This is a genomic window from Pseudomonas sp. CNPSo 3701 (assembly GCF_028674975.1).
GTDB lineage: Bacteria > Pseudomonadota > Gammaproteobacteria > Pseudomonadales > Pseudomonadaceae > Aquipseudomonas > Aquipseudomonas straminea.
Genome location: NZ_JAQZSI010000001.1, coordinates 1 through 57,671, shown reverse-complemented (window position 1 = coordinate 57,671; position 57,671 = coordinate 1). Strand labels below are relative to the sequence as shown.

38 protein-coding genes, 1 pseudogene and 2 riboswitches (1 of these 41 running past the window's edge) are annotated in these 57,671 nt (G+C 64.4%); of the genes and pseudogenes, 21 read left to right on the top strand and 18 right to left on the bottom strand.

Annotation, left to right across the window (positions count from 1 at the left end; genetic code table 11):
* The 4 genes from glmU to yczE form a co-directional block, all read left to right on the top strand.
* Positions 1 to 46 carry the 3' end of a bifunctional UDP-N-acetylglucosamine diphosphorylase/glucosamine-1-phosphate N-acetyltransferase GlmU gene (gene glmU, locus PVA39_RS00195; protein WP_274122283.1) on the top strand. It extends 1,319 nt beyond the left edge of the window, so only the last 46 of its 1,365 coding nucleotides appear in the window; its start codon lies beyond the left edge, outside the window; the stop codon is at positions 44 to 46.
* A 134-nt stretch (positions 47 to 180) separates the two neighbouring features.
* Entirely contained in the window at positions 181 to 954 is a 774-nt protein-coding gene (locus PVA39_RS00190; RefSeq protein ID WP_274122281.1) for a DeoR/GlpR family DNA-binding transcription regulator, read from the top strand.
* A 10-nt stretch (positions 955 to 964) separates the two neighbouring features.
* Complete coding sequence (gene glmS, locus PVA39_RS00185) at positions 965 to 2,803, top strand: glutamine--fructose-6-phosphate transaminase (isomerizing) (protein ID WP_274122280.1); 1,839 nt, start codon at positions 965 to 967, stop codon at positions 2,801 to 2,803.
* Entirely contained in the window at positions 2,803 to 3,450 is a 648-nt protein-coding gene (gene yczE, locus PVA39_RS00180) for a membrane protein YczE (RefSeq protein WP_274122279.1), read from the top strand. The genes glmS and yczE overlap by 1 nt, the downstream gene beginning before the upstream one ends.
* A 61-nt stretch (positions 3,451 to 3,511) precedes the next feature.
* Here yczE and map read toward each other — a convergent pair whose 3' ends face one another.
* Both map and PVA39_RS00170 read right to left on the bottom strand, forming a co-directional pair.
* Positions 3,512 to 4,279 carry a type I methionyl aminopeptidase gene (gene map / locus PVA39_RS00175; RefSeq protein ID WP_274122277.1) on the bottom strand — a complete coding sequence of 256 codons (768 nt, stop codon included), beginning with the start codon at positions 4,277 to 4,279 and terminating at the stop codon, positions 3,512 to 3,514.
* Positions 4,276 to 4,485, bottom strand: coding sequence for a ParD-like family protein (locus PVA39_RS00170; protein WP_093501107.1), 210 nt, complete (start codon positions 4,483 to 4,485; stop codon positions 4,276 to 4,278). The genes map and PVA39_RS00170 overlap by 4 nt, the downstream gene beginning before the upstream one ends.
* A 405-nt stretch (positions 4,486 to 4,890) precedes the next feature.
* On the opposite strand from PVA39_RS00170, the gene PVA39_RS00165 reads away from it, so the two are divergent.
* On the top strand, positions 4,891 to 6,783 hold the full coding sequence (locus PVA39_RS00165) for a PhoX family protein (RefSeq protein ID WP_274122276.1): 1,893 nt from the start codon (positions 4,891 to 4,893) through the stop codon (positions 6,781 to 6,783).
* Between the two features lie 402 nt (positions 6,784 to 7,185).
* On the opposite strand, the gene PVA39_RS00160 is transcribed toward PVA39_RS00165, so the two are convergent.
* The 5 genes from PVA39_RS00160 to zwf form a co-directional block, all read right to left on the bottom strand.
* Complete coding sequence (locus tag PVA39_RS00160) at positions 7,186 to 8,364, bottom strand: HlyD family efflux transporter periplasmic adaptor subunit (protein WP_274122275.1); 1,179 nt, start codon at positions 8,362 to 8,364, stop codon at positions 7,186 to 7,188.
* A complete protein-coding gene (locus PVA39_RS00155; RefSeq protein WP_274122273.1) occupies positions 8,351 to 10,507 on the bottom strand; it encodes a type I secretion system permease/ATPase in 2,157 nt (718 codons plus the stop codon). Before PVA39_RS00155 ends, PVA39_RS00160 begins: the two co-directional genes overlap by 14 nt.
* Positions 10,497 to 11,747 carry a TolC family protein gene (locus PVA39_RS00150; RefSeq protein WP_274122272.1) on the bottom strand — a complete coding sequence of 417 codons (1,251 nt, stop codon included), beginning with the start codon at positions 11,745 to 11,747 and terminating at the stop codon, positions 10,497 to 10,499. The genes PVA39_RS00155 and PVA39_RS00150 overlap by 11 nt, the downstream gene beginning before the upstream one ends.
* A 20-nt stretch (positions 11,748 to 11,767) precedes the next feature.
* A complete protein-coding gene (locus tag PVA39_RS00145) occupies positions 11,768 to 22,111 on the bottom strand; it encodes an Ig-like domain-containing protein (RefSeq protein ID WP_274122271.1) in 10,344 nt (3,447 codons plus the stop codon).
* Between the two features lie 482 nt (positions 22,112 to 22,593).
* Positions 22,594 to 24,051 (bottom strand): glucose-6-phosphate dehydrogenase, encoded by a 1,458-nt coding sequence (zwf, locus tag PVA39_RS00140; protein ID WP_274122270.1) that lies wholly within the window; start codon positions 24,049 to 24,051, stop codon positions 22,594 to 22,596.
* Between the two features lie 155 nt (positions 24,052 to 24,206).
* Here zwf and hexR point away from each other — a divergent pair, with 155 nt between their 5' ends.
* The 3 genes from hexR to PVA39_RS00125 all read left to right on the top strand — a co-directional run bounded on the left by hexR (position 24,207) and on the right by PVA39_RS00125 (position 27,849).
* Entirely contained in the window at positions 24,207 to 25,079 is an 873-nt protein-coding gene (gene hexR, locus PVA39_RS00135; protein WP_274122269.1) for a transcriptional regulator HexR, read from the top strand.
* Between the two features lie 311 nt (positions 25,080 to 25,390).
* Complete coding sequence (locus tag PVA39_RS00130) at positions 25,391 to 25,579, top strand: PA3496 family putative envelope integrity protein (protein ID WP_093501123.1); 189 nt, start codon at positions 25,391 to 25,393, stop codon at positions 25,577 to 25,579.
* 86 nt (positions 25,580 to 25,665) lie between these two features.
* Positions 25,666 to 27,849 (top strand): patatin-like phospholipase family protein, encoded by a 2,184-nt coding sequence (locus PVA39_RS00125; RefSeq protein WP_274122268.1) that lies wholly within the window; start codon positions 25,666 to 25,668, stop codon positions 27,847 to 27,849.
* A 9-nt stretch (positions 27,850 to 27,858) separates the two neighbouring features.
* On the opposite strand, the gene PVA39_RS00120 is transcribed toward PVA39_RS00125, so the two are convergent.
* The gene (locus tag PVA39_RS00120) at positions 27,859 to 30,570 is read right to left on the bottom strand and encodes a DEAD/DEAH box helicase (protein WP_274122267.1); all 2,712 of its coding nucleotides are present in this window, start codon (positions 30,568 to 30,570) and stop codon (positions 27,859 to 27,861) included.
* A gap of 203 nt (positions 30,571 to 30,773) precedes the next feature.
* On the opposite strand from PVA39_RS00120, the gene PVA39_RS00115 reads away from it, so the two are divergent.
* The 4 genes from PVA39_RS00115 (at position 30,774) to PVA39_RS00100 (ending at position 37,588) form a co-directional block, all read left to right on the top strand.
* Positions 30,774 to 31,907 (top strand): efflux RND transporter periplasmic adaptor subunit, encoded by a 1,134-nt coding sequence (locus tag PVA39_RS00115; RefSeq protein ID WP_274122266.1) that lies wholly within the window; start codon positions 30,774 to 30,776, stop codon positions 31,905 to 31,907.
* A complete protein-coding gene (locus PVA39_RS00110; RefSeq protein WP_274122265.1) occupies positions 31,904 to 34,990 on the top strand; it encodes an efflux RND transporter permease subunit in 3,087 nt (1,028 codons plus the stop codon). Before PVA39_RS00115 ends, PVA39_RS00110 begins: the two co-directional genes overlap by 4 nt.
* Positions 34,987 to 36,333, top strand: coding sequence for a TolC family protein (locus tag PVA39_RS00105; RefSeq protein ID WP_274122263.1), 1,347 nt, complete (start codon positions 34,987 to 34,989; stop codon positions 36,331 to 36,333). Before PVA39_RS00110 ends, PVA39_RS00105 begins: the two co-directional genes overlap by 4 nt.
* 940 nt (positions 36,334 to 37,273) lie before the next feature.
* Positions 37,274 to 37,588, top strand: coding sequence for a hypothetical protein (locus PVA39_RS00100; RefSeq protein WP_274122262.1), 315 nt, complete (start codon positions 37,274 to 37,276; stop codon positions 37,586 to 37,588).
* On the opposite strand, the gene cobM is transcribed toward PVA39_RS00100, so the two are convergent.
* The 4 genes from cobM to PVA39_RS00080 form a co-directional block, all read right to left on the bottom strand.
* The gene (gene cobM, locus PVA39_RS00095; protein WP_274122261.1) at positions 37,551 to 38,324 is read right to left on the bottom strand and encodes a precorrin-4 C(11)-methyltransferase; all 774 of its coding nucleotides are present in this window, start codon (positions 38,322 to 38,324) and stop codon (positions 37,551 to 37,553) included. The genes PVA39_RS00100 and cobM overlap by 38 nt on opposite strands.
* Before the next feature lie 127 nt (positions 38,325 to 38,451).
* Positions 38,452 to 38,859: a cobalamin biosynthesis protein gene (locus PVA39_RS00090; protein ID WP_274122259.1), complete on the bottom strand. Its 408-nt coding sequence runs from the start codon at positions 38,857 to 38,859 to the stop codon at positions 38,452 to 38,454.
* Entirely contained in the window at positions 38,856 to 39,566 is a 711-nt protein-coding gene (locus PVA39_RS00085; protein ID WP_274122258.1) for a CbtA family protein, read from the bottom strand. The genes PVA39_RS00090 and PVA39_RS00085 overlap by 4 nt, the downstream gene beginning before the upstream one ends.
* 10 nt (positions 39,567 to 39,576) lie before the next feature.
* Positions 39,577 to 39,762, bottom strand: coding sequence for a CbtB domain-containing protein (locus PVA39_RS00080; protein ID WP_075929053.1), 186 nt, complete (start codon positions 39,760 to 39,762; stop codon positions 39,577 to 39,579).
* Between the two features lie 95 nt (positions 39,763 to 39,857).
* Positions 39,858 to 40,059: riboswitch (cobalamin riboswitch) on the bottom strand.
* 203 nt (positions 40,060 to 40,262) lie between these two features.
* Here PVA39_RS00080 and PVA39_RS00075 point away from each other — a divergent pair.
* The 6 genes from PVA39_RS00075 to PVA39_RS00050 all read left to right on the top strand — a co-directional run bounded on the left by PVA39_RS00075 (position 40,263) and on the right by PVA39_RS00050 (position 49,401).
* On the top strand, positions 40,263 to 41,549 hold the full coding sequence (locus tag PVA39_RS00075; RefSeq protein ID WP_274122257.1) for a hypothetical protein: 1,287 nt from the start codon (positions 40,263 to 40,265) through the stop codon (positions 41,547 to 41,549).
* Entirely contained in the window at positions 41,542 to 42,111 is a 570-nt protein-coding gene (locus tag PVA39_RS00070) for a hypothetical protein (RefSeq protein WP_274122256.1), read from the top strand. Before PVA39_RS00075 ends, PVA39_RS00070 begins: the two co-directional genes overlap by 8 nt.
* Before the next feature lie 137 nt (positions 42,112 to 42,248).
* A riboswitch (cobalamin riboswitch) is annotated at positions 42,249 to 42,436 on the top strand.
* Positions 42,437 to 42,533: 97 nt separating this feature from the next.
* On the top strand, positions 42,534 to 43,583 hold the full coding sequence (gene cobW / locus PVA39_RS00065) for a cobalamin biosynthesis protein CobW (protein WP_274122255.1): 1,050 nt from the start codon (positions 42,534 to 42,536) through the stop codon (positions 43,581 to 43,583).
* Between the two features lie 12 nt (positions 43,584 to 43,595).
* Entirely contained in the window at positions 43,596 to 47,324 is a 3,729-nt protein-coding gene (cobN, locus tag PVA39_RS00060; protein WP_274122254.1) for a cobaltochelatase subunit CobN, read from the top strand.
* A 32-nt stretch (positions 47,325 to 47,356) separates the two neighbouring features.
* Positions 47,357 to 47,626 carry a hypothetical protein gene (locus PVA39_RS00055; protein WP_274122253.1) on the top strand — a complete coding sequence of 90 codons (270 nt, stop codon included), beginning with the start codon at positions 47,357 to 47,359 and terminating at the stop codon, positions 47,624 to 47,626.
* Positions 47,627 to 47,790: 164 nt separating this feature from the next.
* Positions 47,791 to 49,401 carry an ATP-binding cassette domain-containing protein gene (locus PVA39_RS00050; protein WP_274122252.1) on the top strand — a complete coding sequence of 537 codons (1,611 nt, stop codon included), beginning with the start codon at positions 47,791 to 47,793 and terminating at the stop codon, positions 49,399 to 49,401.
* 92 nt (positions 49,402 to 49,493) lie between these two features.
* Here PVA39_RS00050 and PVA39_RS00045 read toward each other — a convergent pair whose 3' ends face one another.
* From PVA39_RS00045 to PVA39_RS00035, 3 genes are all read right to left on the bottom strand, one after another.
* Entirely contained in the window at positions 49,494 to 50,582 is a 1,089-nt protein-coding gene (locus PVA39_RS00045; protein ID WP_274122251.1) for a 3-deoxy-7-phosphoheptulonate synthase, read from the bottom strand.
* Positions 50,583 to 50,852: 270 nt separating this feature from the next.
* Complete coding sequence (locus PVA39_RS00040; RefSeq protein WP_274122250.1) at positions 50,853 to 50,984, bottom strand: hypothetical protein; 132 nt, start codon at positions 50,982 to 50,984, stop codon at positions 50,853 to 50,855.
* 261 nt (positions 50,985 to 51,245) lie between these two features.
* Positions 51,246 to 51,824 carry a TIGR00730 family Rossman fold protein gene (locus PVA39_RS00035; protein ID WP_443200922.1) on the bottom strand — a complete coding sequence of 193 codons (579 nt, stop codon included), beginning with the start codon at positions 51,822 to 51,824 and terminating at the stop codon, positions 51,246 to 51,248.
* Positions 51,825 to 51,929: 105 nt separating this feature from the next.
* Here PVA39_RS00035 and PVA39_RS00030 point away from each other — a divergent pair, with 105 nt between their 5' ends.
* The 3 genes from PVA39_RS00030 (at position 51,930) to PVA39_RS00020 (ending at position 54,995) form a co-directional block, all read left to right on the top strand.
* Positions 51,930 to 52,937: an ATP-binding protein gene (locus PVA39_RS00030; RefSeq protein WP_274122249.1), complete on the top strand. Its 1,008-nt coding sequence runs from the start codon at positions 51,930 to 51,932 to the stop codon at positions 52,935 to 52,937.
* 26 nt (positions 52,938 to 52,963) lie between these two features.
* On the top strand, positions 52,964 to 53,611 hold the full coding sequence (locus tag PVA39_RS00025) for a vWA domain-containing protein (RefSeq protein WP_274122248.1): 648 nt from the start codon (positions 52,964 to 52,966) through the stop codon (positions 53,609 to 53,611).
* A gap of 67 nt (positions 53,612 to 53,678) precedes the next feature.
* Positions 53,679 to 54,995, top strand: a complete 1,317-nt coding sequence (locus tag PVA39_RS00020; protein WP_274122247.1) for a leucine-rich repeat-containing protein kinase family protein — start codon at positions 53,679 to 53,681, stop codon at positions 54,993 to 54,995.
* A gap of 1 nt (position 54,996) precedes the next feature.
* On the opposite strand, the gene PVA39_RS00015 is transcribed toward PVA39_RS00020, so the two are convergent.
* The 3 genes and pseudogenes from PVA39_RS00015 to PVA39_RS00005 all read right to left on the bottom strand — a co-directional run.
* Positions 54,997 to 55,752: a hypothetical protein gene (locus PVA39_RS00015; RefSeq protein ID WP_274122246.1), complete on the bottom strand. Its 756-nt coding sequence runs from the start codon at positions 55,750 to 55,752 to the stop codon at positions 54,997 to 54,999.
* A gap of 44 nt (positions 55,753 to 55,796) precedes the next feature.
* A complete protein-coding gene (locus PVA39_RS00010) occupies positions 55,797 to 57,113 on the bottom strand; it encodes an MFS transporter (protein ID WP_274122245.1) in 1,317 nt (438 codons plus the stop codon).
* Positions 57,114 to 57,496: 383 nt separating this feature from the next.
* A pseudogene (locus tag PVA39_RS00005) lies at positions 57,497 to 57,671 on the bottom strand (aldehyde dehydrogenase (NADP(+))); the annotation flags it as partial.

The window sequence follows — 57,671 nt, the reverse complement described above, 5'->3', positions numbered from 1 at the left end:
ACGCAATATCGAAGGCTGGCAGCGTCCCACCAAGAAGAACCCGTAGTCACACGCTGTGGATAACCCGGCCGCCAGCGCACCGCAGTGGCCATCAGGGTTATCCACAGTAATGTTCCTCTTGACGCCAAAAGCGTGTTGAGTTTTGATTCGCGTCATTATCTTTCGAATCGAAACTTAAGCATGTCGAAACGCAACACACCGCAACGTCGACAAACCATTCTTGCCTTGCTCGCCGAGCAGGGCGAGGTGAGCGTCGACGCCTTGGCCAAGCGTTTCGCCACCTCCGAAGTAACCATTCGCAAGGATCTTGCCGCGCTGGAAGCCAATGGCCTGCTGTTGCGCCGTTACGGCGGTGCAGTGCCGCTGCCCCAGGAAATGATGGTCGAGAGCAGCCAGCCGTTGTCTCGCTACAAGCAGGCGATCGCCCGGGCTGGTGTGGCGCGCATCCGCGAGCATGCGCGAATCATCATCGATAGCGGCACCACCACGGCGGCGATGATCCCCGAGCTGGGCCACAAGCCCGGGCTGGTGGTGATGACCAATTCCCTGAACGTGGCCAATGCGCTGCGCGATATCGAGCACGAGCCGGTGCTGCTGATGACCGGCGGCACGTGGGATCCGCATTCGGAATCCTTCCAGGGCCAGGTCGCCGAGCAGGTGCTGCGTTCCTATGATTTCGACCAGCTATTCATCGGCGCCGACGGCATCGATCTGCAGCGCGGCACCACCACCTTCAACGAGCTGCTGGGCCTTTCGCGGGTGATGGCCGAGGTGGCCCGTGAGGTGATCGTGATGGTCGAGAGCGACAAGATCGGCCGGCGCATTCCCAATCTCGAGCTGCCCTGGGGCAGCGTGCACACCCTGATTACCGACGAGCGCCTCGACAGCGAGGCGCGCGAACAACTCTTGGCCCGCGGGATCCAGCTGATCTGCGCGGCCACTGACGCATCCTGAGGAGAACGCTATGTGTGGCATCGTAGGCGCCATCGCCGAACGCAACATCACCGCCGTGCTGGTCGAGGGCCTGAAGCGTCTCGAGTACCGCGGCTATGACAGCGCCGGCGTAGCGCTGCTCGATGACATGGGCAGCCTGCAGCGCCGTCGTCGCGTCGGCAAGGTCAGCGAGTTGGAGGCGGCACTGGACAGCGAACCATTGCCGGGCCGCCTGGGCATCGCCCACACCCGCTGGGCCACCCACGGCGTGCCGACCGAAAACAATGCCCACCCACACTTTTCCGGCGACCAACTGGCGGTGGTGCACAACGGCATCATCGAAAACCATGGCCCGTTGCGCGAGCAGTTGCAGGGCCTGGGTTACCACTTCAGCTCGGATACCGACACCGAAGTCATCGTCCACCTGCTCGACCACACCCTGAAGAGCCATAGCGACCTGGCCGAGGCCCTCAAGGCGGTGGTCAAGCAATTGCGCGGCGCCTACGGCCTGGCGGTGATCAGCGCGGCCAACCCGAATCGTCTGCTCGCCGCGCGCAGTGGCAGCCCGCTGGTGATCGGTTTGGGCCTGGGCGAGAACTTCCTCGCCTCCGACCAGCTTGCCCTGCGCCAGGTCACTGACCGTTTCATGTATCTGGAAGAAGGCGATATCGCCGAAATCCAGCGCGACAGCGTGCAGATCTGGGATGCCAACGGCAACGTTGTGCAGCGCGAAGCGGTGCAGTACCACGAAGGTGCCGATGCGGCCGACAAGGGCGTGTTCCGTCACTTCATGCTCAAGGAGATCCACGAGCAGCCCAAGGTCGTGCAACGCACCCTGGAAGGCCGCCTCGGCAGCGACCATGTGCTGGTGCAGGCCTTTGGCCCCCAGGCCGCCGAACTGTTCGCCAAGGTGCGCAACGTGCAGATCGTCGCCTGTGGTACCAGCTACCACGCCGGCATGGTTGCCCGTTACTGGCTCGAAGAGTTGGCCGGCATCCCCTGCCAGGTCGAAGTGGCCAGCGAGTTTCGCTATCGCCGCGTCGCGGTGCAGCCGGACACCTTGTTCGTCAGCATCTCCCAGTCCGGCGAGACGGCTGACACCCTGGCCGCGCTGCGCAACGCCAAGGCCGATGGCGGTTACCTGGCCAGCTTGGCGATCTGCAACGTCGGCATAAGCTCGCTGGTACGCGAGTCCGACCTGACCCTGCTGACCCATGCCGGCCCCGAGATCGGCGTGGCTTCGACCAAGGCCTTCACCACCCAGCTGGTGGGCCTGATGCTGCTGACCCTGGCACTCGGCCAGGTCAAGGGCACGCTGCAAGCGGGTGTCGCCGCCGAACTCGTCGATGAGCTGCGCCGTCTTCCGGCGCGCCTGGACGAAGCTCTGGCCATGGACAAGATCGTCGAGAAGGTTTCCGAGCTGTTCGCCGAAAAGCACCACACCCTGTTCCTTGGTCGTGGTGCCCAGTATCCGGTGGCGATGGAAGGCGCCCTCAAGCTCAAGGAAATTTCCTATATCCACGCCGAGGCCTACCCGGCTGGTGAGCTCAAGCACGGCCCGCTGGCGCTGGTCGACGCCGACATGCCGGTAGTCACGGTGGCGCCCAACAACGACCTGCTCGACAAGCTCAAGTCCAACCTGCAGGTGGTTCGCGCCCGTGGCGGCGAGCTGATCGTGTTCGCCGATGCCAGTGCGGCCATGAGCAATGGCGAAGGCACCCATGTGGTGAACATGCCGCATATCCACGATGCCTTGGCACCGATCCTCTATACCCTGCCGCTGCAACTGCTGTCCTACCATGTGGCCGTGCTGCGCGGCACCGATGTGGATCAGCCACGTAACCTGGCCAAGTCAGTCACGGTGGAATGATGGGCGACAGGGCTGTGCTGGTTCAGTTGGGGCCACTGGCGCAATTGCGCGCCGGCCAACTGCCGCGGCGTCTGCTGCAGCTGTTCGTCGGCCTGGCGTTCTTCGGCATTTCCATGGCGATGATGATCCGCGGCAACCTGGGGCTGTCGCCCTGGGATGCGTTGCATGTCGGCCTGGCCAAGATGCTGCCGCTGAGCTTTGGCTGGATCGTGGTGGGTGTGTCCTTCACGGTGCTGCTGCTGTGGATTCCGCTGCGCGAAATCCCCGGCCTGGGCACCATCGCCAACGCCGTAGTGATCGGCCTGGTGGCCGACCTCACCCTGCAGCAGCTGGTTGCGCCGGAGGGTTTTATCTGGCGCCTGCTGCTGACCCTGGGCGGCGTGCTGCTCTGTGGTTTCGGCTCAGCGCTATATATCGGTGCCCAGCTGGGCCGTGGCCCGCGGGATGGCCTGATGACCGGCCTGCATCGGGTAACCGGTTATTCACTGCGCTCCATGCGCACCGCCATTGAACTGGCCGTGCTGCTGATCGGCACCCTGCTGGCCGGCTACAAGGTGCTGGGCATTGGCACCCTGCTGTTCGCTTTTGGCATTGGGCCGCTGACCCAACTGATGCTGCCCTGGGTACTGGTCAGGCTGGATAGCTGATCAGGCTTACGCCGCCACCGGCTGAATAGCTAGTCTGGTCGGCTTTGACGTTAAACCTGTATCAGCGCAGCGGCGTCTCATCCGGTCGCAGGGTCAGCACGCGGACGCCATCAGCGGTGACCGCCACGGTGTGCTCGAACTGGGCGGACAACAAACCATCGGTGGTTACCACCGTCCAACCATCCCCCAGCGTTCGGGTGCCTGCCTTGCCCTGATTGAGCATCGGCTCGATGGTGAAGGTCATGCCTTCGCGCAGGGTCAGGCCGGTTCCGGCCTTGCCCCAGTGCAGCACTTCCGGTGCTTCATGCATCTGTTTGCCGATGCCATGGCCGCAATACTCGCGTACCACCGTATAGCCGTGGACGCGGGCGTGGCGTTCGATGGCATGACCGATGTCGCCCAACCGGCCGCCTGGCCGCACGACAGCGATACCTTCCCACAGCGCCTCGTAAGTCACGCGGGCGAGGCGCTGCGCTTCGGGCGACACCTCGCCAATCAGGTAAGTCTTGCTGGAGTCGGCGATGTAGCCGTTCTTTTCCAGGGTGATATCGAAATTAACCAGGTCGCCGTTCTGCAATACGTCTTTGGCGCTTGGCACCCCGTGGCACACCACACTGTTGATGGAGGCGTTGAGCGAGTAGGCGAAACCGTACTGGCCTTTACTGGCCGGGCGGGCGTTAAGGTTGTGGACAATGAAGTTATCCACAATGCCGTCGACCTGCAGCGTCGACATTCCGCACAGGTCCAGCTTATCAAGGTGAGTGAAGACCGAGGCCAATAGCCGGCCGGCTTCGGCCATCAGAGCGATTTGTTCTGGCGTCTTGATCATGACGCGTTCGCCAGGCCGGGCGCCGATACGCCGGCAGCACGCAGCTCAGCGGCCATTACTTCGTTGAAGCTCAGGGTCGGATTCATTTCACAGAGCATGCCGATGCGGATCCAGAAGCTGGCCTGAGCGTTGATAGAACGATGAGACACGCTGCTCGCACGACGGATCTGGTCGTGCAGCTCATCTTCGATATTGACGATACCCATGGATAGATCTCTTTATATGATTCGTATATGAATCATATAGAGATTGCTTTACATTGCCCAGGCGAGATGACTGCGGTGCTGATCAAGGATTAATCAGTTCCAATAAAGGCAGCGTAATTACTGCCTCACAGCGTTCTATCCACAGGTGATGAAAGTTTTTATCCAAGGTATCTGTGCATAAAGAAACGTGACTGTTCAAATAATGAACAGTTCTCCATGAATCACGTGGCACTAGGGATTTAAGCGTCCGCTCCCAGCTTATCCACAGAATCGGCCACGAGAAATGTGAATAGCGAATAGTTAATGCATAACCTCGTTTGAGGCCAGGCTAGGTACGTTCGTCATCCAATCGTCATGAAATATGCCTAGCGTCCCTGCGCATCAAAAGAACGCAGGAGCGCCGTGATGCATGACGATCAATTGACCGACCTCGAACGACTGACCCTTTCCCGTCGCCGCTTCATCGGCGCCGGGGCGTTGACCGGCGCGGCGCTGTTTTTGGGTGGCGGGTTGTTGAGTCGCAGCGTGCTGGCTGATTCGATAGGCGCCACCATTGCCAGCCCGCTGCTGGGTTTCAGCAACCTGCCAGCATCCACCGCCGATACCATCACCCTGCCGGCCGGTTATTCATTCCGCCCGCTGATCAGCTGGGGTCAGCCGTTGCAAAATGGCGGGCCAACCTTCAAGGGGGATGGCAGCAACACCGCGGCCGAGCAACTGCTGCAGTTCGGCGACAACAACGATGGCATGAGCTTCTTCCCGTGGCCGGGCGACCCCGATCGCGCGCTGATGGCTATCAATAATGAGTACGTGAATTACCGCTACCTGCTGGCCCATGGAGGCCTGCCGAAATCCGCCGAGGACGTGCGCAAGGCGCAGAACGCCGAGGGCGTGACGGTGATCGAAGTACGCCGTGGTGCGAGCGGTTGGGCCTTTGTGCAAGGCTCGCCTTACAACCGTCGGGTGCATGGCAACCTACCGATAGAGGTGAGCGGCCCGGCTCGCGGCCATGACCTGCTCAAGACCAAAGCCGACCCGCTCGGTGTCGAGGTGCTGGGCACCTTCCAGAACTGCTCCAGCGGCCAGACACCCTGGGGCACTTACCTGACCTGCGAAGAGAACTTCAGCGACTGCTTTGGCAGCAGCGACGCCAACCTGCAGTTCACCCCGGATCAGAAGCGTTTCAGCGTGCTGCATGCCAGTGCCGAGAACGAGTGGCACCGCTTCGACCCGCGGTTCGACATTGCCAAGAACCCCAACGAACTGAACCGCCACGGCTGGATCGTCGAGATCGACCCGTTCGACCCAAAAGCCAAACCGATCAAGCGCACCGCCCTGGGCCGCTTCAAGCACGAGAACGCTGCGCTGACTACCACCCGCGATGGCCGCGTGGTGGTGTACATGGGCGACGACGAACGCGGCGAGTTCATCTACAAGTTCATCACCCGCGATCGCCTGGACCGTGATAACGCCAAGGCCAACCGTCACATCCTCGATCAGGGCACGCTGTATGTGGCGCGTTTCGACGAGGGCAACGGCGATGCCGATCACCCCGAAGGCCGTGGTCTGTGGATCGAGCTGACGGCAGGGAAAAATGGGCTGACTGCCGATAAAGGCTTTGCTAGCCAGGCCGAAGTGGTGATTCGAGCGCGCCAGGCCGGCACGCAGGTCGGTGCCACGCGCATGGATCGCCCCGAGTGGATTACCGTCAGCCCCAAGGATGGCCAGGTCTATTGCACCCTCACCAACAACAGCAAGCGCGGCGAGCCTGGCCAACCAGTCGGCGGTCCGAACCCGCGTGCCAACAACCTGTACGGGCAGATTCTGCGCTGGCGCGAGCATGGCGACGATGCCGCCGCCCTGGATTTCCAGTGGGACTTGTTCGTGGTCGCCGGTAACCCGGTGGTGCATGCCGGCACGCCCCAGGCGGGCAGCCACGCGGTCAACGCCGACAACATGTTCAACAGCCCGGATGGCGTCGGCTTCGACGAGGGTGGCCGCTTGTGGATCCTGACCGACGGCAAGTACAGCAACAAGGGCGACTACGCCGGTATGGGCAACAACCAGATGCTCTGCGCTGACCCTCACACGGGCGAGATTCGCCGCTTCATGGTCGGCCCGGTGGGTTGCGAGGTGACCGGCCTGGCCTTCTCGCCGGATTACAAGAGCATGTTCGTGGGCATTCAACACCCGGGCGAAGAGGGCGGCTCGAGCTTCCCGGATCACCAGGCCGGCGTTCATCCCCGCTCGACGGTGGTGGTCATCAGCCGCGATGATGGCGGTGTGATCGGCGCCTGACCTGAAGCTGCTCAGAAGGTGACGGTGGTGGCACCACGGATGACCACCATGCCGTTATCCTCGGCAGGCTGGGGATGGTTATCCACAGCAACCGCATGATGGTCTACTACTCGCTGGCATCCACATGTTTGCGGCCGCGTCGCGGGCAAATGTGCAGCCCATGGTGCGTGCGATGAAATTGCGTTGTTGTATGACGGCTGGTTGTCTTGGACTGGCAACGGGCTCCTCAACTGTATAAGTGTCGGCGAAGCTGGTACCCAGCGAAGGCGCCGGGGGTAAGGGTTACAGTCCTGTGGATAAATCCGCGCTAGCCAAATACCCAGCGTGATGCACGTGTCAGTGGCTTTAATGCATGCGCCGGCGACTCTCCATCGCTCATTAATCCGGGGCGTTGATCAAAGCTTAATAAAGCTGTGCCTTGAGCAACGGCCTGAGCAGGTAGTTCATCACCGTGCGCTTGCCGCTGAGAATGTCCACTTCGGCGACCATGCCAGGGATGATCGGCAGGATTTCGTCGCGGCGCTTGAGCTGGCTGCCGTCGGTCTTGATCAGTACCTCGTAGTAGAACTCTTTGCCCTGGGCCGTTTCCTCGAAAATGGTGTCGGCGCTGATCTGTTCGAGGGTGCCGGTCAGGTACCCGTAGATGCTGTAGTCGTAGGCGGTGATCTTCACCTTGGTGGGCATGCCCGGTACCAGAAAGGCGACGTCGCGGGGTTTGATACGGGCTTCGATGAGCAACTGATCCTCGACCGGGATTACTTCCATGATCGGCTCGCCGGGCTGGATTACCCCGCCGCGGGTGTTGATCAGCACGGTGTTCACCCGGCCGCGCACCGGCGACAGGATCTCGGTGCGGCGCAGTTGATCCTGGCGCTGCGCGACGATGGGCTCCAGGGCGCTGAGTTCGCTCTTCTTGCTCTGCCGCTCGGTGTAGGCATCCTGGAAATAGCTGCTGCGCAGTTCGCTGAGTTTGCCATTGAGCGTGGCGACTTCCTGGCTGAGCTTGAGCGCTTCCATCTGGCTCACGGCGCGCTTGGCTACCAGTGGCTCGACCAGGTTGAGCTGCAGCTGCGCCAGGCGGATCTGTCGGTTAATGGCGCTGACGCCGTCCTGCAGCTTGTCGCGCCGCGACTTGAACAACTCCTGCTCTGAGCGCGCGAGGGGGCTGGTCGGGTCGATGTCCTCGGCAAAGTCAATGCGCTCCTTGCCCAGCACTTCGGCATCCAGGCGCGCGATGGTGGCGCGCAGGGCCGCCGACTGGTTGGCCGACTCCTGAAAGGAGGTGCGAAAGCGCGTCTCGTCGAGGCGCACCAGCGGCTGGCCGACTTCGACCAGATCGCCTTCGCCGACCAGCAGGCGGTCGAGGATTCCGCCCTCCAGGCTCTGGATCTTCTGGATGCGGGTAAAGGGCACCACGCGACCGTCGCCACGGGTCACTTCATCGAGCTCGGCCCAGGCGGCCCAACCGATGAACAGCAACACGGTGGCCAGCACCGTCCACAGCAAGGGCCGGAACAACGGATGGGTGGCGCTCAGCAGGGGATCGTCGAGCTGCCGGCGCAGGCGGTCATTGGACGGCATGGTTGCCTCCCCGCGGCTCCTGCGGCGCGTTCACCACGTTGTCCTGCACCACCTGATCCAGGGCGCCATCCATGATCACCCGACCCTGGCGCATCACCACCGCACGCTCGACCAGCGAGAGCATGACCTTCTTGTGGGTCACCAGTATCAGGGTGCGCCCGCTGACCCAGTGCTGCAGATACTCGACCACGTTCTTTTCGCTGGTCTGGTCGAAGGACGATGTCGGTTCGTCGAGCAATACGATGGGCGGGTCCTGCACTAGCACGCGCACCAGCCCGACCGCCTGGCGCTGGCCACCGGATAGACTGGCATTGCCCTGGATGGGCAGGTCCAGGCCCAGCGGATGGCTGCGCACCCAGGCGCCGAGGCCGACGCCGTCGAGGGCTTCGAACAGCTCCTCGTCGCTGACCGCCGTGCCTTCCAGATTGAGGTTATCGCGCAGGGTGCCGTAGAACAGCGCGATGTCCTGGGGCAGATAGCCGATATGCCGGCGGCGGTCGGCGGGGTCGACCTGGGTCAGGCTGATGTCGTCGACCATCACCCGCCCGGCACTGGGGTCTAGCAACCCGGCGAGCAGGCGCAGCAGGGTGGATTTGCCGGCGCCGTTGCCACCCAGCAGGGCGACCCGTTCTCCGGCGCGGATGCTCAGGGCGTTGATGTCGACGATAGGTGGCGCATCGTCATGGGCGAGACGCAGTTGCTCGAGGCGATAGTCGCCGGCCAGCTGTTCCTTGCGCACGAAACGCTGCCCGGCCGGGCGCTCGACCGGGCCGCTCATCAACTGGTCGAGGCCCTCGAGGGCGACCTTGGTGTGTTGCCAGCGGCCGAGAATGCCGGCGATCTGCGACAGCGGCGCGATGGTGCGCGCCGCCAGGATCGAGCAGGCGACCAATGCGCCCATACTCAGATACCCATCGCTGATGCGGTACACGCCGAATACCACCACCCCCACGTAGCACAGCTGCTGCACGGTGCTGACCCCGTAGCTGAGCGCCGAGGTCAGGCTCTGGGTCTTCATCGCACTGCCGGCGAGCTGCGCGGTGAGGGTTTCCCACAGGTGCATGCAACGGCCTTCGGCGCGGCTGGCCTTGACCGTTTCCAGGTGTTCGATGGATTCCAGCAGGATGCCGTTCTTCACCGACCCTTCGCGCAGGTTTTGGCGTGATAGCCGCGCCAGGCGGTCTTGGGCGAGCAGGCCGGGGAGGATCATCAGCACGGCGGCGACCACCGGCACCCAGACCACATGGCCGCCGATCAGGGCGATGATCAACAGGAAGATGAACACGAACGGCAGGTCGCTGATCACCGCCGCGCTGGATGAAGTGAAGAATTCGCGCACCGATTCGAACTCGCGTATCTGCGTGCTGAAAGCCCCGACCGACGCCGGCTTGGCGCCCAGGCGGGTGTTGAGCACGCGCTCGAACAGCAGTGATGAAAGCTGCAGATCCAGGCGCTTGCCCAGGGTGGTGAGCAGGTGGGCGCGCAACCCGCGCAGCAGGCTTTCCAGCACGATGGCCAGGGCAACGCCGCTGGCCAGCACCCACAGCGTGTCGAAGGCCGCGTTGGGCACCACGCGGTCGTATACCTGCATGGCGAACAACGCAGCGGCGATGGCTAGCAGGTTGGCGATGAAAGCCGCCACGGCCACTTCCACATAGGAGCGCCGCAGGCGCTTGAGCGCCCCGTAGAACCAGTGCTCGCGCGTCGGGCTGGCGAATTCCTCGGCTCGGCCGTCCGGCCGATAGCGGCACTTGGCGAAAACCGCCATGCCACTGTACAACGGCTCCAGGTCGGCAATCGGCAATTGCTGCATACCGCCGTCGCTGTGCGGCACGAGGATCTCCGCCTGCTCGCCGTGCTGGCCGACCAGCACCACGCAGCGCCCGTCCTTGAGCAGCAACAAGGCCGGCAACAGGTAGTCGTCGATGCGCTGCAGCTTCTCTTCGCTGACCTGGGCGACGATATCGGCGCGACGCAGGGCGCGCGGCACCATGCGCAGCGGCAGGCGGCCCTGTTCGAGGGCGATACCGTCGGCCAGCTCGGCGTCGGTCACCGGGCGGCCGAGCTGCCGGCACAGCAGCACCAGGCCCTGGCGCAGCGGGTCCTGGTTCTTGCCCGGCGTGGTCAGCGTGTCAGGATCCATTCAGGCCGTTCTCCAGCAGGGGGCCGAGCAGGCCGATCTGCGCCGCAGCGCGGTATTCCAGGCGCAGGCGCTCGACCTGCAGGACGATCAGCTGGCGCTCGGCTTCGAAACGCTCGCGCTGCACGGTGAGCAGGTCGATCACGTCGCGGCGGCCCACTTCGAATTGCTCGCGGTACAGGCCGCCGACCTGCTCGGAATCACGCACCTGCACGGCCAGCGCATGCTCGCGCCAGAGCAGCGAATCGCCGATGTCGAACAGGCTCTGCAGCTGTCGGCGAATGTCCCGCTGGATGGCGTCCTGGCCCCAGCTCGCGGATTCCAGGCGCTGCGCGGCAGCGGTGGGGCGCTGGAAGTTGGACAGGCCCTGGATGGTGTCCATGCGCAGGCGCAGGTTGACCATCGAATCGTTCTGCAGGCGCCCGCCGATCTCTCTGCGTGTGGCTGAGGCTTCAAGATTCAGTTGCGGTAGCAGCGCCGCCTTGGTGCCGCGCAATTCGGCCTGAGCCAGGTTGGTGTCTTCCGTTGCGCGCTGATAGAGCGGCGAGCCGGTAATCAGCCGCGGTAAATCGCGGGTAGCCAGATAGCGCTGCATGGACTGTGGGCGTGGTTCGGCCAAGCCTTCCGCTGGTGCCCCGACGAGCAGCGCGAACTGGTTGCCGGCATCCAGCAGGGCGCCTTTTTCCAGGGCCAGTTGCTCTTGGGCGCGCGCGATTTCCAGGCCGGCACGATCCTGCTCGCTGCGATCCGAATAGCCGTCGGCGCCGCGTGCTTCGGTCATCCCACGGATGTCGTCGAGCAGGCGAATGTGCCGGCGCACCGCCTCGATACGGCGCTGGGCGACCAGCACGTCCAGATAGGTTTCGACGATGTCCAGCGCAGCGTCTTCACGGGTGACTTCGGCGGTGGCCGAGAGCTGGCGCTGGTTCGCCTTGGCGCTGTCGACTTGGCTGTCGACGCGGCCCCAGTCATAGAGCATCTGCGAGACGGTGACGTCATAGACGGTCTCGCCAATATCGAACTCCTGCGGCCCGCCGGACATCGATAACGACGGGTAATAACCCCCCTTGGCAATCTTCACTTCGGTCTCGGCGCGGGCCGCCTCCGCTACCGCGGCGCGCACCTGAGGGTGAATAGCCAGGCCGTTGCGCACGGCCTGGTCCAGCGGCATGGCCAGGGCCGAGGCGGGCAGACAGAGTGTGAATGCCAGGCGCGCGGCCCATCGACAATGAGACATGTGCATGCGGTAAGACGAATTCCCTATCAACTGACCACAACCTGTACCGTGTTTTCTTCCACCAGCAGCGTGGTGTTCCCGTAGGTATAGACGTCGTAGACGATGCCATCAATCGCCTGCGTGCCTGTCTTCAAGGCACTGCTGCTGATCCGCAGGGTGTCGTTGCTCTCCCCGGTAATCTGCAGGATGTTGTTGGCATCGGTGATGGACGCCACCGCTGCGGCGGTCAGCGTCAGGATGCTGCCCGAGTCACCGGTGCCGAGGTCGATGCGCTCGATATTGCTCAGCGTGCCGATGCCGGCAGCGCCGTAGTTGATGTCGATACCGCCGTCGAACAGTACGGTGTCGAAGCCTGCGCCACCGTTGACGCTGCCGAAATTGGTGGCGCGGATCTGGATGGTGTCGTTACCGGCTCCAGCATCCACGCGATCACCGGCGCCCACGTTGAGGATCAAGTCATTGCCGTTACCGGCGAAGATCTGCTCGTTGGCGATGGTGGCACTGCCGGAAAGAACGTCGTCGGCAGCCGTGCCATCGACGCGCACGGTACCGATGGCCAGGCCGAGCAGGCCCGATGGATCCAGATCCACGGTGTACTGGCCGCTGGTCTTGCTGCCCGATGTCGCGGTGATACGCAGTGCGAGGTCGGCCCCCAGATTGAGAACCTGGCTGACCGACAGACCGAGCTGGCTGAGCACACTGGGGCTGAGCAGGTTGATGGAAAAGTTGCCGTTGGCGTCGGCCGCCAAGGGCGCAAGGCCGATATAGCCCGCCGGGGTCAGCACTTCGACTGCCAGGGCGGCACCGGCAACGGTCTTGCCGCTGATGCCGAGCCGCGCGGCTGACAGATTGAGTACGCTCAGGTTGGCATCCACGGCGAGGTTGCCGAGGGTGATCGGTTGCTGCAGCAGGCTGGCGCCCAGGCCCAGAGAGGCCAGGTTACTCTGGTTGCCGGCCTGATCCCGGGCAGACACTGTCACCTGGGCGCTGAGCAGCTGGTCCCAGGTCAGGCCGATATTCAGCCCGCTGAGCAGGTTCACTGAGGCCAGCCCGGCATTGTTGGCCGTGACCGTGGCGGTGGCGACGGTGCCGCCCAGGTCGATATGCACGGTCAGTTGGCTATTCGGCTCGCTGGAGATGGTAAGTAGGTTGCCAGTCAAGCTCAGCACCGGTGAGGTAGGGGCGATGGTGTCGACCGTGAAATTCGCGGCCTGGGAATTGGCGCCGTTGTTGATATGCGCGGTAACCGACGCAGCACCCTGTGGAAAACTGCCGCCTGGTGGCAGTACGGAAACCACAGCGGCACCTGCAGTGGCCTCGGCCGCTGTTACGGTGTGGCTCTGGTTGAAGGTGTAGCCGCCGGTGCCGGTGTAGGTCAGCGTGACCGTGTCGCCAGCGCGCACCCCGGTGGCCAACCCGACGCGCACCTGGATGCCGTCGGCGGCCTCGGCCGCGTTGATGTAGGTGTCGAGCGCCTCCGGCACGTTGATGATCGGTGCCGACAGGTTGGGCGCGTTGGTGCCTGCCGAGATGCTGACGTTGCCGGCCACATCGGTGGCCGTCACGCTGATCGGCTGGCCCGCCACCAAGGCTGGAATCAGCACCGCTGCGAAGGTGCCTGCTGCAGTGGCGGTCACGGTGATCGGGCTGGCTACGTTGCCATTGACCACGATACGCACCTGGCTGCCCGCTTCGGCGTTCCCGGTGAGCAGGGTGCCGTCAGCGCTGACGAACAGATTGCTGGGGGCGCTCGGCGCCTGGCTGTCGACCAAGGTGCTGGTCGAACCACTGGTATTACCTGCCGCGTCACGCGCCACGGCATTTACCACGGTGCCGTTAGCCAGTTGCGCCGCGGGTGTGAAGCTCCAGGTGCCATTGGCGGCAGCGGTGGTGGTGCCGATCTGCGCGCCATTACCATCGGTAAGGATGATCGTGCTGCCAGCCTCGGCCGTACCCGTGAGCACCGTACCCCGGCTGGGTTGGATGGTGGGCGCGTTGGGCGCCACGGTATCGATGGTGGTGCTGGTCGAAGCGCTGATATTGCCGGCTGCATCGCGGGCAACGGCGGTGACAACGGTGCTGTTGGTCAGCGTTTCTGTTGGCGTAATGGTCCAGTTGCCGTTGGCAGTGGTGGTCGTTTGGCCTATCACATTGCCGCCGGGGCCGGTAACGGTAACCGTGCTGCCGGCCTCGGCGGTACCGCTTAGCGCGGCGCCGTTGCTTGGTTGAATGGTGGGCGCGCTGGGCGCAATGGCATCGATCGTGGTGCTGACCGAGGTGCTGGTATTGCCGGCCGCATCGCGGGCGACTGCGGTCACCACCACGCCATTGGCCAGGACGGGGCTCGGTGTGTAGGTCCAGTTGCCGGCGCTGTCAGTGGTCGCCGTACCGATGCGGATGCCGCCAGGGCCGGTAAGAATTACCGTGCTGTTGGCTTCGGCCGTGCCCGTCAGCACCACGCCGTTGCTGGCCTGGATAGTTGGGGCGGCAGGGGCCACGTTATCGATGATCGTATTGGTGGATGGGCTGATATTACCGGCAGCATCGCGTGCTACCACGCTTACCTGCGTGCCATTGGTCAGCGGGGTCGGAGGCATATAGCTCCAGTTGCCCTGAACATCGGCGACCGTCTGGCCGATAGTGGCGCCGCCCGCTCCGGTAAGAATCACCGTGCTGCCCGCTTCGGCCGTGCCGCTCAGCACGGTGCCGTTGCTGGGCGCGATGATGGGGAGCGCAGGTGCCAGGCCGTCGATCACCACGATGGCCGGCGCGCTGACGTTATTGGTGGCATCGGTAGCGGTGATGCTGACCGAGGTGCCGTTGGGGATGGCGGGTGAAAAGGTCTGTGACCAGGCGCCAGTGGTGGCATCGGCGTTGACCTGCACGTCTGCCTGACCCGCAATGCGGATGGTCACGGTACTGCCCGGTTCAGCCGTACCACTGAGCAGGCTGCCATTGCTGGGTAGCACCTCGGGCAGATTCGGCACCCTGTCGTCCACGGTCACGCTGGCCGGATTGCTCACGTTGCCGGCCGCATCCACGGCAACTGCCGTAACCACGGTGTTGTCGGCCAGCGGCAGCGCCGGCTTGTAATGCCAGTTGCCATTGGCGTCCACGGCCACCGTGGCGATCAGCACGCCCGCCACACTCAACCGTATAGTGCTACCGGCCTCGGCAGTACCGCTCAGCTCGCTGCCGTTGCTGGCCGCGATCACCGGCGCAGGTGGGGCGAGGTTATCCACCCTCGTGCTGGCAATGGGGCTCTGGTTGCCGGCCGCATCCCGTGCCTGCACAGTGACCAATACGCCATCGGCCAGGCTGGTGCCCGGCGTGAAGCTCCAATCACCACTGCTGTCAGCGGTCAGGGTGGCGATGGTGTTGCCATTGGCGGTTAGCGTTACCGTGCTGCCCGCCTCGGCGGTACCGCGCAAAGCTGAACCGTTGGTGGCCTCGATGGTTGGTATGGCGGGGGCGACTGCGTCGATAGTGATGGCGGTGGCCGGGCCGGTATTGCCGGCCGCATCGCGGGCGCTGACGCTGATCACGGCGCCATGCTGCAAGGGTATATCTACAGGGAAGGTCCAGGCTCCCCCCGCGTTCACTGCTGCCTCGCCAACGACCACGTCGCCCGGGCCGGTGATGATCACCGTGCTGCCCGCTTCGGCCGTGCCGCCGAGCAGCACGCCATTGCTCGGCTGAACAGTTGGGGCGGCAGGCGGTACGGTGTCGATCACCAGGCTTGCCGCCGGGCTGGTGTTGCCGGCCGCATCCCGGGCCACCACGCTGATCTGGGTATTGTTGGTGAGTGCCACGGGCAGCACGAAAGACCAGTTGCCATCGCCGTCGGCTACTGCCTGACCAATGGCGACGCCGCCTGTACCGGTGATGATGACCGTGCTCCCCGCTTCGGCAGTGCCGCCGAGAACGATGCCATTGCTGGGCTCGATGGTTGGCCGTGGCGGCGCCTGGTTATCGACGATGATCGCTGAAGATGGCGTGCTCACGTTATTCGCGGCATCGGTTGCCGTCGCGGTGAGGCTGACACCGTTGGCTACTGGCGTGTTCGGGGTGAGCGTCCAGCTGCCATTAGTACCGGCCTGCGCCGTGCCGATGACAGTGCCGTCTGCACTGACGGTTACCATGCTGCCGGCTTCGGCGGTACCGGTGATGACCAGGCCGTTGCTCGGCGCGATCACCGGTGCGGGTGGCGCGATAGCGTCGATCAGGATGCTCGCCGGGGCGCTTTCGTTGCCCAGATTATCGCGGGCGATCACGGTGACCAGGCTGCCGTCAGGCAAGGCCGGGTTCAAGGTGACACTCCATTTTCCGTCGGCATCGGCCGTAATGGTGCCGGTGTTGATCGGCACACCTCCGGCTCCGGTGAGGACGATGGTGGCCCCGGCTTCCGCCGTACCGCTCAGCGAGACGCCATTGCTCGGATTGATGGTCGGATGTTCCGGCACCTGGGCATCGATCACGGTGCTGCCGGATGGGCCGGTGTTGCCGGCGGCATCGCGTGATACCACCGTGACCTCGGTGCCGTCAGTGAGGGCCTGCGAGGGTTTGAAGCTCCAGTTGCCTGCCGCGTCGGCGGTTACCTGGCCAATGGTTGCACCGCCGGGGCCGGTGATCAGCACGGTGCTGCCGGCTTCTGCCGTACCGCTGAGCTCGACGCCATTGCTGGGAGAAATGGTTGGCGTAACCGGCGCCACGGTGTCGACGGTGGTGCTGACCGAGCCACTGGTATTGCCGAGGGTGTCCCGAGCGATTGCATTGACCACCGTGCCATTGGGCAAGGCCGGCGAGGGTGACAGTGTCCAGGTTCCATCAGCCGCGGCGGTGGTCTGGCCGATCACCCGGCCGCTGCCATCGGTGACGACCACGGTGATGCCGGCTTCGGCGGTGCCGGTGACCCGCACGCCATTGCTGGCTTCGATCGTCGGAGTGGCCGGCGGCTGTGCGTCGACGGTCGTGGTGGCCGAGCCACTGCTGTTGCCCGCGGCGTCCCGCGCCACGACGGTCACCACCAGCCCATCGGCCAGGGCGGGTGTGGGCGTGAAGGTCCAGTTGCCATTGGCATCCGCGGTCGCCTGGCCGATGTTGACGCCGCCCGAGCCAGTGAGAATCACCGTGGCACCCGCTTCGGCGGTGCCGCTGAGTTGCGTGCCATTGCTGGCGGTGATGGTCGGGGTATTGGGGGCGACGCTGTCGATCACCGTGGAGGCCGGTGCACTGCTCAGGCCTGCCACAGTGATCGTGGCGTTGACGGTGGTGCCGTTGGCCAGCGGCGTCTGCGGGGTGAAGGTCCAGTTGCCCTGAGCATCAGCGATGGCCTGACCGATGACGGCGCCCGTGCCGTCGGTCAGCTGCACGGTGGCTCCCGCCAGGGCGGTACCGCTGAGTTCGCCGCCGTTGCTGGGTTCGATGGTCGGGTGCGGTGGCAGGGTCGCGTCGACTATCACGCTTGCTGGCTGGCTCTGGTTACCCACCGCATCGATAGCCCGCACCGTCAGCTGGGTGCCATTGGGGAGGGCGCTGGCTGGTGTGATCGACCAGTTGCCATTGGCGTCTGCGGTGGTGGTCTGGCTAAACCCATTGGGGCCAGTGATGGTGACCAGGCTGCCGGCTTCGGCGGTGCCGCTCACCTGGGTGCCATTGCTGGGGTCGATGACCGGCGCGGCTGGCGCCTGGGCGTCGATGAAGGTGATGGCCGAAGGACTGGTGTTGCCGACCGCATCGCGGGCCACCACGGAAACCTGGGTGTTGTTGGCCAGCTGGCCGCTGATGGGATAACTCCAGGTGCCGTTGGCGTTGACCTGGACGGTCACCGGCGCGGCATTGCCGATGGTCAGCGACAGCGTGCTGTCGGGATCGGCAGTGCCGCTCAACACGCCCGATCCGCTGCTCGGCGAGATGGTCGGCGTGGCGGGAGGCTGAGCATCCACCACGGTGCTGCCGGGCTGGCTGGTGTTGCCGGCAGCGTCGCGGGCCACCACGCTGACCTGGGTGCCATCGAGCAGCGGGCTCTGCGGCGTGAAGGACCAGTTGCCACTGGCGTCAGCCGTCGTCTGGCCGATAGCGACGCCGCCGGGCCCGCTGAGGATGACGGTGCTGCCAGCCTCGGCGGTGCCGCTGAGCTGGTTGCCGTTGCTGGGCGCGATGGTGGGCGTGTTGGGCGCCATGGCATCCACCGTTATGCCTACGGGGGCGCTCTGGTTACCGGTCGGGTCACGGGCGACGATGCTGACCGCGGCGCCGTTCGCCAGCGGCGTTTCGGGGGTGAAGCTCCAGGTGCCCTGAGCGTTGACCTGCACCTGGCCGATCACTACGCCGCCAACGCTGATGATCAGCAGGCTACCGGCTTCACCGGTACCGCTCAGTTGCTCGCCATTGCTAGGCGCGATGCTGGGCGCTGTTGGGGCGACGTTGTCGGTGACCATGCTGCTGGAGGTGCTGGTATTGCCGGCCGCATCGCGGGCGACGACGTTGACCTGGGTGCCATTGGGCAGGGCGCTGGCTGGCGTGAACGACCAGTTGCCGCCTGCGTCCACTGTCACCTGGCCGATCAACGCGCCGTTGATGCCGGTAAGAATCACCGTGCTGCCGGGTTCGGCGCTGCCGCTCAGTTGAGCGCCGTTGCTGGGATCGATAGCAGGGGCCGATGGTGGCACGCCATCTATGGTCAGGGACACGGCAGGGCTGATGTTGCCCGTGGCATCCGTCGCCACCGCCGTGACGCGGGTGCCGTCAGGCAGCTGCGCGCTAAGGGTGGTGCTCCAAGTGCCGTTGGCGGCTGCGGTGGCTTCGGCGATCAGGTTGCCGGCAGCATCGCGCAGGGTGACGATGCTGCCCGGTTCGGCAAAGCCGCGCAGGATGATCCCGTTACTCGGCTCGATGATCGGAGTCGAGGGCGGTGCTGCATCGATGGTCAGGCTGGCTGGCACGCTGGTATTGCCGGCGGCGTCGCGCGCCACGATGGTAATGGCAGCATTATCAGCCAGTGCAGGTGATGGGGTCAGTGACCAGTTGCCATCAACGTCAGCTGTCGTCTGGCCGATCATACGGCCGCTGCTGTCGCGGATGATCACCATGCTTCCGGCCTCGGCGGTACCCACCAATTGTGCACCATTGCTCGGATTTACGACCGGTGCCTGGGGCGCGACGTTATCCACCGTAGTGCTGGTTGCCGGGCTCTGGTTACCAGCGGCGTCGCGGGCGACGGCCGCTACCACCGTGCCGTTGGCCAGCGACGTGGTCGGCTGAAAGCTCCAGTGGCCCTGAACATCGGCCGTGGCTTGGCCAATGACTGTGCCGCCTGGCCCGGTCAAAATCACCGTACTACCTGCTTCTGCCATTCCGCTGAGCAGGCTGCCGTTGCTGGGCTGCAGCGTGGGAGCGGCTGGCGCGGCGTTATCGGTTACCGTGGTGGCTGGCGCACTGCTCAGTTCATTGACGACCACGGCGGCACTGACACTGGTGCCGTTGGGCTGTGGTGTGGACGGCGTTATGGTCCAGTTGCCATTGCTGTCGGCGATGACCTGGCCCAGCGCAACGCCTCCTGGGCCGGTCAGCACGACCAGCGCGCCTGCCGTGGCCGTACCGCTGAACTGGCTGCCATTGCTTGGGTTAATGGTCGGGCTCGCCGGTAATGTGGCGTTGACGGTCTGGCTGGCAATAGGGCTCTGGTTGCCCGCCGCATCGGTCGCGGTTACCGCTACGTTCGTGCCGTTGATGAGAGGCGCGTTCGGGGTGAATGTCCAGATACCGTCGGTATTGGTGATCGCGGTCTGGTCGGGCTCGCCGGGTACGCTGATGGTAATGGTGCTGCCAGGCTCGGCGGTGCCACTAAGCAGGCCGCCATTGCTGGGGTTGATCACTGGTGTGTTGGGCGCCTCGGCATCGATGCTACCAATCGTGGAGTCGCTTACATTGCCGCTGGCGTCTCGGGCACTAACCTCGATGGTGATGCCATGGGCAATCGGCGCGCCGGGGGAGTGGCTCCAGGTTCCATTGCTATCGGCGAGCACCTCGACCTCGGTCGCAGGTGAAGTGCCGATACGAATGATCACCGTACTGTCCGGCTCGGCAGTACCGCTCAGCAGGACACCATTGGTAGGGTTCAGTATCGGCGCTGCGGGCGCCTCGGTATCTATCACCAGATCGCTGGGTGGGCTGACGTTGCCGGCCGGGTCACGCGCGATGACTGTCAGCGGTGTGCCATCGGCGAGAGGCGCATCGGGCGTGAAACTCCAGTCACCGTTACCGTCGGCTATCACCTCGGCAATGAGGATTCCGCCGGGACCTGTGATGACCACGGTGCTGTTTGCTTCAGCTTTGCCGTTCAGCGTGATGCCGTTGCTGGGTTCGACCTGAGGAGCTGCAGGTGGTGTCCGGTCGATCTGCACCGCAGCGGGGTCGCTGTTGTTGCCAGCGGCATCGCGAACCACGACTTCGAGGTTGACGCCATCGGCGAGCTGTGTGGTGGGAATGAAATTCCAGTTGCCATCGGCATCGGCCACGGTCTGGCCGATGAGGTCGCCATTGCTGTAGATCAGAATGATCTTGCCGCCGGGCTCGGCGGTACCGCTTAGCTCACTGCCGTTGCTAGGCTGCACGACGGGGGGCAGGGGTTGCGCGGCATCGATGATCAGCGTGGTGGCGGCGCTGGTGCCTGAGGCTGTGCTGGCGACGACGGTGACGACCGTCGCGTTGGTCAGTGCGGGAGACGGGGTGATCGACCAGGCGCCATTGGGGCCGGCTGTGGCGCGACCAATCTCGGCACCGTTCGCGCTGACGATGACCAGGCTACCGGCGTCCGCCGTGCCGGAAATCACCGTACCGTTGCTTGTGGCGATCACCGGCGCGTTGGGCAATGCGTTATCCACAACCACCGTTTGTGGCGGGCTGGTGTTGCCGGCCGGGTCACGGGCCACCACGCTCACCTCGCCACCATTGGCGATCGCCGGGCTGGCAGTGAAATGCCAGTTGCTATTGCCATCGACCAGTGCCTGGCCGAAAACCCCACTGGCGTTGCTCAGGATGACGGTACTGCCTGGTTCTGCGGTGCCGCTGAACACCGTGCCATTGCTGTTGTTGATGGTGGGCTGATCAGGAGCCTGTGCGTCGATCCGGAGCTCGCTGGGTTCGCTCTTGTTACCAGCGCGGTCGGTGGCCGTAACTATGACCAAAGTGTTGTCGGCCAGCGCGGGGGAAGGTTGGTAAGACCAGGTGCCGTCTGCAGCTGCGGTAACTGTAACGGGTGCATTCCCGTCGATCGTAAGTGCGACGGTACTGCCCGGCTCTGCCGTGCCAACCAGCAATGTTCCATTGCTGGCTTCCACCGTCGGTGGGGCTGGCGGCGTGCTGTCGATAACCACCCGTATCACCGGATGAGGCACGCCGTTAGGGGCGATGGTATGCACGTCCACAATCGTTCCATGGGGCAATACGGGTGGCCCTTCCCAGCGCCATTCCCCATTCGTGTCGGCAGTGGTTCTATGCAGCTCCTGGCCGTCAGGATGCATCAGGATGATAGTGGCGTTGGGAGTTGCCGAGCCGTTGAGCTGGCTGCCATCACTGGGCTCCACCGTCGAAGGCTGTACCACCAGTGGAGCGTTTAGCGACGCCGATGGGCCGACATTTCCTGCAGCATCTACCACCACCACGCTGATGGTCTGCCCGCCTGTAAGCGGTGCTGGAAATTGCACTTGGAACTGACCGTTGGCATCGGCAGCCACCGTGTACAGCGTGCCGTTAACATCCACTCTGACAGTGGCGTTGGGCTCTGCAAAACCGGTCAGGAAGCGGCTGTCCTGGCTGAGCTGCAGGTTGGTCGCTGCCGCCGGGGGCTGGTTATCCACAGGCGGTTGTGCGCTGCTGCCGCCGTTGTTGTTAGTGCTATTGTTGCGCCGGCTGACCTCATCGGCCACTACCACTCCGCCTGCAACCGCTACACCGCCAATTACCGCAGCAGTGCTCAGACCCAAGGTACCGCCAGCAGCGCCTGCTATCGAAGTCAGTGAGGTAAAGCCGGAGAGAGTACCCTCCGAAGCATAGGAGGCGGCCAGAACACCATCGGAAGCCGCGGCCTGGGAAAGATCCACGGTCATCAACTGCTCTTCCTCACCGACCAGATATAGCTGGCTGGGTTGCTCGGCCGCCGCGTAGAAATTGCTGATGCGCAGCACCTCACCGTCCTGCATCTGGACAATCAGGTCGGATCCATCACGGGTATAACGGGCTACCGCTTCGGGAGGAATGTTGAGGGCGACATGGCTGCTTTCTGAAAGTGGCAGCGTGTTGCTGACCACTTGCGTATTGGCCTGGCTGACCTGCTGGCCAATAGGCGCGACTTTCGCCTGTACTGCCATGAAGCATCTCCCAATTACGTGACTTCAAACTTGGCGAGTTGTGTTGCACAGGCAAATCCAATTCGGCGTTGCACTGGATAGAACTCGACAAGTTTTAAACGTAGCGGGCGAGCACTTTTTTAAAAGGTAGTTTTAATGCCGTTTATGTATAAAAAACCAAAAGTTCATGTGATTTTTGACATTTAAAATAACCTGATTATTTAAGGTTTTCTATTTGTAAGGTCATAACTTATTGTTTTATGTATAAATTTATAATTAATAGAATTGTCGTTTGCAGACAGAGCTGTTCGATAAAAAATGATCTTCGCCGAATGAAAAGTTGTGAAATTATTTCAGCGCCTACGCAGCAATAAAGTTCAAATCATTTAATCGGAATGCGCTTTTATATCGCACTTTCAATAGCAAAATGCTTACAGCCATACACGTTCATTGCTGACTGACAGCAAAGGCGGGCTGTTGGTGGCAGCCCGTTGGTATATTGATCACTCGTCGGATTCTTCGATCCATTGCCGCCCATGTCGCTCCAGCAGGTGCTGAAGTTGTTCCGGCCCGTTGCTGCCTGCAGCGTAAGGGCGCGGACTTTGGTAGCGCTGCTGCCAGCCCTTGATAATCGGGTCGACCCATTGCCAGGCTGCTTCGACCTCATCGCGGCGCATGAACAGCGTGGAGTCGCCCTCTATCACATCCAGCAGTAACCGCTCATAGGCATCCCAGCGCCGCTGTTTGTTGAAAGCATCAGCCAGGTTCAGGTCCAGTTCCACCGGCTGCAGGCGCATGCCCTTGCCCGGGTTCTTGGCCATCAACTGCAGGCTGATACGCTCTTCGGGTTGCAGGCGGATGAGCAACTGGTTGGCCTGGCCGTTGCCGAACAGCTGGTGCGGTACGGGCTTGAATTGAATGAGGATTTCCGAGGTCTTGCGAGCCAGGCGCTTGCCGGTGCGCAGGTAGAACGGCACGCCGGCCCAGCGCCAGTTGTTGATCTCGGCCTGCACGGCAACGAAGGTTTCGGTATCGCTGTCGTTGTCGACGTTCTTCTCGAAGTAGTAGGCGGGCACTTCCTGGCCGCCGATCTTGCCGGCGGTGTACTGGCCGCGCACGGTCTTGTCGCGCACGTCCTGACCGGTGATGGGTTTGAGGGCTTCGAGAATCTTCACCTTCTCGTTGCGCACCGACTCGGCATCGAAGCGCACCGGCGCTTCCATGGCCACCAGGCAGAGCAGCTGCAGCAGGTGGTTCTGGATCATGTCGCGCATGGCGCCGGCGTTGTCGTAGTAGGCACCGCGGTTTTCCACGCCCAGGGTCTCGCACACGCTGATCTGCACATGGTCGATGTGCCCGGCGCGCCACACCGGCTCGAACAGCGCGTTGGCGAAACGCAGTGCCATCAGGTTCTGCACGGTTTCCTTGCCCAGGTAATGGTCGATGCGGAATACCTGAGACTCATCGAACATCGCACCGATGCCGGCATTGATCGCCTGGGCCGATTCCAGCGAATGGCCGATGGGTTTTTCCAGCACGATGCGCGCGCCTGCACCAGCCAGACCGGCAACCTTGAGGTGCGAGGCGATGGCTTCGAACAGATCCGGTGCAGTAGCCAGGTAGTAGACCCTGACTCGCTCTCGATCATTACCCAGTGCCTTGGCCAGGCGACCGAAGTCGGCGCTCTGCGAAGCGTCCATGGGGAAGTAGTCCAGACGCTCGGCGAAGCTCTTCCAGGTGTCATCGTCGAAATCGGCGCGGGCCACCTGGGCACGGCAGTGGCGCTCGGCGAGGGCCTGGTAGGCGGCCCGTGTATGGCTGCTGCGCGCCAGGGCGAGGATGCGCGTGTCACGATGCAGGCGGCCGCCGCGATGCAGGTAATAGAGGGCTGGAAGCAACTTGTGCAGGGCGAGGTCGCCCGTGCCGCCGAATACCAGCATGTCGCAGCAATTGCTCTGCATGGGAACTCCGATTCGGTTTGTCCGTGCGAGGTCGCCAGGCTTGTAGTATAACTACAAGATCACTACAGCCCGGCGGCGTCCCTCGATCATAACCGAGTCGTGACGCTTCAACGTCTAGCCGGCGTAACCATCCTTTGCCAGTCGAGTCCCAGCCCGTGAATTTGTTGCAGCACATCGCCCAGTCACGTCACCTCCTGCGCAAGTCGGAACTCAAGGTGGCCGATCATGTGCTCCTCGACCCGGCTGCAGTCATGCACAGCTCCATGGCCGAACTGGCCCATTCGGTGGGGATCAGCGAGCCCACCATCGTGCGCTTTTGCCGCGCCATCGGCTGCAGCGGCTTTCAGGATCTCAAGCTCAAGCTGGCGCAGAGCCTGGCCGCTGGTGCCAGCTTCGGCCAGTTCGCGATCCACGAGGACGACTCGGTCGCTGACTTCAGCATGAAGATCTTCGACACCACCCTGCACACGCTGATGGAAGTGCGCGAGAAGCTCGATCCGGTGGCGCTGGAGAAGGCCATCGCCGTCTGCTCCCAGGCGCAGCGCATCGAGTTCTACGGCTTCGGTGCTTCGGGCGCGGTGGCCGCCGATGCCCAGCACAAGTTCTTCCGCCTGCTGCTCAATGCCGCGGCCTATTCCGACCCGCACATGCAGGCGATGTCGGCCATCACCCTCAAGCCTACCGACGTAGCCGTGTGCATTTCCCAGTCCGGGCGTTCCAAGGACCTGCTGATCACCGCCAATGTGGTGCGCGAGGCCGGCGCTTCGCTGATCGCCCTGTGCCCGGGCCAGACGCCGCTGGCCGAGCTGGCCACGGTGAACCTGGCCATCGATGTGCAGGAAGACACCGAGATCTATACGCCGCTGGCCTCGCGTATCGCTCACCTGGTGGTGATCGACGTGCTCGCCATGGGCGTGGCCATGGCCCGCGGCCCGAGCCTGGTCAATCACTTGAAAAGCGTCAAACGCAGCCTGCGTAGCCTGCGTCTGTCGGCCAAGTCGATCAGGGCCCACGAAGACGGCGCCTAAGAACCTGTTCAAAGTCTTTCAGCCCAGGTTCGTCGATTTCGACAGCTAAGTGGTGAGAGCGGCCGGTGAATGCGTGGCTTTTGTAGGAGGGGCTTTAGCCGCCAGCTCTTTGCTTGCGCTGATAAAAAACTCGCGGCTAAAGCCCCTCCCACGAGTTCGCTGGATGTCTGCTTCTGCCTTGTAGCAGCCTCTTTTATAGCGTCTAGATCGTGAACAGCCGCGAGCCCGTCACCCAGGCGTCACGCCTTGTTCCTCAAACTGTCATCGCATTCGCCGAAGCTGGTCTCCCGTAATCAACCTGGAGACCTGCCATGGCACGCCATGTGGACGAAGCGTTGCACCCGGAACAGAGCGTGGTGAAAGCCCGCCGCAAGCTGCTCGACGAGCAGCGTATGCGCTATCGCCGCGCCATCGAGGCCTACGGCGAGAATCGCCGCCTGCAATCGGAAATCAGCAGTTTTCATGATCCCTTCGCGGGCGAATCGCGCCGCCTGCACTGATTCCAGACCAAACGTTTTCGCGGTGCGCATCCCTGACGGCGAGGCTCCTATAATGGCGCTTTTTCGCCCAATACCAGGGATGTGCCATGCGTCGTCTGCTCGTTCTGCTGCTCCTGCTCACCCCTCTGCTCGCTATCGCCCAGGAACCCCAGCCCAGGGTCGGCCTGGTGCTTTCCGGCGGCGCGGCGCGGGGGCTGGCGCATATCGGTGTGATCAAGGCGCTGGAGGAGCAGGGCGTGCGCATCGACGCCATTGCCGGTACCAGCATGGGCGCAGTGATCGGCGGCCTGTACGCCTCGGGCTACAGCGTCGCCGAGCTGGAGCAAGTGGCGCTGACCATGGATTGGCGCGAGGTGCTTTCCGATGATCCGCCGCGTACCGATGTGCCGTTTCGTCGCAAGCAGGATGACCGCGATTTCCTCATCAAGCAGCGTCTGAGCTTTCGCGACGACGGCAGCCTCGGCCTGCCACTGGGTGTGATCCAGGGTCAGAATCTGGCGCTGCTGCTCGAACGCCTGCTGGTGCGCAGCAGCGACGTACGCGATTTCGACCGCCTGCCGATTCCGTTCCGCGCCGTGGCCACCGATATCGCCAACGATCAGAAAGTGGTGTTTCGCAGCGGCCACTTGCCGCAAGTGATCCGTGCCAGCATGTCGATCCCCGCGGTGTTCGCGCCGGTCGAGCTGGACGGTCGTCTGCTGGTCGACGGCGGCATGGTCGACAATATTCCCGTCGATGTGGCGCGCGACATGGGCGTCGACCGGGTCATCGTCGTCGATATCGGCACGCCGCTGAAACCGCGCAAGGAACTGCTCACCGTGGTCGACGTACTCAACCAGTCGATCACCATGATGACCCGCCGCAACTCCGAGCAGCAGCTGGCGACGCTACGCGACAGCGACGTGCTGGTGCAGCCTAACATGAGCAGCTTCGAGGTCACCGACTTCGGCCGTGGCGAGGAACTGATCGAAGCCGGCTACCGGGCCGCCAAGGCGCTGCAGCCGCGCCTTGCGCAGCTGGTGCGCCGCGGCGGTGGTAACCCGGCACTGACCCTGGCGCGTAGCGCCCAGCAGCGCGCCCCGGTGATCCACGCCATCCAGGTGGACAACGATTCCAAGGTCGGCGACGAGGTGATCCGCAATTACATCCGCCAGCCCATCGGCGAGCCGCTGGACATGGCCACGCTGCAGCGCGATATGGGCACCCTGTACGGCCTGGATTACTTCGAGCGCGTACAGTACCGGGTGGTCAGCCATGACGAGCGCAACACCCTGGTGATCGATGCACGGGAAAAACGCACCGGCACCGACTACCTGCGTCTGGGCCTGAATCTCTCCGACGATTTCAACGGCGACAGCGTCTTCAACCTGGGTGCGAGCTTTCGCAAGAACGGCATCAACCGTCTGGGTGCCGAGTGGCTCACCAGGGTACAGCTGGGCGACCGGCAAGAGCTGTTCAGCGAGTTCTACCAGCCTCTGGACGTTGGCTCGCGCTGGTTCGTGGCGCCCAGCGTGCGGGTCGATGCCTGGAACGTCGAGTCGGTGTTGGACAATGACCCCATTGCCGAATACCGGGTGCAGCGCTATGGCTACGGCTTCGACATCGGCCGCCAGATCGCCAACAACGGCGAGCTGCGTTTCGGTATCGGCCAGGCCTGGGGCGACGCCAAGGTACGTATCGGCGAGCGTGATCAGCCCGAGTTCAGCTTTACCGAGGGCTACTACGAGATGCAGTACGCCTTCGACACCCTGGATAACGTCGACTTTCCCCACGAGGGCGAGCAGATCGAGTTGAAGCTGCGCCAGTACGATGCCAGCCTCGGCGCCGACGACCGTTACCGGCAATGGCAGATCAACCTCGACAAGGCATTCAGTCAGGGGCCGCACAGCCTGGTCATCGGTGGGCGCTACGGGCGCACGCTCGATGATGCCGAAATCGTCACCTCCAGCTTCCAACTGGGCGGCGCGCGACAACTCTCGGGCTTCCGCCAGGACGCCCTGGCCGGTCAGAACGTCAGCCTTGGGCGGCTGGTTTACTACCGGCGCATGACGCCACGTTCGTTTCTGCCACTGGATTTTCCGCTCTACCTCGGCGCCTCTCTGGAGCGCGGCCGGGTGTGGAACAACGACAACGCCTTCGACAGCGGTTACATCAATGCGGCGAGCGTGTTCCTGGGTTACGAGACGCCGCTGGGACCGCTGAATTTCAGCTACGGCCTCAACGACGAGAACGAGAAGGCCCTGTACCTGAACCTCGGCCACAGCTTCTGAGGGGTGCGGCTACAGGCGCTGCAGCAATGCCTGTAGCGCCCGTTCCGGTTCCTGGCTCCACAGCCCATAGCTCAGCGGCAGCACTTCCAGGCCGGCGCGGGCCAGCACCCGGTAGCGCTCCAGTTCGAGAAAGCCTTCGCCCTCACCGGGAAAGCCGATCAGGTCGATGGCCAGGCACTTGTCGCCGCGTTGGCAGAACACGTCCAGCAGCAGACCGGCCAGCGGGTAACGGGTCCAGGTGGCCACGCCGTGCGTCTGCAGCGCCGCACACAGGGCGCGTTCGAAAGCGTCCTGCTCGGGTTGCTGGTGAGTGGGCCTCGGCGCTTCGCCGGAGCTTTCCAGGTAGCGGCGCAGCAGGTGGTCGGTGGGCAGCTGGCGTTCGTCGCCGCTGAATAACACCACCTGACGTTCGCGGGCCCGGGTGATCGCCACGTTGAACATGTCGGGGCGGTTCAGGTACACCGCCGCCTGGCTGGCATTGGCGTCGAGGGCGAAGCTGATGATCATCAGGTCGCGCTCCTCGCCCTGAAAACCGTAGGGCGTATCCACCAGCACACGAAAATCGCGCAGGCGCTGCAGGTCGAGGCCGGCGATGCGCTGGCGGATCGCTTCGACCTGATCGCGAAACGGTGACACTACACCGATGCTTGGCTTGACCGGGCTGTCGGCGTAGCGGGTGATGTGTTCGTCGATCAGCTGCAACACGTGTTCGAGCTCAACCTGGTTGACGCCATTGCGCGCACGCTCGCCGTCCAGGCGTTGCACCTGCAGGCTATCGCAGTGGGCCAGGCTTGGACGCTCCTTCATCACCCGCAGGCGGTTGGCGTAGAACCACTGGTTGCTGAAGCGGATCAACGCCGGACGGCTGCGAAAATGCTCGTCGAGAAAGGTCAGCGCGCTCTGCTCCGGCAGGTGCAGGCCCACCAGGTCGAGCACGCTGTTGTCGCGGTAACTCCAGCGCTCGCGTTCTTCACCCGGCAGACCGCTGCGCTGCAGCAACTGAACCTCGCGGTTGCGCGACAGGAACGACAGGTGGCGCAGCTGCCGGGCATCACCCGTGATCACCGCGCGGCGGCAACGCTGGAAGGCCGGCAGGGCCGAGGCGATATCGCACTGGGTGGCTTCGTCCATGACCATCACGTCGAACAGGCCGGCCTTGAGTGGCAGCAGGCGATGCAACTCATCCAGCGTCACCACCCAGATCGGAAAGGCGGCCAATAGCGTCTGCGGATCGATGTCCTCGAACAGCGCCAGTTGCCGTTGCGATTGGCGGGCGCGAATTGCCTGGTTGTACTGCACGAACAGCTGGCGCTTTTCGGCCAGCAGACCGCTCAGGCTCGAGGCGCGACGTGCGTTGATGTAGTCACGGCTCAGGCGCTCACGGTGCTGCTGGCAGTCGCGCAGTTCATCGAGCAGCGCCCAGGGGCGCACGCTGTCACGTACACGCCAGCGCACCCAGGGCAGCAGCAGGAGGCGCCTGATGACATCCAGGGTGCCGCGCTCGGCCTTGAGGATCAGCCGGCTCCAGCGCAGCGCTTGCCCGCAGCGGGTCGCCAAGTCCTTGGCCTGGCGCCGTTCCAGCTTGATCAGGTGACGCAACTCGCGCTGCAGGCCCTGTTCAACATCCGCCGGCGTGTCTGGAACCTGGCCCTGCAGCAGGCTGGCCAGGCGATCGCGCAGGGTTTGCTGCAGGCTGCCGCCGTCGCTTTCCAGCACCGCGTCGCGCAAGCCGAAGTCCTCGCGCAGTTTCTGGCCGATGACTCGCACTGCCTGGGCGCTGCGGCTGACCAGCAGTACCGACTCGCCGTGCAGGTAGCGGTCCAGCGCCAGGGCCGCCAGGGTGTAACTCTTACCGGTACCGGGCGGGCCGGAAATCTGGCTCAGCGGATAGCGCGCGGCATTGGCCAGCGCCAGGCTCTGGGCATTGCTGAGCTGGGCCGGCAGGGCCTCGGGCGAGCTTTCACCCTGGCGTGCGGCCGGCTGCAGCTCGCCGAGTAGCTGGCGCAAGGGCGCCGACCATTCGTGGATTTCCTGCAATTGCTGCAATTCATGGACGATACCGCGGCTACCGCTGCCCCGTGGCACCAACGCGACGACGGCCGCGGCGCGTAGCGACAGGCTGCGGCGTCGCAGTGCCTTGGCCACCGCATCCTGATCTTCCAGGGCTGGGAAACCGCTGGCGGCGAGTACGTCGGTCACCCGCGTACGCTGGCTGATCCAGCCCAGCAGATCGCCCAGCACATGGGCGTCGATGGGCGCGTCGGGTAGTGGCAGATCGTCGAGCGAAGCGTTGTCATCGTCGATCAGTTGGCGCAGCAGACGCCAGTTCGCCAATGGCTGGCTGGGGTCGATGGCCAGCAGGTGGGCGTCGCCTTCGCTACCGTTGTTCAAGGTGGCTTCGTAGTACACCAGTGGCGCGCAGAACGCCGTGGAGGGACCACTTTCAGTGCTGAGTCGCCCGCACACCGGCAGTACGCCGTAGACCAGCTGCAATTCACGTTGGTAGAGGCTTTGCTGGCGCTCCAGTTCGGCGCCAATACTTGGTGGCAGCGCCAGCAATGGCAGAGCGCCGTTGGCCAGCTCTTCGCGGCCATCGAGCCAAGCCAGGCGGCCAGCCTGCAGCGTGGAGAGGTTGTCGAGGTTCAGGTCGCGGCTATCGGCCAGGTAGGCACTGCGGTAGAAGGCCAATAGGCGGGCGATCCTTGCGTCGTGTCCCTGCATCATGTGTCCGTGGCGGCCTGAGGTCAGGCGGCGACTCTACCGCTGCGGCACCATGCTGTCATCGGACGGTCTGCAGCTGCTGTAACGCGTTGTCATGTAAATACGGCAAACGGTAAGGCAATAACCCGCGAAATCCGTTAAAACGTTCGACTCCGGCAACAGGGCTCGTGCCGATTTTCTTTCCCTCACTGCGAAGAACCTGCATGGCTCCGTCCCGAATACTCCCGCTCGTGATGTGCATCGTGCTGGTCGGTGTCGGGCTGGCCTGGTGGCTACACCCGTCGCCCACGGCCGTAGCTCAGGCTCCCGCTGCGGTGCCGGTGGTGGTGCACGAGGTGGTGCCTGCCAATGTCCCGGTGCTATTGCGCACGTTGGGGCGGGTGCGGGCGCTGAGCAGCGTCGAAATCCGCGCCCAGGTCGATGCCACGCTGGTCGAGCTGCCGGTTGCCGAAGGGCAGCAGGTACGCAAGGGGCAGTTGTTGGCACGCCTCGATGACCGCAGCCTGCGCGCCGCACTGCAGCAGGCCCAGGCCGAGCGCGATGTGACCCGCGCGGAACTGGATATCGCCCGCATCGACTTGCAGCGTTACCAGAACCTGGTGCGCGAGCGCGCCTCGCCCGCGCAGACCCTCGACCAGCAGAAGGCCCTGGTGGCCCGCCTGCAGGCTACGCTGGCGACCCGCGATGCGGCGGTGAATGCCGCTCGCGTGCAACTCTCCTACACGCGAATCGAATCGCCCATCGAGGGCCGCCTGGGTATTCGCAATGTCGATGTCGGCAGCCTGCTCAGGAGCAATGACAGCGCCAGCCTGTTCTCGGTGGTGCAGATCGACCCTATCGATGTGGAAGCCACCTTGCCCCAGCGCCGCCTGCCCGAGCTGCAGCGTTTGCTGGGGGCGGCGCAGGAAACGCCAGTGCAGGCGTTTGCCGAAGACGGTGGCGCGTTGCTCGGCACCGGTACCCTGGCGCTGATCGATAACCGCGTCGCGCTGGACACGGGCACGCTGCGCTTCAAGGCGCGTTTCGCGAACGCCCAGCAGCAGCTGTGGCCGGATCAGTCGGTGGTGGTTACCCTGCAGACCGGGCTGCTCGAGCACGCGCTGGCGGTACCCCTCGAGGCCCTCCGCCAGCGCACCGAGGGCACCTTCGTGTGGCGCGTTGAAGGTGAGCAGGTACAGCCGGTGGCGGTGAAGGTACTGCACGAGGACGAGCAGCGCGCTGTGGTTTCCGGCTTGGCGGCCGGTGATCGGATCGTCACCGATGGCCAGTCGCGGTTGCGCCCTGGGGTTACCGTCAGGCGCGTCGAGCCGGTATCCGTTGGCGGAGATCAGCCTTGAGGCGGCCACGCGGATTCTACGCGCTGTGCATCGCCCATCCGATTGGCATGATTCTGCTCGCCTTGGCGCTGATCCTGGGCGGCGTCATTGCCTTCGCACGCCTGCCGCTGGCGCCGCTGCCGGAAGTGGATGCGCCGACCATCGAGATTTCCGCGCAGATGCCCGGCGCCAGCGCCGAAACCATGGCCTCGTCGGTCGCCACGCCTCTGGAGGTGCAGCTCAGCGCCATTCCCGGCGTGGACGACATGACCTCGACCAGCTCGCTGGGCCGGGTCGAACTGATCCTGCAGTTCAGCCTCGACAAGAACATTGACGCCGCCGCTCAGGAGGTCCAGGCCGCGATCAACGCCGCCTCCTCGCGCCTGCCCAGCCAACTTCCCGAGTTGCCGGTGTGGCGCAAGATCAACCCTGCCGACACGCCGATCCTGATCCTCTCGGTTACCTCCGACACCCTCTCGCCGTATGAGGTCAGCGACCTGGCCGAGTCGGCCATCGCCCGCCAACTGAGCCAGATCAAAGGCGTCGGCATGATTCGCCTCAACGGTCTGCAACGCCCGGCGATTCGCATCCAGGCACGGCCAGAGCGGCTGGTGGCTGCCGGCGTCACCCTGGCGGACATCCGCAGCGCCGTGCAGCGAGCCAGCGGCAACCGGCCCACCGGCGCACTGGTCGGCCAGCATCGACTGTCCACCCTGGACAGCAATGGCCAGCTGTTCGAGGCCAGCGAGTACGCCGACCTGATCGTCGCCTACCGGAACGGCGCAGCCATTCGCCTGGGAGACGTGGCAAGCGTGGTGCCCGGTGCGGAAAACGCCTACACCCAGGCCACACCCGATGGAAAACCCGGCGTGGCGGTGGTTATCCGTCGTCAGCCGGGTGCCAACATCGTCGCTACCGCCGATGCGGTCACGGCGGCGCTGCCCGAGCTGACAGCCGGCCTGCCGGCCGATCTCGAGGTCAAGGTGCTCAACGATCGCACCCGGACCATTCGCGCCTCGCTGCACGAGGCCGAGCTGACCCTGCTGATTGCCGTGGCGCTGGTGATCGGCATCATGGCGCTGTTCCTGCGCCAGTGGTCGGCGACCCTGGTGGTGTTCGCCGTGCTGGCGACTTCGGTGATCGGCTCCTGCGCGGCCATGCTGGCGTTCGGCTTGTCGCTCAATAACCTGACGTTGGTGGCGATCATCGTTGCTGTGGGGTTCATCGTCGACGATGCCATCGTCGTCGTGGAAAACATTCACCGGCACCTTGAGCGGGGTGTCGGCCGGGTCCAGGCGGCCCTCGACGGGGTTCGCGAGATCGGCTTCACGGTGGTGTCCATCAGCCTGTCGCTGGTGGCGGTGTTCATACCGCTGTTTTTCATGAGCGGCTATGTGGGCCGTCTGTTTCGCGAGTTCGCCCTGGCGGCCACCTCGGCGATCATGATTTCCGTGGTCATCTGCCTGACCCTGGCGCCGGCGCTTGCCGCCCTGTGCATGCGCCCGCTGGCCAACCATGACGGGCCCGGGCCGACCATGCGCCGCGTACTGCGTGGCTACGAGGGCGCGCTGGTGTGGGCGCTGGATCACCCGCGCAGCATCCTGGCGGTGTTCTTCGCCTGCATCGCCATCAGCGTGAGTGGTTTCGCGCTGATGCCCAAGGGCTTTTTCCCGCTACAGGACACGGGTTTCATGAATGGCACGGTGCAGGCCTCGGCGGATATTTCCTACGAGGCGATGCGCACCAAGAGCCGGCAGGTTGTGGATATCCTGCGCAACGACCCGGATGTCGTGGCCTTCAACGCCGATATCGGCAACGACGGCAGCTACAGCGTCGGCGGCCTGGCCGTGGTGCTGACCGACCCGGATGATCGTTCGGTCAGTGTCGAGCAGATCATCGACCGACTTCGTCCACAGTTCGCCGCCATTCCCGACCTGCGCGTGACCCTACGGGCAGGGCAGGACATCAACCTCGGCTCCCGGGCATCGCGTGCGCAGTACCAGTACATCCTGCGCAGTCGCTCGCTGGAGGAGCTGGCCGTCTGGACGCCGCGTCTGACCGAGCGGCTGCAGGGGCAGGCGATGTTTCGCGACGTGAACAACGACCTGCAATTCGATGCCTCGATAACCCCGGTGCAGATCGACCGCGAGGCTGCCGCGCGCTATGGCTTCTCGGCGGCGGATGTCGACGAAGCCCTGTACGACGCCTTCGGACAACGGCGGATCAACGAGATCCAGACCGCGTCCAACCAGTACCAGGTGGTGCTCGAACTGAGCAGCAGCCAGCGCCAGCGGGTGCAGAGCCTGGAGCTGTTCCAGCTGCGCTCACCGCTCACCGGGCAGTTGGTGCCGCTGAGTACTTTCGTCCAGGTGCTGCCGGCCAAACCGGCGCCGGTCAGCATCAACCACAGCGGCATGCTGCCTTCGGCCAATCTGTCGTTCAACCTGGCGCCCGGCGTGGCGCTTGGCGACGCGGTGGCGGTGTTACGCCAGCTCGAGCAGGAGATCGGCATGCCGGCCAGTATCGGCGGGCGCTTCAGCGGTGCCGCCCAGGCCTTCCAGCAGACCCTGGCCTCGCAACCCTGGCTGATCCTGGCCGCACTGGTCGCCGTGTACATCATCCTCGGCGTGCTTTATGAAAGCCTGGTGCATCCGCTGACCATTCTCTCGACCATTCCCTCAGCCGGCATCGGCGCCTTGCTGCTGCTCTGGTTGTGGGGGCTGGATTTTTCCATCATGGCGCTGATCGGCCTGATTCTGCTGATTGGCATCGTCAAGAAGAACGGCATTCTGCTGGTCGATTTTGCCCTGCAGGCCCAGCGCCAGGGCATGGCGCCACGCGAGGCGATCCACCAGGCCTGCATGGCTCGCTTCCGGCCAATCCTGATGACCACGCTGGCTGCGATGTTCGGTGCGGTGCCGCTGATGCTCGCCTTCGGTACCGGCGCCGAGCTGCGTGAGCCGCTGGGCGTCGCCGTGGTCGGCGGCCTGTTGTTCAGCCAGGTGCTGACGCTGCTGACCACGCCGGTGGTCTACCTGATGATGGATCGTCACCTGGCCAGGCGGCGTGATTCTGGCTTAGCGCATCCAGAGCGTGTGTCATGAGGGCCTTGCTACTGGCACTGGCTTGCCTGCCGTTGCTGGCCTGCAGCAGCCGCGAGGCGCTATCGCCAGCGCCCTTGCCAGCCCAGGCCGTGGCCGCGCTACCGCAGGCCTGGTGGCAAAGCCTGCAGGACCCTGTGCTGGATCAACTGGTAGCGCTGGCGCTGCGTGACAACCTCGACCTGGCGACGGCGTCCCAGCGTATTCGCGAGCAGCGCGCGTTGCGCCGCGAGGCTACAGGGAACCGCTACCCGAACCTGAACATCACCGGCAGCCACGAGAAGAGTCGTAACGCCCGCGATGGACGTGACGAAGACTACTTCTACGGTCTGGACCTGAGCTGGGAGGCCGATCTGTTCGGGCGCCTGGGTGCGCTGCAACGCGCCGCCGAAGCCAACCTGCAGGCGGCGGACGCCGACTACCAGGCGCTGCGCGTCAGCCTGATCGCCGAGGTGGCCAGTACCTACCTGAACTATCGCCTGGCCCAGCATGAGGTCGATATCGCAGGCCGTGCTGCCGACAGCCAGGCGCAGATCGCCCGAATCACCCGGGTACGTTTCGACCAGGGCACCGCCAGTGGTTTCGACGTCGAGCGCCTCGATACCCAGGTGGCGATCACCCGCGCGGTCATCCCACAGGCGCGTCAACGCGGTGAGGCGGCGCGTTACGCGCTGGCCTATCTGCTCAATGCGCAGCAATCGCGAATCGACGGGTTGCTGGCTGAGCCGGCGCAACCGCTGGCACCCCGTGACGAGCGCCTGCTACCGCTGTTGCAGCTGCCCGCCAGCAGCCTGCGTGCCCGAGCTGACGTACGCGCCGCCGAGCTGCGTCTGCTGGCTGCCGACGATAGCCTGGATGCGGCCAAGGCACTGCGTTATCCACAGCTGACCCTCGGTGCCCTGGTGGGCTTCGAGCAGGGCGCGAGCGTTCCGGCCTGGACGCTGAGCGCACAGGCCCTGCAACCGCTGTTCGATTTTGGCCGCATCCGCGCGGGCATCGAAGCCGGCGATGCACGCCGTGAGCAAGCCTGGCTTGGCTATCAGGCCAGCCTGGTACAGGCGCTAAGGGAAACCCGTAGCGCCATCAGCGCCTACGTCGAAGGGCTTGATCGGCAGCGGTTGCTGGACACGGCAAGCCGCTCGGCAGCCAGTGCCACCGCGCTGGCGCAACGGCAGTACGACGCCGGTACCTTATCGATGATCGAGGTGCTGGATGCCCAGCGCACCCAGTTCGATACGCAGCTCGAACAGCAAAGGGCCGCCAGTGACGTTGCGCTGCGCTGGGTCGAGATCTATCGCACCCTGGGCTTGGCACCCGTGGAGAAACAGCGGGATTCGGGTGGATAAGGCGCTGTGCTGCAGCGTTTAGTGAGCCGCTCGCAGGCCCGGGATGCAGCCGATTGCATCGCATTGTTCGAACGGCTTATCGTTTGGAGGCGTTCCGAATCGCTGTCGACCTATGACTTGGCAAATCACCCGGCAATCTGTTCGCTATCATCGTGGTGATAGTCTTGCTCCCGGCGTTGTTGTTATTGACGAATATCCGGATTTATCACGTTTGGCGGGGGCTTTGGGGGGGGAAATGAAGCGTGTAACCACTGTAGTCGGGCTGCTGGCGCTGTTGGGGGGGTGTGTAAGCAGCCCCGACCAGCCGAGTTTGGCTCCTGTAGCGGCGCAGGCACCGGCAACGGCACCTAGCGTAGTAGCGCGTCCGCAGGGCGTGCCGGCTCCACAGCTGTCGAATTTCCGGCCAACGCCGGTTGTGCCGCTGGCCCTTGCCCGTTCTGCAAGCACGGCGCCGCCAACATCGTTGCCGCCCGCTCGCGCGGCTGCTGGCGTAGATCCGGCAGTGCCTGCGGTGCGCACGGCGGCCGCTCCTACGGGGCGCCAGACTGCCGATGTCGCTCAGGCCGCGGTACCCGCGGTGGCCGCGCCGCCTGTCAAACCGGCCGCGCCCCCACCTGCGAAAGCTTTGGCTACGCTGCCGCCGCCTGCCAAAACTACTGTGGTGGCTGAGCCCCCGCGTCCTGCCAATCCAATGATCGAGATGCGCCCTGGGCGTTTGATCGTTCCGGATGATGGCGGTTTTATACGGGTAGAGCCGATCAGCGAGGCTTCAGACACTGCATCGATGTCAATCAGTGCCAATTGAGCCTGCAAGCCCAGGCAAGCGATGCGGGCCTGGGGCTGCCGGCATTTGCGCATCTTCAGCTCAGGGGCAGGCGTGCGAGCGACAGGTGCGCTGGCAACTGCACCGCTTTGGGAGTGCCGGTGGTTGCGGGCTGAAATGAACGAGTGGCTGGACATCCTGTATCGCTATTGTGGCGAGGTGCTGAGCGGCGACTCGGCGTCTATCGCGCAATTGCGCGCCGCTGGCTTCGACTGCAGCGCAGGACAATGGAGCTTTTGCCTGCCGGCGCTGCATGCCTGGCTGGCTAACCTGACGCCTACCCAGGCTCCATTGGATTACCCGGCCTTTCTCAAGCAGCTGTACGCCAGCGACCTCAACGAGCGCCTCGCCCGCCAAGGCGCCCAGATCGTCATCGCCGACAACCGCGGCCAGGTCAGCGAGAGCCTGTATCGTCTGCAGCGCCTGTTCTGAACAGGTGGCGGTGGCCTTCGTTGTAGAGCGCCGAATCGGCGAAGTCTTCCGCCCCCAATACCTGGCCGACGAGAATCAGCGCGGTACGCCGGAAACCCTTGGCGCTGACCTTGGCCTCGATATCCGCCAGGGTACCGACTGCCCAATCCTGGTCCGGCCAACTGGCGCGATGCACCACCGCGATCGGACAACTGGCGCCGTAATGCGGCAGCAGCTCGGCGACGATCTCTGGCAGGTGCTGCACGCCCAGGTGGATGGCCATGGTCGCGCCGTGGCGGGCGAGATCATGCAGCTGCTCACCCGCCGGCATCGGCGACTTGCTGGCGTAGCGGGTGAGGATCACCGTCTGCGACACCGCGGGCAGCGTCAGTTCGCATTCCAGCAGCGCGGCGCAGGCGGCCGTGGCGGTCACGCCGGGAATGATCTCGAAGGGGATGCCCAGCGCACGCAGGTGACGAATCTGCTCGCCGATGGCGCCATACAGCGACGGGTCGCCGGAGTGCACCCGCGCCACGTCGTCGCCACGCTCATGGGCGGCGCGCAGCAGGGCGACGATCTCATCCAGATGCAGCTCGGCGGTGTTCACCACCTGACGGGCGCGGTGGCCGGCCAGCACCGCTTCGGGCACCAGCGAACCGGCGTATAGGATTACCGGGCAGCTGTGGATCAGGCGCTGGCCCTTGACGGTGATCAGCTCGGGGTCGCCGGGGCCGGCGCCGATAAAGTAGACGGTCATGGGATTCCTGGGTGTAGGGTAGAAGACGCTTTTCTATTCCACCGTGGTGTTCGGCTTATGCGGTCGCCAGGTGGGGGATCGCCTTCCCGTGGATCGAGAAAGCGTGGACTACGCGTTCCGATCCACCCTACGGATCGCTGCGAGCAACGGCCATTGTCGCGTTGGGGCTCTTGCGCTTGGTTATCCACAGGCGAGCAGGTCGATTGATTGAGCGTTCGACCAGCGCCAGGGCGCTGGCTTCGGCAACGCTCGGGCTGCCGGTGACACGCTGGGCGATGGCCGAGGTCTGGCTCAAACGCCCATGGTAACCCGCCAGCACCTCGGCGGGCAGGAAGTGGATCGGCAGGTTCAGGTGCGCTGCCAGTTGCTGCAAACCTGGCTCATCGACCTTGTGCTCACTGCTGGCCAGGGCTGTCAGCTCGGCAGTGCGCGAGCCATGTTCAGCCAGGGTGTCGTCGAGCAGGCTCAGCAGCTCTTCGAGCGAGCACTCGCGCCGGCAACCCAGGCCGGCAACGAGAACAGGCCGCTCATTCACTGCGGCTGGCGCCCACGGCCATGGAACCAAGCGGCGGCCAGGCCCAGCGCCGCCCAGAACGCGGCGTTGGTCAGCAGCGAGGCGAGGATGAACTCGTGTTCAAGGGCCTCTGGCGCCAGGCTTTCATGCACCTCGGGCTGCGGCGCGCCGAGCAGGTGCGGCAGGGCCAGAATAGCCAGGCCGAGGATGCGCAGTATCCAATTACTGCCGAACGCCAGCAGCGCCAGGCCTGCAGCGGTCGAGGCAGCCGCGCCGACCCACCAGTACTGGCGTAGCAGCAATTCGGCGGCGGCGGTGCCCGGCAGCTCCGGCGGCAAGCCGCTGGCGGGTGCCAGGACGAAGGTGGCGAAACCGGCCAGCCCCCAGAGCAGACCCTGCCAGGTTTTTTCCGGAGCGCGCAGGGTGAACAGGCCGGCAAGCATCAGCGCGAAGCCGACGGCGACGACCAGATTGCTCAGGCCTGTGGATAACAGCCGCTGCCAGCCGTCTTCGGGCGCCCAGGCTTCGCCGTCGTGGCTGTGGCTGTTCGCGCTATGGTCGTGGGCAGCGCTGGCGTCATGGCTGTGTTCGATAACGGCAGGGGCCGCGACTTCGAAGCCCTCCGCCTGCAGGATCAGCGGGGTGATCCACAGGCTTTGCAGTAGGGTCAGCACGATGGCGGCGAGCAGGCCGGCGAAGCCTGCAGTCTGGGCGATACGCTTGATCATCGCGAGGCCCTCAGTGGCACGGAAACGCGGCGCTGTGCCGGGTGTCGTGGGCGGCATTGTGCAGGGCTTCGACGTGGGAGAAACCGGCGAAGAAGATCAGCACGGCGCCCAGCACGCAGCTGCCAACGGCAAGCAGGATGCGCTGTGAGAGGGGCAATGTGGACACGCTGGAGGTGGAAATGACGCTGCTGGACATGATCGTAGACCTCAGGGGTAAACGGCACAGCAGGACACGGCGAGACTGCCCGCACGGGCGGGCGATAGTCGGCGCGTGCCCGCCCACCGCGGGTTGCCAAACAGAGGATCCAGGCCGGTCTCCGGGCTCGCGATGATCACCTTGCGGCGATAAGGATCGGCCTTCCCATGCGTGCGCACAGTGGCCAAAACGATCCTGGCATTCGCTTACCGTTGCGGGGGCAGCGCCGGACTCGAACCGGCTTCCCGTTTCACCTCACGCACGGCGGCGTGAGACACCTGAAACAAGCGCGTAGCACATCACGGCAATAGAAAGGCGTCAACATTTTGCGTCGTGTAACGAGTAGGATTTGCCCTAGGAGAAGTCCGCAGGAGTCTGCAAATACTGAAAAAAGACTTGGATAACCCCAATTAAGCCCTAGGCATACTCGCCTTTAGGTTTATTTTTAGAAGGCCGGTCGGAATTCGGCCAAGGCACTGCTTTTGATAGGTATATCAGGGATGAAATTTCTATGGCGCATCTGCGCCTGTCTTCTTCTAACGCTATCCAGCCCAGCTATACCGGCAACGCCTGCCCATGGTTTGGAGGCTCCGAGTGTTGGCCGCGCCATATCGATAGATGAGGTCAACGCATTTTTAGATCGGGGCCGAAGGTTTTTCTATAAGGGAAAACAATTTCAACCGGTCGGGGACTGGTACCAGCGAAACAGCCGTTATTACCTATTGGGTGATGACACAACACTGTTGGCAGTGGGTACGGGAAAAGAAATCGCCTCTTATGATTACTTCAAGCCAGGTACTCAGCTGATCCGACTCCATGAAACGGGTGTACCGGTAGCGATTCCGCTCAGCACTTTCACTATGCTGGGGTGGCCACAGAGTAACCCCGATTTACGGGTATTTCCGCAATTTGGATTGGCATTGTCCGCATCCACAGGTGAGTTGCGAAAATATTCCGTTGCCCCATATGGCTCCGATGGGGTGTTGCTGGTTGCTCCAGACCTTAGTCGTGCAGTCTCACGCAGTGCTTATGGCCCCGTCGTCCTGATGGAGCCAGGTAAGGGGCTGATCGGCATGATCTGGCCTGATGAGAGGACTTTGAAACAAGCCCGCCAGGAGATCGGCAATGAGGTGCAGCGCATAGAGGCAACAGGGAGATATGCTCATGGTTCGGAAAGCGGTCTGTTCGGGCCCTATGCGAAATACCAATGGGTAAATAAGCATCTCAGATGGTATCGCGTGGGCAAGCAATGGCACCTCCGTGGCTTAGGAAAAACCACTGAACCAGAGCCACTTTCATCGGATTTCTATCAATTTCTACAAAGCTATTATCGGAGCGTGGTTGAAACTGGAGAGCCATTACCTTGGCGAAACTTTCGTGCCGGCCATCCCGGTGTAACCTCGCTGCCCGTCGATGATCCGAGACTACTGCCGCCTTGCGATTGCGGAGTTTATTATCACGCTGGCAACCAGCTGCCATTGGCGTTCGCTCTGAACCGCCCGCTTAAATTGTTTGGCGTCAATGTGGACGCTTTTGGACTATCAGGCGAAAAACTCAAACCTCGTCTCTATACGCGCGTGGCGCGTGACTCGATATTGTCAGCCATGACGCGTCATTTCGCTTCACAGGGGCTGCGCATGGAGCAATTGAATGGAGATCATCATGTGATCAGAGGTGGCGCGGTCAAATTGTTCGTTCGCGTTTATCGCACCGCTGACCCCAATACTCAGGCTATCGATATAGCCAGTCGTGGGGCGTTTGATTGTCTGGAGTGCTACGGTGACTGAATCAGTCCCTCTCATTTATCGGGCGCTGTTTATCACGTTCTTGCTCACCCTCGCTGGGTGTCGCACCTATGAATACACAGTAACCGTACCGAGTGAAGAGTTTGCAGAAGGTAAGAGTCTGGGAAGTTTGGAGGTGCTTTATGCCCATGCCAAGGGGCAGCCTCCTACCTTGAATAGCGGATTCCTCCGTAATGTAATCGAAACCGATTTGGGCTTCGTGGGGACTTACGTATTCGCCATGGCCTATCCCACGTTAAAAATCGACGAGAGCTATTCGTCAGTAAAATTGGAAGCGGAAAAACTGGGTGATGGACATTGGCGATTTCTTATTCCCTACAAGTCAGGTTGGAGTGGTCCACAAGATTTAAATCTTTACTTTGCCAATGGTGATCTCTACCTATTTCGCTTTATCAAAGGGCAGAGCTGCTTGAATGAGTACTCGCTCGATACCCCAGGAAGGGAATCGCTTCATATCAAGGTAAGCTTCAAAGAGCCAAGCTGCCTGCTGCCGTGTTCACCTTCCCAGAGTGATCCCAATAGGTGCTCCCATATCTGGCGGTGAGCCGCTCGGCCTTCCTTTGAGAGTGCAGACCTGTTTTCCAGGGAGTATGTGAAGATAAAAACTGCGCTGGTCTCAGATTCTGGCTATGCGTTACTTGCCGGTGGTCCACCGTGATTGACCCGCCGCTATGGCGTGCGTAGCCTTCTCTCTTTCGAGGTTCTTTGTCGCCACCGGGCGTCAGGGCTAAGAGGGAACACGGACCACCGTGGCTGCCCCCGCAACTGTAAGCAGCGAGTGCGTCGCCAATCGCCACTGGGAGACCGGGAAGGCCGGCCGCGCGCCATGACCTGCCAGCCAGGAGACCTGCCTCGATAACGCTTTCGACAACCGGGCGGGGTGATCCGGTGATGCTCGGCATGGGTTCGCCTGTGCCTGCCATCCTATCGCCCGCTCGCCGTTTCTGCAGACTGCCAGGGGCTTCCATGAAAACGCTCGCCAAACTTCCCGTCACCATCGTCACCGGCTTTCTCGGTGCCGGTAAGACCACCTTGCTGCGCCATATGCTGGAAAACGCCGAGGGCCGGCGCATCGCGGTGATCGTCAACGAATTCGGCGAGCTGGGTATCGACGGCGAGATCCTCAAGCAGTGCTCCATCGGCTGCACCGAGGAAGAAGCCAATGGCCGGGTATTCGAGCTAGCCAACGGCTGCCTGTGCTGCACCGTGCAGGAAGAGTTCTTCCCGGTGATGCGCGAGCTGGTGGAGCGTCGCGGCGACCTCGACCATATCCTCATCGAAACCAGCGGCCTGGCCCTGCCCAAGCCACTGGTGCAGGCCTTCAACTGGCCGGAAATCCGCAACGCCTGCACCGTCGATGCGGTGATCACAGTGGTCGACAGCCCGGCAGTGGCTGCCGGCACCTTCGCCGCTTTCCCGGATCAGGTCGATGCCCAGCGCAAGCTCGACCCTAATCTCGACCACGAGTCGCCGCTGCACGAGCTGTTCGCTGACCAACTGGCCAGCGCCGACCTGGTGATCCTCAACAAGGCCGACCTGCTCGATGCCGAGGCGCTGGCCGCCGTGCGCGCCGAGGTGGCCGAGGAGCTGCCGTCGGCAGTCAAGGTAGTCGAAGCCCATGGCGGCTCGCTGCCGCTCAATGTGTTGCTGGGCCTGAACAGCGAGACCGAGCTGCACATCGAGGGCCGTCGCACCCACCACGACGATGAAGACGACGATCACGATCATGATGAATTCGACTCGTTCCACGTGGAACTACCGGAAGCGGACGAGGCGCGCCTGCTCGCTGCGCTGAAGGATGTGGTCGGCAAACACGGCATTCTGCGCGTGAAAGGCTTCGTCGCCGTGCCGAACAAACCCATGCGCCTGCTGCTGCAAGGCGTTGGCCAGCGCTTCGACAAGCATTTCGACCGCGCCTGGAAAACAGATGAAGCCCGAGTGACCCGCCTGATCGTGATCGGCCAGGAGCTGGATCACAGCGCCATCGCCGCCGAGCTGAAAGCGGCGCTGGCGTAACCGGCGCCCGTCATGCATCTGCTGCGTACCCAGCCCGGCCAATCGCTGCCGGCCGACAGCATCGCCGACCTCGGCCAGACGCCCGCCGAGCTGGTGGTGCTGTGCACCGGCGATTCGCACCTGTCGCTGCTGGCCGAAGTCGCCCGCCATCTGCCAGAGGATTACCCTAGCCTGCGCCTGGCCAGCCCGGCGCAACTGAGCAACAACGCCTCGGTGGATTTCTACGTCGAGCAGGTGCTCAGGCACGCCAAGGTCATCATGATTTCCGTGCATGGCGGCGTCAGCTACTGGCGCTATGGCATCGAGCGGCTGGTGGAGCTGGCAGGGCAGGGCAAGACGCTGATTCTTGTTCCGGGTTGTGACAACCCCGACCCCGAGCTCACGGCGCTGGGCAACGTGACCACCGAAGATGCCGAGCGGCTCTGGCAGTACCTGCGCCAGGGCGGTGTGGATAACGCCAGGCAGTTCTTCAACTGCATCGCCGATCGTTACCTGGGCCGTGACTATGGCTGGCAGCCGCCGCAACCACTGCCGCGGGTCGGCCTCTATCACCCGCGTATCGGCAACGCCTCGCTGCACGACTGGCGCGGCGACTGGCAGGCCGATGCACCGGTCGCCGCCTTGCTGTTCTATCGCACCCACGTGCAGGCGGCCAACACGGCCTTCGTCGACACCTTCTGCCAGCGCCTGCAGGCTCAGGGCCTCAACCCGTTACCCATCGCCGTGGCCAGCCTCAAGGAGGCAGCCTGCCTGGCGCAGGTGGAGGATTGGCTCGACGAAGCGGGCGCCAGCGTGATTCTCAACACCACCGGTTTCGCCCAGTCCAACCCCGAGTCGCCCCAGGCGCGTCCGTTCCGCCGCGACGTGCCGGTGCTGCAGGCGCTTTGCGCCCTGGACAGCGAAGAGCAGTGGCAAGGCAACGCCCAGGGCCTCGGCCCTCGCGACCTGGCCATGCACATCGCGCTGCCGGAACTGGATGGCCGGCTGATCACCCGGCCAATCAGCTTCAAGGGCCTGGCCTTTCGCAGTGAGCGTAGCCAGAGCGATGTGGTCTGTTACCGCGCGCACCTGCCGGGCATGGATTTCGTCGCCGAACTGGCGCGTCGTCAGGCCGACCTGCAGCGCCTGCCGGCTGTGGATAAGCGTGTTGCCCTGGTACTCGCCAACTACCCGACCCGCGATGGCCGAATCGGCAACGGGGTCGGCCTGGATACGCCAGCCGCGGCGCTGAATATCCTGTGCGCCCTGCAAGCCCAGGGCTATCCGGTCGAGGGCCTGCCGGACAGCGGCACCGCGCTGATCCACCAACTGCTCGGCGGCGTGACCAACGACCTCGACAATCTCGATCTGCGGCCCTGCGCCCAGAGCCTGGCGCTGGACGACTACCAGCGCTGCTTCGCGGCCCTGCCAGAGGTCAATCGCCAGGCGGTGCTGGAGCGCTGGGGCTCGCCGGAAAGCGACCCGATGTTCCGCGAGGGTCGGCTGATGATCGCTGGCCTGCGCTTCGGCCTGACCTTCGTCGGCATCCAGCCGGCACGGGGTTATCAGGTCGATGCCGCGGCGGTCTACCACGACCCGGACCTGGTGCCGCCCCACGGTTACCTGGCCTTCTATTTCTGGATGCGCCACGTATACGGGGCCAATGCGGTGATCCACGTCGGCAAGCACGGCAACCTGGAGTGGCTGCCGGGCAAGAGCGTCGGGCTTTCCGAAAGCTGCTGGCCGACGGCGATTCTCGGCGCGCTGCCGAACATCTACCCGTTCATCGTCAACGACCCCGGCGAAGGCGCCCAGGCCAAGCGCCGCACCCAGGCGGTGATCATCGACCACCTGATGCCGCCGCTGACCCGCGCCGAAAGCTACGGCCCGCTGCGCGATCTGGAGCGCCTGGCCGACGAATACTACGACGCCAGCCAGCTCGACCTGCGCCGCGCCAGCGAGCTGCGTGGCGAGATACTGCAGAAGGTGCGCGAGGCCAGCCTTGATCGTGAACTGGGCCTGCAGCTCAATGACGACCCCGCCAGCTGGCTGCCGCAGCTCGATGCCTACCTGTGCGACCTCAAGGAATCACAGATCCGCGATGGCCTGCACGTGTTCGGCGAGTCGCCGGCCGGGCAGTTGCGCCGCGACACGCTGCTGGCGCTGCTGCGCATTCCGCGTGGCGACGGGCAGGGCGGCAATGCCAGCCTGCTGCGCGCCCTGGCCAGCGACCTGGCACTCGATTTCGATCCCCTCGATTGCGACATGGCGGCGCCCTGGGCCGGCCCACGGCCGGAAGTGCTGGTTAGCCTGGGCGACGAGCCCTGGCGCACGGTGGGCGATACCCGCGAGCGCCTTGAGCTGCTCGGGTTACGGTTGATCGAAGGGGCCGGGTCGGCCGGCCCGCTCAGCGAACTCGTGCTGCACGGTCTGCACGGCCAGATCGCTCCGCTGCTGGACGCCTGCGGTGACGCCGAGATGCACGGCCTGCTCAGCGCGCTCGAAGGCCGTTTCGTGCCGTCCGGCCCCAGTGGCGCACCGAGCCGGGGGCGGCTCGACGTGCTGCCCACCGGGCGTAACTTCTACTCCGTGGACGTGCGCAACCTGCCCACGCCCACCGCCTGGCGCCTCGGTGTGCAGGCCGCCGATCGCCTGCTCGAACGCCACCTGCAGGACGAAGGCGACCACCTGCGCCAGCTCGGGCTGTCGGTGTGGGGCACCGCGACCATGCGCACCGGCGGCGACGATATCGCCCAGGCCATGGCGCTGATGGGCGTGCGCCCAGTGTGGCAGGCCGGTAGCCAGCGGGTCGAGCGTTTCGAGGTGCTGCCGCTGGAGCAGCTCGGTCGCCCGCGGGTGGATGTGACCCTGCGGGTGTCCGGCTTTTTCCGCGATGCCTTCGCCAACCTGATCCGCCTGTTCGATGACGCCGTGCAGGCGGTTGCCGATCTGGACGAGGCACCGGACATGAACCCGCTGTCCGCCCGGGTCTGGGAAGAAGCGCTGGTGCTGCAGGACGGCGGGTTGGACGAACACCAGGCGCGGTGCCAGGCTGGCTGGCGGATTTTCGGCTCCAAGCCGGGGGCCTATGGGGCCGGCGTGCAGAACGCCATCGAAGAACGCCTGTGGGAAAACCGCGCGGACCTTGCCGAGGTCTACCTGAATTGGGGTGGCTACGCCTACGGCAAGGGCGTCGAGGGCGCACCGGCCCGCGAGCAGTTCGCCGAGCGCCTGGAGCGCATGCAGGCGGTGCTGCACAACCAGGACAATCGCGAGCACGACATCCTCGATTCCAACGATTACTACCAGTTCCAGGGCGGCATGCTGGCGGCAGTGGAAACCTTGCGCGGGGGCAAGGCGGCCAGCTACTTCGGCGACAACAGCCAGCCCGACACGCCTCGCATCCGTACCCTCAAGCAGGAACTGGCCCGCGTGGTACGCGCCCGTGCGGCCAACCCGAAGTGGATCGAGGGCATGAAACGCCATGGCTACAAGGGCGCCTTTGAACTGGCCGCGACCATCGACTACCTGTTCGCCTTCGACGCCACCAGCGAGCTGGTCGACGACCACCAGTACGCCCTGCTCACCGACGCCTACCTGATGGACAGAGACACCCGCGACTTCATCCAGCAGCACAACCCCGGCGCACTGCAGGACATCATCGAACGTCTGCTCGAAGCCCAGCAGCGCGGCCTGTGGCAGGAGCCGGGCGAGTACTGCGAGGCCTTGGAAAACCTGCTGCTCGATAGCGAAGAGTTCTGATCACATTGGCCCGTCAGGCAAAGGAGTCACAGATGGACTCTGTACGAAAAATCGTCGCTTGGTGGCGTCAGCCGATCACTCGAAAGGATCGCTGGTTTGCCGCGCTGTGCGGGGCGATGGGTGGGCTCTGGATTGGCCTGCTGACCTGCATGATGATTGCTACGGGACCTGTGAGCCTGCTGATCTGGGGAGTCTCGGCGCTGTCGGGGGCGGTCGTCTGCGCCGTGCTGGGCGCCATGTTCCCTCGTCTTGTCGGTGTCCTTACGTTCCCGCTCACGCTGCTTGGTTTTGGTTGGGGCTGAGCGCCCATCAGTTGCCTGGATGATTTTTCCAGGGTTATCCTGCCTGCTCACTTCTTCTAGGAGTTTCGTCCAATGCGCCAGTAATGCCGTCGTGTTCGCACGACCTGTGATCGTCCGCCGTGGCCTTGTGCCGCGCGTTTTCACGGCGTTGCCTGGAGTCATTCATGACGAACTCGCCTGTTCTCGCGCTCGAGCGCGTGTCCTTTCATTTCCCCGATGGCCAGCCACTGTTCGATGAGCTGAGCGAAACCTTCGATGCCCGCCACACTGGCCTGGTAGGGCGCAACGGCGCCGGCAAGAGTGTGCTCGGCCGGCTGCTCGCAGGCCTCTTGCAGCCAAGCGCCGGGCGCATCGTGCGGCAGGCCCGGGTTGCCTATCTGCCCCAGGCTATCGACGTGGACGACACCACCCGCGTCGTCGACCTGATGGGCTTCGCGGCACCTTACGATGCGCTGTGTCGAGTGGCCGACGGGCGCATGGGGGAGAACGATATCGAGCTGCTCGACGGCCGCTGGGATATCGCCGAGCACTTGCATCTGGCGCTGCAGGATGACGGCTTGGCGCATCTCGCGTTGCACGACCCAGCCGCCCAGCTCAGCGGAGGTGAGCGTACGCGGGTGGCGCTGCTCGACGCGTTTCTGGGCGATGCCGACCTGCTGATTCTCGACGAACCCAGCAACCACCTGGATCGGGCCAGCCGGCTGCGCCTCTATCGGCGCCTGCAGCAGTGGCCGGGTGGGCTGGTGGTGATCAGCCATGATCGCGAACTGCTGGAGGGCATGCAGCGCATCGTCGAACTTTCGCCTTTAGGGTTGCGCGCGTATGGCGGCAACTATGGTTTTTACCGCGAGGCGCGACAGCGCGATGAGCAAGCCGCCCAGCAGGCCCTGGCGCATGCCCGTAGCGAACGCAAACGCGGCGAGCGTGAACTGCAGGCCCAGCAGCAACGCCAGCAGCGCCGCACCGCCAGCGCAAGCCGAGATGCACGGCATGCCAATCAGGCGCAGATTCTGCTGGATCGCCAGAAGGGTCGCAGCGAGGCCAGCGCCGGCCGGTTGCAGCAGCGCCTGCAAGCGGTCAGCCGCGACCTCGACGACGCCGTGCGCGATGCGGCGCAGCGGGTGCACGAAGGCCACTCCATTCAACTGCATGCTAAGGCTGGCGGCCTGGCCGAGGGCAAGCGGGTGCTCAGCCTGCGGGGCGTGCGGGCGCCCTACTCAGGGGCCGTCTTGCCGGACATCGAGCTGTTCGGTCCACGCCGGCTGGCCATCAGCGGGCCTAACGGTTGTGGCAAGTCGAGCCTGCTGGCGATGCTTGCCGGGCGGCTGGCCGCCGTTGCCGGCGAGTGTCGGGTCGAGGTGCCGCTGGCCTATCTGGATCAGCAGCTTTCCTGCCTGCCGGGCGATGAAACGGCGCTGGATCACCTGCGTCGCTGCAGCCCTGGGCTGCCCGAGGCACTGGCCCGTACGCGACTGGTTCACCTGGGGCTCGATGCCCAGCGTGCCGTGCTGCCGTGCCGCCAGCTCAGCGGCGGTGAGCGCCTCAAGCTGGCGCTTGCCGGGGTGATAGACGGGGAATTGGCAGCGCCCCTGCTGCTGCTCGACGAGCCCGACAACCACATCGACCTCGACTCGCTGTTGGCCGTCGAGGCCATGCTGCGCGACTACCGCGGGGCGCTGATCGTCGTCTCCCACGACGCCGCGTTCATCGAGGCATTGGCCATCACCGACCGCCTGGAGTGGACGGCCCAGGGCTGGCAGTACGAGCGGGCGTGATCCGTAAATCCACGTGGTAGCCCGTGTTCGAGCGCAGCGATACCCGGGAAAGCTGTCCTGGGTATCGCTACGCTCAACGCCAGGCTACGAGGTCAGACCAGATGACGCATGCGGATGGCGGCGTCCACCAGCATGCGTTCGGTGCCGGCCCAACCCAGACAACCGTCGGTGATCGACACGCCGTAGCGCAGCTCACCGCCCAGGCTCTGAGCGCCGTCGAACAGGTGGCTTTCGATCATCACCGCCCGCAGGGCGCCGTCGCCGGCCAGGCGCTGGTCGAGCACGCTGCTCAGCACCTCGGGCTGGCGCAGCGGGTTCTTGCCGCTGTTGGCATGGCTGCAGTCGACCATGATGCGTGGCGCGATGCCCTGGCGCTCCAGCTCGGCGCGCGCGGTGGCGACGCTGGCGGCGTCGTAGTTCGGCCCCGCGTGGCCGCCGCGCAGCACCAGGTGGGTATCCGGGTTGCCGCGGGTGTGCACCAGTGCCGGGCGGCCGTGGCCGTCAATGCCGAAGTGCTGGTGAGCATGGGCTGCCGAGCGCATGGCGTCGCAGGCGATGCCGAGGCTGCCGTCGGTGCCGTTCTTGAAGCCCACCGGCATCTCCAGTCCGCTGACCAGTTCGCGATGCACCTGGGACTCGCTGGTGCGTGCGCCAATCGCCGCCCAGCCGAGCAGGTCGTCGAAGTAGCCGGCCACCAGTGGCTGGAGGATCTCGCTGGCCAACGGCAGGCCCAGCTCCAGCAACTTGAGCATCAATTTTCGCGAACGACGCAGGCCTTCGGCCATGTCGCCACTGCCATCCAGTGTCGGATCGTATACCAGGCCTTTCCAGCCCACCGTGGTGCGCGGCTTCTCGACGTAGGCGCGCATCACCAGCAGCAGGCGATCGCCCACACGCTGGCTCAGTGCGGCCAAGCGCTCGGCGTACTCGAGTACGGCGGCATCGTCGTGCAGGGAGCAGGGGCCGACCACCACCAGCAGGCGCGGGTCATGGCCATCGAGAATGGCGCGGATCGACTGGCGTTGCTGCTGCACCTGGCGGGCGAGGGCGGTCGAGAGTGGCAGCTCTTCGCGCAATTGGGCGGCGGTAGGCAGAGGCGAGGTGTGGCGACGGCTCGGGGCGGCGACCAGGTGCAGGTCGGCGGCTTTGGCGGTGGAGCGGGAATTGACGGCTACGGACATGGTGATTTCCTCGGCCGGCGCGGACGTTACCGCGCGCGGCGCACTATCGGGCTCGATGGGATGTTCGATTGAGTGGTTGAGCGGCGTGAGCGCCGGTAAATCGCCAGCTGTAGCGGTAATAGGTCTGGTAGGTGGCGTATGCAGTCATGGTGAAATCCTCTGTGAACGATCGATGTGCCGGAAAAACAAAACCCCCGGTCGGGAGGCCGACCGGGGGTTTCGAGAAACTGTCTGGTGGCGACCCTGAGTTGCTAGGGCGCCTGTGGGGTATCAGGCGCGCCTGTGGCTAAACCAATACCCATAAAAATACGAGGCGACGACGACCACGGATGCCTGGGCACGTGCGATCACGATGCAGGCTGCATCGAGGCGAGTGGCGTTCAGGATCGGGGATGTGGACATGTGCGGCTCCGTTGAATGGGCTCGAAAGTAATCCAAGGGTGTGTGTGATTGCAAGCGTTGGAATCGCTTCACGATCTGCAGCGTGCCGCTTGCAGCCGTTTCATGTATGGCTGCAAAAAGGCGTGAGCGAACATCGGCCTGCTTTTTGTGGGAGCGCGCCATGCGCGCGAAATCGCGGGCGTGGCCCGCTCCCACAGTGGATCGCCGCATGGCCGTTATCGCCTTGCATCGGCCAAGGCCTGACTCTGGCCTGCCAGGTGCTCAGGTTTCCTGCCTGCCGATCCACTTGCCCACGGTCGGCGCTTGATAGCCATCGATCGCCGCCAGCAGCGCGTCGATATCCTGTTCGACGATCAGCATCTCGCGGTGCGGCGCCTTGACGAAGGCTTCGTCGACCATGTGATCGAGGAATGCCGCGAGGCGGTCGTAGTAACCGTTGATATTGAGCAGCGCGCAGGGCTTCTGGTGATAGCCCAGTTGTGCCCAGGTCCATACCTCGAAGAGTTCTTCCAGGGTGCCGACACCGCCGGGCAGGGCGATGAAGCCATCCGACAGTTCGGCCATCAGCGCCTTGCGTTGGTGCATGGAGTCGACGATGCGCAGGTCGTCGAGGCCGGTGTGGGCGACTTCCTTCTCCCACAGCGAACGCGGGATCACCCCGATCACTTCGCCACCGGCTTCGAGCGCGGCGTTGGCCACGGCGCCCATCAGGCCGACGGACGCGCCGCCGTACACCAGTCCGATGCCGGCCTCGGCGAGGGTTTTGCCGAGGCGCGTGGCGGCCTCGAGGTAAACGGGATTGGAGCCCGCGTTGGAGCCACAGAAAATGCACAGGCGCATCGAAATCTCCCTGATGGTTCGGCACCAGCGACCTTAGCAGACGAGCGGGGCAGCGCACGACCGCTCGCTGGTACAATGCCGCCTTTGCCCAGCCCGGATCGCCCCATGACCGACACCGTCCATTTCCCTCTCGCCGCCGTGGTCGGCGCCGACTCCCTGAAATTGGCGCTGTGCCTGGTGGCGGTCGATCCGGCCATCGGCGGCGTGCTGATCGAAGGCCCGCGGGGCATGGCCAAGTCGACCCTGGCCCGTGGCCTGGCCGCGCTGTTGGAAAGCGGCGTGTTCGTCACCCTGCCGCTGGGCGCCAGCGAAGAGCGCATCGTCGGTACCCTCGACCTGGACGCGGCCCTGGGCGAAGGCCGCACGCAGTTCTCGCCGGGCCTGCTGAGCAAGGCCCATGGCGGCGTGCTGTACGTCGATGAGGTCAACCTGCTGCCCGATCATCTGGTCGACCTGCTGCTGGATGCGGCGGCCAGCGGCGTCAATCATGTCGAGCGTGACGGCATTTCCCACCGCCACGCTGCGCGCTTCGTCCTGATCGGCACCATGAACGCCGAAGAAGGCGAGCTGCGCCCGCAACTGCTCGACCGCTTCGGCCTCAACCTGGCCCTGGATGGCCAGCCGCAGCCGGGCGCGCGCGCTGAGATCGTCCGCCGCCGCCTGGCCTTCGATGCCGATCCCCAGGCGTTCGTTGCCAGGTGGGCCGAGCAGCAGCAGGCCCTGGCCGCGCGCTGCGGGCAGGCGCGCGCGCGCGTGGCGAGCATCGCCCTCGATGACCGGGCGCTCGACGCCATCACCGAGCGCTGCTTCGCCGCTGGCGTCGATGGCCTGCGCGCCGATCTGGTCTGGCTGCGCGCCGCCCGCGCCCACGCCGCTTGGCGCGGTGCCGATGCCATCGGCGAGGAAGATATCGAGGCCGTGGCCGACTTCGTGCTGCGCCACCGTCGTCGCCACACGCCGCGGCAACAGCAGGCACAACCGCCAGCCAGCCCGCCGCCCCAGGCGCCGAGCGAACAACCCGCTGCAGGCCAAGGGCAGTGGGGCGAGCTGCCCGCGCAGGCGCAACGCACCGGCGAGCGCCGCGAGCCGCCGCGCTGGGCAAAAAAGCCCTAGGCATTCCCCCGCGCGCCAAAGCGGGGATGGATGCCAGACCGACACCAGGCAAACAGGCAGGCGGGCGCAGCGGAGCCAAGCGGCGTGGCGACAGCGGTGCCATCGACTGGCTCGCCACCTTGCTGCAAGGCAAGCCCAGGCGTCGTGCCGACCTGCAACACCGCCCGCGCAGCACCGCCCCTACACAGCTGTGGCTGATCGTCGTCGATGCTTCGGCCTCGACCCGCCGCCACGGCGCCCTGAGCAAGGCCAAGGGCCTGCTCGCCGAGTTGTTCGAGCGGGCCTACCGGGAGCGTGCCCGCATCGCCGTGCTCGACGCCCACGGCGCGCAGCCGCAATGGCACTGGCAGGGCCAGAAAGCCTCCGGCGCCCTGCAAGGCTGGTTGGGTGACCTCGGCGCAGGCGGTGGCAGCCCGCTGATCCCGGCCCTGCAGCAGGCCCACGACTGGCTGCAGCGCCGGCAACGCCTCAAGCCCGGCGAGGCGCAACGCCTGCTGGTGGTCACCGACGGGCGTTTGCGCGAATGGCCGGCGCTGGCGCCCAGCCCATGCCCGGCCACACTGGTGGATATCGAGTGCGCGCCGATCCGTCTGGGGCGCGCCGCGCAACTGGCGGGTGAGCTGGGTGCGGACTACTGCCATATCGAGTCGCTGCCCCAGCTGCCCCGGCTCTGAGCGTTTCCTTGGCCACCTGGCGTTGCCGTAGACTGGCGCGCCAACTCCGCAACAAGGCCAACCCTCGATGCACACCCTCGACCAATTGCGTTCCGGCCAGCTCAAGGGCATCAGCCGCCTCGATCTGTCCGCGTCGCTCACGCACTTTCCCGAGGAAATATTCACCCTGGCCGACAGTCTGGAAGTGCTCAACCTGAGCGATAACCAGCTCAGCGACCTGCCCGAGGACCTGCACCGGTTGCATCGCCTGCAGGTGCTGTTCTGCTCGAACAACCGCTTCGAGCATGTGCCCGAATCCGTGGGGCGCTGCCCGTCACTGCGTATGGTCGGCTTCAAGTCCAACCGTATTCGCCAGCTGAGTGCGGGGGCGCTGCCGCCGCGTCTGCGCTGGCTGATTCTTACCGACAACTGCCTGGAAACCCTGCCCGCCGAGCTGGGCGACTGCAGCGAGCTGCAGAAGCTGATGCTGGCCGGTAACCGCCTGCGTGAGCTGCCGGCGAGCCTGGCGCGGCTGCACAAGCTGGAGCTGCTGCGCATCGCCGCCAACCAACTGCCCGCCTTGCCGGATTTCCTGCTGCAACTGCCCAGCCTGGCGTGGCTGGCCCATGCCGGAAACCTCTTCGATGAAGCGGGCGCGCTCGAGTCCCATGCGCCCGATGTGCACTGGGCGGACTTGCAGCTGGGCGAGGTACTGGGCCAGGGCGCATCGGGCATCATCCACCGCGCCGACTGGCAGCGGGCCGATGGCCAGCGCCAGGCCGTGGCCCTGAAACTGTTCAAGGGGCAGATGACCAGCGATGGCACACCCCAGAGCGAAATGGCCGCGTGCCTCACGGTCGGCCAGCATGCCAATCTGATCGGCGCGATTGGCCGCGTCGTCGACCATCCGCAAGGCGAGCAAGGTTTGTTGCTGAGCCTGGTCGAGCCGCGTTTCAGCATCCTCGCCGGGCCGCCGAGCCTGGAAAGTTGCAGCCGCGATGTCTACCCGAGCGACTGGGGCGCGCTGTTCGCGAACGCGCTGCGCACTGCCAGTGGCATCTCCTCGGCGCTGCGTCACCTGCACGAGCGAGGCGTCACCCATGGCGATCTCTATGGCCATAACATCCTGATCGACGAGGCTGGCAACGCGCTGCTCGGTGACTTCGGCGCGGCGTCTTTGCTGCCTGCCGCCGCGCCGGCACAACGGGCGTTGCTGCAGCGCATCGAGGTGCGCGCGTTCGGCATCTTGCTCGAGGAGCTGCTGCAGCGCTGCGACATGCCAGCTGGGCACGCAGCGCAGTTGGCCGAGCTGGTGCGGCACTGCCAGCAACCGGAGGTCGGCGCCCGCCCGGATTTGATCGAGCTCGATACGGTGCTGGCAGATCTGCTCAGGCAGCAGGCTTGAGCTACTCGGTGTAGCGCAGCACCAGTAGCTCGCGCTCGAGGCTGTCTTTGAACAGCGCGCTAACCTGAGAGATGTTTTCTTCGCCGGCATACAGGCGTACCAGCAGGTCGAGCAGCCTCGAGGCCTGCTGCGCATCAAGCGCTCGAGTACGGCGGAAGGCGATCAGGCTGGCGCCAAGGCCGAACAGACGGTAGCCGTAGTTATCTTCCAGGTGCTCGGCCAGGCGGAAGTTCTCCATCGGCGACAGGTCGCAGGAAAAGTAGCCGTTGGCGAACCCATAGAGCGACTCGCAGGCGCGCTGCGCGGCAATACGCAGCAGATAGCATTCGCTGTCCAGTTGTGAGGCCAGATCCTTATTGGCGGCCTGCAGTTCTGACAGGCTTTCTTCGTTCAGACGCAGATCCTTGTCGAAGATGCTGTCGAACGAGGTTTGCGGCAATAGGCGCCCAAAGCCCAGGCGACGAATGTGCAGACGTTGCGCCACCGTCAGGTCTTCCCGCGGATAGCCGTTTTCCAGCCAGCTCGGCTCGATACCGGCGGACTCCAGCCAGTCACCGCTGTCGAGATCGTGGTAGTTGCTGGCGTGCATCGAGGTGTAGAGCGCCTGGCCGAGATCTTCCAGGGTAAACAGGTGCTGGTGGCCGGTTGGAGCTTCGTCGTATGCCTTGAGCAGCTCAGCCTGGCTGATCGGGCCATGAAGTCTGTAGCACTGGCCGATCAGGCGGTCGTCGGGTTGGGGATCGAGTTCGAGTCGCATGGCAAGCCCACCGAGATTGAATGGGCTGCATCATAACGTGGCCGTTACTTCATCGGCTCATCCAGCGAACGCTTCGACGACTCCGGCAGCGCCAGGCCGCCAGCCAGGGCCAGCAGGGCGATGGCGATCAGGTAGAAGGCCGGTGACATGCGGTTGCCGGTCGCCTCGATCAGCCAGGTGGCGACCAGCGGGGCGGTGCCGCCGAATACCGTGTAGGCCAGGTTGTAGGTGAACGCCGAAGCCGTGTAGCGCACCCGGGTGGGGAACTGCTCGGACAGCAGCACGGCCGTCACCACGCCGCAGATTACCGCGCCCACGGCCAGCAGCATCGCGCCCACCGCCGAGGCCCACAGGGTGCCGGAGGCGGCCAGGGTGAAGGCTGGATACACCGCGACGATCAGCGCGATGCCGGCGGTGAGGATGGTGCGGCGGCGGCCGACTCGGTCCGAGTAGCGGCCCACCAACGGGCACAGCAGGGCGGCGAAGAACAGCGCCACCAGGCTGGCGAGCAGGGCAGTCGGCCGCGCCGCGCCGCCGACCACCTGCATGTAGGTGGTCAGGTAAGTGGTGAACATGTAGAACGACAGCGCCGTGGCGGAGATGAACGCCGACAGGCACAGCACGGTGCCGCCATGCTCGCGCAGGGTTTCGCGCAGCGGCGAGTGTTCGGGTTGGGCTTGCGCTGCCAGGGCCTGGAAGGCCGGCGACTCGTCCAGACGCAGGCGCATGTACAGGCCGACCAGACCCAGGGGCGCGGCGATCAGAAAGGGCACGCGCCAGCCCCAGGCCTGCATTTGCGCTTCGTCCAGCCAGATGCCCATGCCGAAAACCAACCCGGCCGCACAGGCGAAAGCCGCGAAGGTGGAGACCGGCACGAAGCTGCCATAGCGCGCCTTCTGCTCGGTGGGCGCGTGCTCCATGACGAAAGCGCAGGCACCGGCGTATTCACCACCGGCAGAGAATCCCTGCAGGCAGCGGGCCAGGGCCAGCAGCAGCGGGGCGACCAGGCCGATGCTGGCGTAAGTGGGTAGCAGACCGATCAGGGTGGTGGCGCCGGCCATCAGCAGCACGGTTATCGACAGCACGCGCTTGCGGCCGATGCGGTCGCCGAGAATACCGAAGACGATGCCGCCCAGCGGGCGCAGTGCGAACGATACGGCGAACACCGCGAAGGTCTGCAGCAGGGCCAGGGTCGGGTCGCCTGGTGGAAAGAACAGCGAGGCGATGGTCACGGCAAGAAAGCCGTAGACCGCGAAATCGAACCACTCGACGAAGTTGCCGATGGCCGAGGCGGCGATCACTTTGCGCAGGATGCGCAAGTCGACCGGCACAGCCGGTTGTGGATAAGTGGTTACGCTCATGACTGCCTCCCGCAGTTGCCCAACGTTCGGACACGTCTGGCTCGGGCCTTGGCGTCCATCTGTGGATAACCTACGTGGCTCGCCGGGTATGGCGGGGTTCGAGTGCGACCTGGGGGTAGTCGTGAGCGACAGCGCAGGCCTTGGCAGCCCTGGAGCTTCGAGTGTTGTGGTGGATAAGCTTTGCGTTATCCACCCTAGCTGCGGGAGCGCGCCATGCGCTCGAACGAATCACGGGCATGGACTGGGCGTCCCCGCCCGCTCCCACTGCGATCAGTGAATACCTTCTGCCGTAGCCTGGGTCGAGCGCAGCGACACCCGGGAACACGCCGCCCACAAAAAAACCGACCCTGAGGTCGGCTTTCTCGTCGCAGCGAAGCGGGCGCTTACAGCGCGTCGCGGCTGCTGGCGCCATCCACCAGGCGGGCGATCTGCAGCGGGTTGGCGTTCTTCAACGCGTCCGGCAGCAGGGCATCCGGGCAGTTCTGGTAGCACACCGGGCGCAGGAAGCGGTCGATGGCCAGGGTGCCGACCGAGGTGCCGCGGGCGTCGGAGGTCGCC

Bases quoted from the DNA above. Each gene is read 5' to 3' on its own strand.
- PVA39_RS00125 (WP_274122268.1), top strand. From the start codon at position 25,666: ATGCGTCGTCTGCTCGTTCTGCTGCTCCTGCTCACCCCTCTGCTCGCT.
- PVA39_RS00190 (WP_274122281.1), top strand. From the start codon at position 181: ATGTCGAAACGCAACACACCGCAACGTCGACAAACCATTCTTGCCTTG.
- PVA39_RS00165 (WP_274122276.1), top strand. From the start codon at position 4,891: ATGCATGACGATCAATTGACCGACCTCGAACGACTGACCCTTTCCCGT.
- PVA39_RS00120 (WP_274122267.1), bottom strand. From the start codon at position 30,570: ATGCAGGGACACGACGCAAGGATCGCCCGCCTATTGGCCTTCTACCGC.
- PVA39_RS00025 (WP_274122248.1), top strand. From the start codon at position 52,964: ATGGATGCCAGACCGACACCAGGCAAACAGGCAGGCGGGCGCAGCGGA.
- cobM (WP_274122261.1), bottom strand. From the start codon at position 38,324: ATGACCGTCTACTTTATCGGCGCCGGCCCCGGCGACCCCGAGCTGATC.
- PVA39_RS00130 (WP_093501123.1), top strand. From the start codon at position 25,391: ATGGCACGCCATGTGGACGAAGCGTTGCACCCGGAACAGAGCGTGGTG.
- PVA39_RS00035 (WP_443200922.1), bottom strand. From the start codon at position 51,824: ATGCGCCTGTGCATTTTCTGTGGCTCCAACGCGGGCTCCAATCCCGTT.
- PVA39_RS00145 (WP_274122271.1), bottom strand. From the start codon at position 22,111: ATGGCAGTACAGGCGAAAGTCGCGCCTATTGGCCAGCAGGTCAGCCAG.
- PVA39_RS00170 (WP_093501107.1), bottom strand. From the start codon at position 4,485: ATGGGTATCGTCAATATCGAAGATGAGCTGCACGACCAGATCCGTCGT.
- PVA39_RS00160 (WP_274122275.1), bottom strand. From the start codon at position 8,364: ATGCCGTCCAATGACCGCCTGCGCCGGCAGCTCGACGATCCCCTGCTG.
- yczE (WP_274122279.1), top strand. From the start codon at position 2,803: ATGGGCGACAGGGCTGTGCTGGTTCAGTTGGGGCCACTGGCGCAATTG.
- cobN (WP_274122254.1), top strand. From the start codon at position 43,596: ATGCATCTGCTGCGTACCCAGCCCGGCCAATCGCTGCCGGCCGACAGC.
- PVA39_RS00075 (WP_274122257.1), top strand. From the start codon at position 40,263: ATGAAATTTCTATGGCGCATCTGCGCCTGTCTTCTTCTAACGCTATCC.
- PVA39_RS00045 (WP_274122251.1), bottom strand. From the start codon at position 50,582: ATGTCCGTAGCCGTCAATTCCCGCTCCACCGCCAAAGCCGCCGACCTG.
- PVA39_RS00020 (WP_274122247.1), top strand. From the start codon at position 53,679: ATGCACACCCTCGACCAATTGCGTTCCGGCCAGCTCAAGGGCATCAGC.
- PVA39_RS00155 (WP_274122273.1), bottom strand. From the start codon at position 10,507: ATGGATCCTGACACGCTGACCACGCCGGGCAAGAACCAGGACCCGCTG.
- glmS (WP_274122280.1), top strand. From the start codon at position 965: ATGTGTGGCATCGTAGGCGCCATCGCCGAACGCAACATCACCGCCGTG.
- PVA39_RS00030 (WP_274122249.1), top strand. From the start codon at position 51,930: ATGACCGACACCGTCCATTTCCCTCTCGCCGCCGTGGTCGGCGCCGAC.
- PVA39_RS00015 (WP_274122246.1), bottom strand. From the start codon at position 55,752: ATGCGACTCGAACTCGATCCCCAACCCGACGACCGCCTGATCGGCCAG.
- PVA39_RS00115 (WP_274122266.1), top strand. From the start codon at position 30,774: ATGGCTCCGTCCCGAATACTCCCGCTCGTGATGTGCATCGTGCTGGTC.
- zwf (WP_274122270.1), bottom strand. From the start codon at position 24,051: ATGCAGAGCAATTGCTGCGACATGCTGGTATTCGGCGGCACGGGCGAC.
- PVA39_RS00050 (WP_274122252.1), top strand. From the start codon at position 47,791: ATGACGAACTCGCCTGTTCTCGCGCTCGAGCGCGTGTCCTTTCATTTC.
- PVA39_RS00085 (WP_274122258.1), bottom strand. From the start codon at position 39,566: ATGATCAAGCGTATCGCCCAGACTGCAGGCTTCGCCGGCCTGCTCGCC.
- map (WP_274122277.1), bottom strand. From the start codon at position 4,279: ATGATCAAGACGCCAGAACAAATCGCTCTGATGGCCGAAGCCGGCCGG.
- PVA39_RS00080 (WP_075929053.1), bottom strand. From the start codon at position 39,762: ATGTCCAGCAGCGTCATTTCCACCTCCAGCGTGTCCACATTGCCCCTC.
- PVA39_RS00010 (WP_274122245.1), bottom strand. From the start codon at position 57,113: ATGAGCGTAACCACTTATCCACAACCGGCTGTGCCGGTCGACTTGCGC.
- cobW (WP_274122255.1), top strand. From the start codon at position 42,534: ATGAAAACGCTCGCCAAACTTCCCGTCACCATCGTCACCGGCTTTCTC.
- PVA39_RS00040 (WP_274122250.1), bottom strand. From the start codon at position 50,984: ATGTCCACATCCCCGATCCTGAACGCCACTCGCCTCGATGCAGCCTGC.
- PVA39_RS00100 (WP_274122262.1), top strand. From the start codon at position 37,274: ATGAACGAGTGGCTGGACATCCTGTATCGCTATTGTGGCGAGGTGCTG.
- PVA39_RS00105 (WP_274122263.1), top strand. From the start codon at position 34,987: ATGAGGGCCTTGCTACTGGCACTGGCTTGCCTGCCGTTGCTGGCCTGC.
- PVA39_RS00150 (WP_274122272.1), bottom strand. From the start codon at position 11,747: ATGCACATGTCTCATTGTCGATGGGCCGCGCGCCTGGCATTCACACTC.
- PVA39_RS00055 (WP_274122253.1), top strand. From the start codon at position 47,357: ATGGACTCTGTACGAAAAATCGTCGCTTGGTGGCGTCAGCCGATCACT.